The 57671-nt window shown below is 63.1% G+C and carries 46 protein-coding genes; 16 read left to right on the top strand and 30 right to left on the bottom strand.

Going from position 1 to position 57671, the window contains the following annotated elements:
- Window positions 1-22 precede the first annotated feature (22 nt).
- The 4 genes from rnc to pdxJ all read left to right on the top strand — a co-directional run bounded on the left by rnc (window position 23) and on the right by pdxJ (window position 3231).
- Entirely contained in the window at window positions 23-712 is a 690-nt protein-coding gene (rnc, locus tag WF331_RS24275) for a ribonuclease III (protein ID WP_016488825.1), read from the top strand.
- Window positions 705-1607 (top strand): GTPase Era, encoded by a 903-nt coding sequence (gene era / locus WF331_RS24270; protein ID WP_340623364.1) that lies wholly within the window; start codon window positions 705-707, stop codon window positions 1605-1607. The genes rnc and era overlap by 8 nt, the downstream gene beginning before the upstream one ends.
- A gap of 156 nt (window positions 1608-1763) precedes the next feature.
- Window positions 1764-2447 carry a DNA repair protein RecO gene (gene recO / locus WF331_RS24265; protein WP_016498177.1) on the top strand — a complete coding sequence of 228 codons (684 nt, stop codon included), beginning with the start codon at window positions 1764-1766 and terminating at the stop codon, window positions 2445-2447.
- Between the two features lie 61 nt (window positions 2448-2508).
- On the top strand, window positions 2509-3231 hold the full coding sequence (pdxJ, locus tag WF331_RS24260) for a pyridoxine 5'-phosphate synthase (RefSeq protein WP_420793222.1): 723 nt from the start codon (window positions 2509-2511) through the stop codon (window positions 3229-3231).
- 128 nt (window positions 3232-3359) lie between these two features.
- On the opposite strand, the gene WF331_RS24255 is transcribed toward pdxJ, so the two are convergent.
- Both WF331_RS24255 and WF331_RS24250 read right to left on the bottom strand, forming a co-directional pair.
- On the bottom strand, window positions 3360-4742 hold the full coding sequence (locus tag WF331_RS24255) for a heavy metal sensor histidine kinase (protein ID WP_016498179.1): 1383 nt from the start codon (window positions 4740-4742) through the stop codon (window positions 3360-3362).
- A complete protein-coding gene (locus WF331_RS24250; protein ID WP_016498180.1) occupies window positions 4739-5413 on the bottom strand; it encodes a heavy metal response regulator transcription factor in 675 nt (224 codons plus the stop codon). The genes WF331_RS24255 and WF331_RS24250 overlap by 4 nt, the downstream gene beginning before the upstream one ends.
- A 321-nt stretch (window positions 5414-5734) precedes the next feature.
- Between WF331_RS24250 and WF331_RS24245 the strand changes: the two genes are divergently transcribed.
- Complete coding sequence (locus WF331_RS24245; RefSeq protein WP_003252072.1) at window positions 5735-5938, top strand: hypothetical protein; 204 nt, start codon at window positions 5735-5737, stop codon at window positions 5936-5938.
- 71 nt (window positions 5939-6009) lie between these two features.
- Here the strand turns inward: WF331_RS24245 and cmoB are convergent, their stop codons facing one another.
- The 7 genes from cmoB to WF331_RS24210 all read right to left on the bottom strand — a co-directional run bounded on the left by cmoB (window position 6010) and on the right by WF331_RS24210 (window position 17098).
- Window positions 6010-6966, bottom strand: coding sequence for a tRNA 5-methoxyuridine(34)/uridine 5-oxyacetic acid(34) synthase CmoB (cmoB, locus tag WF331_RS24240; protein ID WP_049276343.1), 957 nt, complete (start codon window positions 6964-6966; stop codon window positions 6010-6012).
- Window positions 6963-7706, bottom strand: a complete 744-nt coding sequence (cmoA, locus tag WF331_RS24235; RefSeq protein ID WP_016498182.1) for a carboxy-S-adenosyl-L-methionine synthase CmoA — start codon at window positions 7704-7706, stop codon at window positions 6963-6965. Before cmoA ends, cmoB begins: the two co-directional genes overlap by 4 nt.
- A gap of 89 nt (window positions 7707-7795) precedes the next feature.
- The gene (locus tag WF331_RS24230; protein WP_016498183.1) at window positions 7796-8188 is read right to left on the bottom strand and encodes a protease inhibitor I42 family protein; all 393 of its coding nucleotides are present in this window, start codon (window positions 8186-8188) and stop codon (window positions 7796-7798) included.
- Between the two features lie 109 nt (window positions 8189-8297).
- Window positions 8298-10715 carry an endopeptidase La gene (lon, locus tag WF331_RS24225; RefSeq protein ID WP_016498184.1) on the bottom strand — a complete coding sequence of 806 codons (2418 nt, stop codon included), beginning with the start codon at window positions 10713-10715 and terminating at the stop codon, window positions 8298-8300.
- Between the two features lie 240 nt (window positions 10716-10955).
- On the bottom strand, window positions 10956-13367 hold the full coding sequence (locus tag WF331_RS24220) for a glucose/quinate/shikimate family membrane-bound PQQ-dependent dehydrogenase (RefSeq protein ID WP_016498185.1): 2412 nt from the start codon (window positions 13365-13367) through the stop codon (window positions 10956-10958).
- Between the two features lie 30 nt (window positions 13368-13397).
- Window positions 13398-14732, bottom strand: coding sequence for a carbohydrate porin (locus tag WF331_RS24215; RefSeq protein ID WP_016498186.1), 1335 nt, complete (start codon window positions 14730-14732; stop codon window positions 13398-13400).
- Window positions 14733-15049: 317 nt separating this feature from the next.
- Window positions 15050-17098, bottom strand: coding sequence for a TonB-dependent receptor (locus tag WF331_RS24210; RefSeq protein ID WP_241799937.1), 2049 nt, complete (start codon window positions 17096-17098; stop codon window positions 15050-15052).
- A 164-nt stretch (window positions 17099-17262) separates the two neighbouring features.
- On the opposite strand from WF331_RS24210, the gene WF331_RS24205 reads away from it, so the two are divergent.
- Window positions 17263-17484, top strand: coding sequence for a VF530 family protein (locus tag WF331_RS24205; protein WP_016498188.1), 222 nt, complete (start codon window positions 17263-17265; stop codon window positions 17482-17484).
- Window position 17485: 1 nt separating this feature from the next.
- Entirely contained in the window at window positions 17486-18121 is a 636-nt protein-coding gene (locus WF331_RS24200) for a Pr6Pr family membrane protein (RefSeq protein WP_016498189.1), read from the top strand.
- A gap of 119 nt (window positions 18122-18240) precedes the next feature.
- Here the strand turns inward: WF331_RS24200 and WF331_RS24195 are convergent, their stop codons facing one another.
- The 3 genes from WF331_RS24195 to WF331_RS24185 form a co-directional block, all read right to left on the bottom strand.
- Window positions 18241-19002: a siderophore-interacting protein gene (locus WF331_RS24195; protein ID WP_284399277.1), complete on the bottom strand. Its 762-nt coding sequence runs from the start codon at window positions 19000-19002 to the stop codon at window positions 18241-18243.
- Window positions 18995-19540, bottom strand: a complete 546-nt coding sequence (locus tag WF331_RS24190) for a PadR family transcriptional regulator (RefSeq protein ID WP_016498191.1) — start codon at window positions 19538-19540, stop codon at window positions 18995-18997. The genes WF331_RS24195 and WF331_RS24190 overlap by 8 nt, the downstream gene beginning before the upstream one ends.
- A gap of 89 nt (window positions 19541-19629) precedes the next feature.
- Window positions 19630-22779, bottom strand: a complete 3150-nt coding sequence (locus WF331_RS24185; RefSeq protein WP_016498192.1) for a transglycosylase domain-containing protein — start codon at window positions 22777-22779, stop codon at window positions 19630-19632.
- Window positions 22780-23170: 391 nt separating this feature from the next.
- Between WF331_RS24185 and WF331_RS24180 the strand changes: the two genes are divergently transcribed.
- Entirely contained in the window at window positions 23171-24589 is a 1419-nt protein-coding gene (locus tag WF331_RS24180; protein WP_016498193.1) for an amino acid permease, read from the top strand.
- Window positions 24590-24629: 40 nt separating this feature from the next.
- Here WF331_RS24180 and WF331_RS24175 read toward each other — a convergent pair whose 3' ends face one another.
- Together WF331_RS24175 and WF331_RS24170 are read right to left on the bottom strand one after the other, a co-directional pair.
- Window positions 24630-26249 (bottom strand): FMN-binding glutamate synthase family protein, encoded by a 1620-nt coding sequence (locus WF331_RS24175; protein WP_232861313.1) that lies wholly within the window; start codon window positions 26247-26249, stop codon window positions 24630-24632.
- Window positions 26250-26502: 253 nt separating this feature from the next.
- Window positions 26503-30783: a DEAD/DEAH box helicase gene (locus WF331_RS24170; protein ID WP_340623363.1), complete on the bottom strand. Its 4281-nt coding sequence runs from the start codon at window positions 30781-30783 to the stop codon at window positions 26503-26505.
- Window positions 30784-30909: 126 nt separating this feature from the next.
- Here WF331_RS24170 and WF331_RS24165 point away from each other — a divergent pair, with 126 nt between their 5' ends.
- Complete coding sequence (locus tag WF331_RS24165) at window positions 30910-31323, top strand: NUDIX hydrolase (protein WP_016498196.1); 414 nt, start codon at window positions 30910-30912, stop codon at window positions 31321-31323.
- Here WF331_RS24165 and metR read toward each other — a convergent pair.
- The gene (gene metR, locus WF331_RS24160) at window positions 31307-32224 is read right to left on the bottom strand and encodes a transcriptional regulator MetR (RefSeq protein WP_012273904.1); all 918 of its coding nucleotides are present in this window, start codon (window positions 32222-32224) and stop codon (window positions 31307-31309) included. The genes WF331_RS24165 and metR overlap by 17 nt on opposite strands.
- 196 nt (window positions 32225-32420) lie before the next feature.
- Between metR and WF331_RS24155 the strand changes: the two genes are divergently transcribed.
- Complete coding sequence (locus WF331_RS24155) at window positions 32421-33416, top strand: alpha/beta fold hydrolase (protein ID WP_284364127.1); 996 nt, start codon at window positions 32421-32423, stop codon at window positions 33414-33416.
- A gap of 117 nt (window positions 33417-33533) precedes the next feature.
- Here WF331_RS24155 and WF331_RS24150 read toward each other — a convergent pair whose 3' ends face one another.
- From WF331_RS24150 to WF331_RS24120, 7 genes are all read right to left on the bottom strand, one after another.
- Window positions 33534-33869 (bottom strand): GlpM family protein, encoded by a 336-nt coding sequence (locus WF331_RS24150; RefSeq protein ID WP_016498198.1) that lies wholly within the window; start codon window positions 33867-33869, stop codon window positions 33534-33536.
- A 25-nt stretch (window positions 33870-33894) separates the two neighbouring features.
- Window positions 33895-35223, bottom strand: a complete 1329-nt coding sequence (locus WF331_RS24145; RefSeq protein ID WP_016498199.1) for a sigma-54-dependent transcriptional regulator — start codon at window positions 35221-35223, stop codon at window positions 33895-33897.
- Window positions 35220-37124 carry a sensor histidine kinase gene (locus WF331_RS24140; RefSeq protein WP_016498200.1) on the bottom strand — a complete coding sequence of 635 codons (1905 nt, stop codon included), beginning with the start codon at window positions 37122-37124 and terminating at the stop codon, window positions 35220-35222. The genes WF331_RS24145 and WF331_RS24140 overlap by 4 nt, the downstream gene beginning before the upstream one ends.
- Before the next feature lie 69 nt (window positions 37125-37193).
- Window positions 37194-37928 carry an amino acid ABC transporter ATP-binding protein gene (locus WF331_RS24135; protein ID WP_016498201.1) on the bottom strand — a complete coding sequence of 245 codons (735 nt, stop codon included), beginning with the start codon at window positions 37926-37928 and terminating at the stop codon, window positions 37194-37196.
- Entirely contained in the window at window positions 37925-38596 is a 672-nt protein-coding gene (locus WF331_RS24130) for an amino acid ABC transporter permease (RefSeq protein ID WP_284364132.1), read from the bottom strand. Before WF331_RS24130 ends, WF331_RS24135 begins: the two co-directional genes overlap by 4 nt.
- Complete coding sequence (locus WF331_RS24125) at window positions 38597-39343, bottom strand: amino acid ABC transporter permease (RefSeq protein ID WP_016488794.1); 747 nt, start codon at window positions 39341-39343, stop codon at window positions 38597-38599.
- 142 nt (window positions 39344-39485) lie between these two features.
- Complete coding sequence (locus WF331_RS24120) at window positions 39486-40403, bottom strand: glutamate/aspartate ABC transporter substrate-binding protein (RefSeq protein WP_049276558.1); 918 nt, start codon at window positions 40401-40403, stop codon at window positions 39486-39488.
- Window positions 40404-40743: 340 nt separating this feature from the next.
- Between WF331_RS24120 and WF331_RS24115 the strand changes: the two genes are divergently transcribed.
- Complete coding sequence (locus WF331_RS24115) at window positions 40744-43005, top strand: dermonecrotic toxin domain-containing protein (protein WP_340623362.1); 2262 nt, start codon at window positions 40744-40746, stop codon at window positions 43003-43005.
- Between the two features lie 28 nt (window positions 43006-43033).
- A complete protein-coding gene (locus WF331_RS24110; RefSeq protein ID WP_340623361.1) occupies window positions 43034-44875 on the top strand; it encodes an NEL-type E3 ubiquitin ligase domain-containing protein in 1842 nt (613 codons plus the stop codon).
- 33 nt (window positions 44876-44908) lie between these two features.
- Here WF331_RS24110 and glpD read toward each other — a convergent pair whose 3' ends face one another.
- The 4 genes from glpD to WF331_RS24090 all read right to left on the bottom strand — a co-directional run bounded on the left by glpD (window position 44909) and on the right by WF331_RS24090 (window position 49897).
- A complete protein-coding gene (gene glpD, locus WF331_RS24105) occupies window positions 44909-46438 on the bottom strand; it encodes a glycerol-3-phosphate dehydrogenase (RefSeq protein WP_284364140.1) in 1530 nt (509 codons plus the stop codon).
- Window positions 46439-46637: 199 nt separating this feature from the next.
- A complete protein-coding gene (glpR, locus tag WF331_RS24100; RefSeq protein WP_016498205.1) occupies window positions 46638-47393 on the bottom strand; it encodes a DNA-binding transcriptional repressor GlpR in 756 nt (251 codons plus the stop codon).
- A 101-nt stretch (window positions 47394-47494) separates the two neighbouring features.
- Complete coding sequence (glpK, locus tag WF331_RS24095; RefSeq protein WP_016498206.1) at window positions 47495-48994, bottom strand: glycerol kinase GlpK; 1500 nt, start codon at window positions 48992-48994, stop codon at window positions 47495-47497.
- Window positions 48995-49045: 51 nt separating this feature from the next.
- A complete protein-coding gene (locus WF331_RS24090) occupies window positions 49046-49897 on the bottom strand; it encodes an MIP/aquaporin family protein (RefSeq protein WP_016498207.1) in 852 nt (283 codons plus the stop codon).
- Window positions 49898-50200: 303 nt separating this feature from the next.
- On the opposite strand from WF331_RS24090, the gene ybaK reads away from it, so the two are divergent.
- Window positions 50201-50671, top strand: a complete 471-nt coding sequence (gene ybaK / locus WF331_RS24085) for a Cys-tRNA(Pro) deacylase (protein WP_012273891.1) — start codon at window positions 50201-50203, stop codon at window positions 50669-50671.
- A 96-nt stretch (window positions 50672-50767) separates the two neighbouring features.
- Here ybaK and WF331_RS24080 read toward each other — a convergent pair whose 3' ends face one another.
- On the bottom strand, window positions 50768-51877 hold the full coding sequence (locus WF331_RS24080; RefSeq protein ID WP_016498208.1) for an ABC transporter ATP-binding protein: 1110 nt from the start codon (window positions 51875-51877) through the stop codon (window positions 50768-50770).
- Window positions 51874-52794 (bottom strand): ornithine carbamoyltransferase, encoded by a 921-nt coding sequence (gene argF, locus WF331_RS24075; protein ID WP_174371407.1) that lies wholly within the window; start codon window positions 52792-52794, stop codon window positions 51874-51876. The genes WF331_RS24080 and argF overlap by 4 nt, the downstream gene beginning before the upstream one ends.
- Window positions 52795-53168: 374 nt before the next feature.
- Between argF and WF331_RS24070 the strand changes: the two genes are divergently transcribed.
- Together WF331_RS24070 and grxD are read left to right on the top strand one after the other, a co-directional pair.
- On the top strand, window positions 53169-55277 hold the full coding sequence (locus WF331_RS24070; protein WP_061202938.1) for a molybdopterin-dependent oxidoreductase: 2109 nt from the start codon (window positions 53169-53171) through the stop codon (window positions 55275-55277).
- A 91-nt stretch (window positions 55278-55368) separates the two neighbouring features.
- The gene (gene grxD, locus WF331_RS24065; RefSeq protein WP_016498211.1) at window positions 55369-55704 is read left to right on the top strand and encodes a Grx4 family monothiol glutaredoxin; all 336 of its coding nucleotides are present in this window, start codon (window positions 55369-55371) and stop codon (window positions 55702-55704) included.
- A 57-nt stretch (window positions 55705-55761) separates the two neighbouring features.
- Here the strand turns inward: grxD and bfr are convergent, their stop codons facing one another.
- Together bfr and WF331_RS24055 are read right to left on the bottom strand one after the other, a co-directional pair.
- Window positions 55762-56235 (bottom strand): bacterioferritin, encoded by a 474-nt coding sequence (gene bfr, locus WF331_RS24060; protein ID WP_016498212.1) that lies wholly within the window; start codon window positions 56233-56235, stop codon window positions 55762-55764.
- Window positions 56236-56436: 201 nt separating this feature from the next.
- Window positions 56437-56655 (bottom strand): bacterioferritin-associated ferredoxin, encoded by a 219-nt coding sequence (locus tag WF331_RS24055; RefSeq protein WP_016488781.1) that lies wholly within the window; start codon window positions 56653-56655, stop codon window positions 56437-56439.
- A gap of 224 nt (window positions 56656-56879) precedes the next feature.
- Here WF331_RS24055 and WF331_RS24050 point away from each other — a divergent pair, with 224 nt between their 5' ends.
- Window positions 56880-57482, top strand: coding sequence for a peroxiredoxin (locus WF331_RS24050; protein WP_012273884.1), 603 nt, complete (start codon window positions 56880-56882; stop codon window positions 57480-57482).
- The last annotated feature ends 189 nt before the right edge of the window (window positions 57483-57671 follow it).

The following is a 57671-nucleotide window of genomic DNA, read 5'->3' as shown; positions in this document are numbered from 1 at the left end:
TGAACAACAAACGGGTGGTTGCATGAGTGCTTCCCTTGCCCATCTGGAGCGAAAGCTCGGTTATACCTTCAAGAATCAGGACCAGATGCTTCTGGCACTGACCCATCGCAGCTATGCCGGGCGCAATAACGAGCGCCTGGAGTTTCTCGGTGACGCCATTCTCAACTTCGTCGCCGGCGAAGCGCTGTTCGAGCGCTTCCCGCAGGCCCGCGAAGGCCAGCTGTCGCGCCTGCGCGCGCGCTTGGTCAAGGGCGAGACCCTGGCCCGCCTGGCCCGTGGTTTCGACCTGGGCGAATACCTGCGCCTGGGTTCGGGTGAGCTCAAAAGTGGCGGTTTCCGTCGTGAGTCGATCCTGGCCGACGCCCTGGAGGCACTGATCGGAGCCATCTACCTGGACGCCGACATGGACACGGCCCGGGAACGCGTCCTGGCCTGGCTGGCCGACGAGTTCGAAGGCCTGACCCTGGTCGACACCAACAAGGACCCGAAAACCCGCCTGCAAGAATTCCTGCAATCGCGCAGCTGTGAGCTGCCGCGTTACGAAGTAGTGGATATCCAGGGTGAACCGCACTGCCGTACTTTCTTCGTCGAATGCGAAGTCGTGCTGCTGAACAACAAAAGTCGTGGTCAGGGCGTTAGCCGGCGTATTGCCGAGCAAGTCGCTGCCGCGTCCGCACTGATCGCCCTGGGCGTGGAGAATGGCAATGACTGATAACAACCCGACGCGCTGCGGCTACGTGGCCATTGTCGGCCGCCCCAACGTGGGCAAGTCGACCTTGCTCAACCACATCCTGGGCCAGAAGCTGGCGATCACTTCGCGCAAGCCGCAGACCACCCGCCACAACATGCTCGGCATCAAGACCGAAGGTGATGTGCAGGCGATCTACGTCGACACCCCCGGTATGCACAAGGCCAACGACAAAGCCTTGAACCGCTACATGAACCGCAACGCCTCGGCGGCCCTGAAGGACGTCGACGTGGTGATCTTCGTGGTCGACCGCACCAAGTGGACCGACGAGGACCAACTGGTGCTGGAGCGCGTGCAGTACGTGACCGGCCCGCTGATCATCGCGGTCAACAAGACCGACCGCATGGAAGAGAAGGCCGAGCTGATCCCGCACCTGCAGTGGCTGCAGGAGCAACTGCCAAACGCCGAAGTCATGCCTATTTCTGCGCAGCAGGGGCACAACCTCGAAGCGCTGGAAGCACAGATCGCCAAGCACCTGCCCGAGAACGATCACTTCTTCCCGGAAGACCAGATCACCGACCGCAGCAGCCGCTTCCTGGCCGCCGAACTGGTGCGCGAGAAGATCATGCGCCAGTTGGGTGCCGAGCTTCCGTACCAGATCACCGTGGAAATTGAAGAATTCAAGCAGCAGGGCCAAGTGCTGCATATTCACGCGCTGATCCTGGTCGAGCGCGACGGCCAGAAAAAAATCATCATTGGCGACAAGGGCGAGCGCATCAAGCGCATCGGCTCCGAGGCGCGCAAGGACATGGAAGTGCTGTTCGACTCCAAGGTCATGCTCAACCTATGGGTCAAGGTGAAGGGCGGCTGGTCCGACGACGAGCGCGCCCTGCGCTCGCTGGGCTACGGCGACCTCTAAGGCTCAAGGCGGCCCTTGTGGGAGCGGCCTAGCGTCGCGAAAGGGCTGCGAAGCAGCCCCAGCCATTTTGGCGGCAATGCTGAAATCCGGGGGGCCGCGTTGCGGCCCTTTCGCGACACGAGGCCGCTCCCACAACCACGGGCTGGGTAAACGCTAATGGAACAACCTGTCGGCCAGCCAGCCTACGTGCTGCACAGCCGTGCCTACAAGGAAACCAGCGCGCTGGTGGACTTCCTCACGCCGCAGGGCCGCATGCGCGCTGTACTGCGGCGTGCGCGTGGCAAGGGCGGCAGCCTGGTGCGGCCGTTCGTGCCGCTTGAGGTGGAGCTGCGCGGGCGTGGCGAGCTGAAGAATGTCGGGCGGATGGACAGCGCCGGCATCGCCGCCTGGCTGCACGGCGATGCCCTGTTCAGCGGGTTGTACCTCAATGAACTGCTCATGCGGCTGCTGCCCGCCGAAGCGCCGTTCCCGGCCCTGTTCGAGCACTACGCCCTGACCTTGCAGGCCTTGGCCGCCGGGCGCCCGCTGGAGCCGCTGCTGCGTTCGTTCGAATGGCGGCTGCTGGACGAACTCGGTTATGCGTTCTCCTTGAATCATGACGTCAACGACCAACCCATCGCCGCAGACGGGCTGTACCGCTTGCGTGTGGATGCCGGCCTGGAGCGGGTCGAACTGGTGCAACCCGGCCTGTTTCGCGGCATCGAGCTGATGGCCCTGGCCGACGCCGACTGGGACACCCCAGGCGCGTTGCTCGCGGCCAAGCGCCTGATGCGCCAGGCACTGGCGGTTCACCTGGGCGCAAAACCGTTGGTCAGCCGGGAACTGTTTCGCAAGCGCTGATCACGACGTATGCTGTGGGGCTCAACCTTCAGGAGAGCCTTTCGTGACTCACAGCAACCGCATGCTTCTTGGCGTAAACATCGACCACGTGGCGACCCTGCGCCAAGCCCGGGGCACGCGTTACCCTGACCCTGTCAAGGCTGCCCTGGACGCCGAGGAAGCGGGCGCCGATGGCATCACCGTGCACCTGCGCGAAGACCGTCGGCACATCCAGGAACGTGACGTGGTGCTCCTCAAGGATGTGCTGCAGACGCGCATGAACTTCGAAATGGGCGTCACCGAAGAGATGATGGCCTTTGCCGAGAAGATCCGCCCGGCGCACATCTGCCTGGTGCCTGAAACCCGTCAGGAACTGACTACCGAAGGTGGCCTGGACGTGGCGGGGCAGGAGGCACGGATCAAGGCGGCCGTGGAGCGCCTTGCCCGCACCGGTGCCGAAGTGTCGCTGTTCATCGATGCTGACGAGCGCCAGATCGAGGCCTCTCGCCGGGTGGGGGCGCCGGCCATCGAGCTGCATACCGGGCGTTACGCCGACGCCCAAACCCCGACCGAAGTGGCCGAGGAGTTGCAGCGTATCGTTGATGGCGTGGCGTGTGGCGTGGGGCAGGGGCTGATCGTCAATGCTGGCCACGGGCTGCATTACCACAACGTCGAGGCGGTGGCGGCGATCAAGGGCATCAATGAGCTGAACATTGGCCATGCCTTGGTGGCGCATGCGCTGTTTGTCGGCTTCAAGGCGGCGGTGGCCGAGATGAAGGCACTGATCGTGGCGGCTTCGCGCTGACTGATTGGTTGCCTGTACTGGCCTCTTCGCGGGTAAACCCGCTCCCACAGGGATTGCACAAGCCTTAAGGCCTGCGGAGTACTTGTGGGAGCGGGTTTACCCGCGAAGAGGCCGCTACAGGCAGCCGATTACTCGGCAGGAAACACCAGGGTGAAGCGAGTAGGCCCCAAGGGGCTGCTGTTCACTTCGACCCGCCCGCCATGCAGCTGCATGATCGACTTCACGATCGCCAACCCCAACCCGGTTCCGCCCTCCAGCCGCGAACGCCCCGGGCCCACCCGGTAAAACCGCTCGAACAAGCGCGACTGGTGTTCTGTAGCAATGCCGGGCCCCTGGTTCTCTACCGAAAGCCATACTTCGCTGCCTGAACGTTCAATCCGCAACTCGACGCGCTCACCCTCAGGGCTGTGGCGGATGGCATTGCTCAGCAGGTTCGACAACGCCCGCTGAAACATCAGCCGATCCGCCAGCGCCGTTCCCCACCCCAGCACACGCAGCTCGACTGATTTCCCCTCGGCACTGAAGGCAAACAGCTCGACAACTCGCGCTGCCTCGTCAGCCAGGGCCAAGGGTTTCAATGCAACCTGCGTTTGCGGCTGGCTGACCTGGGCAAGAAACAGCATGTCATTGATGATGCGGTTGAGCCGGGTCAGCTCCTCGATACTGTCTTCCAGTACTTCCCGGTAGTTGGCGTTGTCCCGCTCACGGGCCAGGGTCACTTGCGCCTTGCCCATCAGGTTGCTCAATGGGGTACGCAACTCATGGGCCAGATCGTCGGAGAACTGCGACAACTGGCTCACGCCCTGATCGAGGCGGTCGAGCATCACGTTGATGCTGCTGGCCAATTGCGCCAGTTCTTGCGGCAGGCCGGTAGCCGGCAGGCGATGTTGCAGGTCCTGGGCCGACACTTGCCCGGCAATGCGCCGGAAGCGCCGCAGTGGTTTCAGGCCGCGCTGCATCAGCCACCAGGCGCCTGCACCGATCAATAGCAGCAGCAGTGGCAAGGCGAGCAAGGTCGAATGCAGGTAGGCCTGCAGCAGGGCGTTGTCGTCGGCGCGGTTGAGCGACATCATCACCTTCACCGGCGTGTTGTCGCGCAGGCGCATCAGCCGGGTCACGGTGAGGAACTGGTTGCCGCTGCTGTCGCGCCATGCGTGAAAGGCCAGGCGGGCATCGGTGTGCAACTCGCCCACCCGCGACTCCAGGGCCGGGCCCAGGCTGAGCAGGTGCGGGTGGCGGCCTTCCAGGGCCAGTACGCTGAGGCTGAGGTTGTCATGCCCCATCACCAGGTCGAGCAGTGGATGGGCGCGGGTGCCCAGGTCCTCGCTGCGCAGATCGACGCGCAGGTTGTGTTCAACCTGCAGCATCTTGCGCGCCAGGTCCTTGCGGGCGCGGCTGTCCAGTTCGTGATCCAGGGCGAACACGGCCAGGCAGGCCAGCAGCAGCACCAGTGCGGCGCCCATCAGTGTCACGCTCAGGCCCAGGCGCAGTGACAGGCTGGCGTTTTTCAAGCGCGCGCCTCCAGTACATAGCCTACGCCGCGCAGGGTATGGATCAGCTTGTTGTCGAACGGGTCGTCGATCTTCGCCCGCAGGCGACGGATCGAAACTTCGACCACGTTGGTGTCGCAGTCGAAATTCATGTCCCATACCAACGAGATGATCTGGGTGCGCGAAAGCACTTCACCACTTTGGCGCATCAGCAGGTGCAGCAGGGCGAACTCCTTGGCGGTCAGGTCAATGCGCTGCCCGGCGCGGTAGGCGCGGTGGCGGCCGGGGTCCAGTTCCAGGTCTGCGACGCGCAGGGTGCTGGGCTGCAGCTGCTGATCGTTACGGCGCAGCAGGCTGCGGATACGCGCCAGAAGTTCAGGGAATTCGAAGGGCTTGAGCAGGTAGTCATCGGCGCCCAGGTCCAGGCCTTTGACCCGGTCGGCCAGGCGACCATGGGCGGTCAGCATCATGATGCGCGTGGCCGATTCGGCACGCAGCCGCTGCAGCACGGTCCAGCCATCGATTTCAGGCAGGTTGACGTCGAGGATGACCAGGTCGTAGGGCTGTTGGCGGGCCAGGTGCAGGCCGTCGGTGCCGGTGTGGGCGCAGTCGACCACGTAGCCGTTTTCGCGCAGGCCCTGTTGCAGGTAATCGGCGGTACGCAGTTCGTCCTCGATGATCAGTAGGCGCATGGGAGGCTCAATGTGATGAAAGGGGGGCGATTCTCGACCCTGTAGTGACATCAGGGTCAAGGAGCAGGATGTTACGGCATGCATATGGCGGTGCGGCGCAGATAACGGATTTGTAATGCTGCTGTTATCTGGCTGTCTGTCGGGGCTCTTTCGCGGGTGAACCCGCTCCCACAGATCCTGTACTAGCAGCCTGGTGCTGCGAAGAGGCCCCGACAGGCAGCACAAGGCCACATTGCAGGACTGTAATCCCCGCCTCACCTTGCTGTTAGCCGCCCCTCGCTAGGATGGCCGCATCTGATCGGTTATCACGAGGTAAACACGATGAACCTGACCAAGTACCTGCTGTTGGCCACCCTTGCCCTGGGCAGTGCCAGTGTCTATGCCGAGGGCGGTGCGGAGCGCTCGAAGCAGTTCTGGCAAGCGTTCCGCGAAGACCAGCAGCGGCTGCACGGCGACAAGCAACAGGCCGTTGCAGAGCGTGAGCGCAAAGCGCAAGAGAAGGCCCGCGAGGTGGCCAAGGATTGAGGTCACAAACACCTGCGCCGCGACAGCTCCTCGGCGCAGGTGCATTCAGGCGCCCAACCGGGCGCCTTTTTTTATTTGCGCGCCAGCAGGGTGGCGCGGCGTGGGGCAGGCAGGCCTTCGATGGTCTTGCTGTGGTCGTTAGGGTCGAGGAAGTCGCCCAGCGACTGGTAGCGCATCCACTCGGTGCTGCGCTGCTCCTCGACGCTGGTCACACTCACATCGACGCAACGCACATCGCTGAAGCCGGCACGGCGCAACCAGCGCGCCAGGGCGGGTACCGACGGCAGGTACCAGACGTTGCGCATCTGCGCGTAGCGGTCCTCGGGAACTAGCACCTGGTTTTCATCGCCCTCGATCACCAGGGTTTCCAGAACCAGCTCGCCCCCTTTGACCAGGCAGTCCTTGAGCGCCAGCAGGTGCTCGATGGGGGAGCGGCGGTGATAGAACACGCCCATGGAAAACACGGTGTCGAAGCCTTCCAGATTGGCAGGCAGCTCTTCAAGGGCGAAGGGCAGGTGCCAGGCCGGCAGCTCCGGCAGGTACTGCTGCACGGCCTGGAACTGGCAGAAGAACAACCAGTTGGGGTCGACACCGATCACCATCTCGGCGCCGGCACCGAGCATGCGCCACTGGTAGTAGCCGTTGCCACAGCCGACGTCGAGCACGCGTTTGCCCTTGAGGTCCAGGTGCGGGCCTACCCGCGACCATTTCCAGTCCGAATGCCATTCGGTGTCTACGTGCACGCCAAACAGATCGAACGGCCCTTTTCGCCACGGCGACAGGCCCATCAGTGCCTGACGCATCTGCGCGCGGGTAGCGTCGTCGCAGTCGCAGTCCAGGCGCAGCCCGTTGACCAGGTCGATTTCACTGGGTTTCAGGGCAGGCAGGGCGTCGAGCGCACCGCGCCAGCGGTCGAGGTCGCCGTGGCCTTTCTCCAGCTTGGCTTCCAGTTGCGCTTGCAGGCCTTGTGACCAGGAAGCCAGGGGCGTGCCCGCCAGGCGGCGGACGAGGGGGGACAGATCGATCATGGCAGGGCTATCAACGAGGCGAAGTTAAGGCATTGGAACCAGGGCACCACTTTGGAGAAGCCGGCGGCGCGCAGGCGTTCTTGATGGGCTTCGAGCGTGTCGGGGCGCATCACGTTTTCGATGGCGCTGCGCTTCTGGGCGATTTCCAGTTCGCTGTAGCCATTGGCCCGCTTGAAATCCAGGTGCAGTTCATTGAGCAGGTCCTGCGCTTGCTCATCGGCGAAGCGCAGTTTCTCCGAAAGGATCAGCGCACCACCCGGTAGCAGTGCCTGGCGGATGCGCCCGAGCAGTTCCAGGCGCTGGTCGGGGGCGATGAACTGCAGGGTGAAGTTCATCGCCACTACCGAGGCGGGCTCGAAGGGCAGGGCGAGGATATCGGCTTCCAGCACATCCACCGGCAGCAACTCCTGGAACATCGAGTCCTGGGCGGTGAGGTACTGGCGGCAGCGCTCGACCATGGCCGCAGAATTGTCCACCGCGATCACCCGGCAGCCGTCGCTGCGCACGTGGCGGCGCAACGACTGCGTGACTGCACCCAGCGAGGCGCCCAGGTCGTACAGCGCGGTGTGCGGCTGGGCGAAGCGGGCGGCCAGCACGCCGAGGTTTTCGACGATGGTTGGGTAACCGGGCACCGAGCGCTTGATCATGTCCGGGAACACGCGCACCACGTCTTCGTTGAAAACGAAGTCGGGCACCTGTTCCAAAGGTTGGGAGAAAAGGCGGTCGGGTTGTTTGCTCACGGCGAATCCAGGCGGCTGGTGATAGGCAGGGGGCGCATTCTAGCCAAACCGCAGCCTGGATGCATGGTCGGCTGACCAGCGCTGTGCGTTCAATTGACCCGGATGGCGCAATCGAAGGTCTGCACCGGGCGTACTTCCGGAGCCCAGGGTTGCTGGTAGACCAGTACCAGCTGGCCGTCGCCGGTAGCTCGGGCCTGGAACCGCCAGGTCGAAATACCCGAGCTGCCGACGATACCGGCGTCTTCCGGCGCGCTGTAAACCTCGGGGCCAAGGCTTTGCAGCACGTTGGGTGCCGGGTTCTGTACCAGCCAGCGGTAGCCGGTGGTCGGGTTGCTGGGCAGGGTGAGGGTCAGCATCTGACCGACCTGCAGGCGCTTTGGGCATTCACTTTCGGCGTCCAGTTCTACGGGCTGCGTGGGGTGTTGCGTGCAGGCAGAAAGCAGGGCAAAGCTCAGGGGAACGAGCAGACGAGGGGCGGTCATGTTGGCTCCGGGGGGCTGACGATGACCTGAGGATAACCGATGATCGACGAGTTTTGTGTTGCCAGTGCCGGCCACTTCGAAGCCAAAGCCGCGAAGTGGCCGGTGCAGGTTAGAACAGGACTTTGGCCACGTCGGCAAAGCGCTTGGCAAAATGCACTGTCAGGCCTTCGCGCAGGTAGTCCGGCAGTTCCTCGAAGTCGCCACGGTTAGGCTCCGGCAGGATCAGTTCGAAGATCTTCTGCCGGCGCGCCGCAATCACCTTCTCGCGCACCCCGCCAATCGGCAGCACCTGGCCGGTGAGCGTCAGCTCGCCCGTCATGGCCACGCCCTTCTTCGGTGCCTGGTCGCGGGCGAGCGACAACAGGGCACTTGCCATGGTGACCCCGGCACTCGGGCCGTCCTTGGGCGTGGCGCCTTCAGGAACGTGCAAGTGGATGAACGCTTCGTTGAAGAAGCCAGGGTCACCGCCAAACTGCTTGAGGTTGGAGCTGACGTAGCTGTAGGCAATTTCGGCCGACTCTTTCATCACGTCACCCAGTTTGCCGGTCAGTTTGAAGCCGCGGTTGAGGGTGTGGATGCGGGTTGCCTCGATCGGCAACGTGGCGCCGCCCATGCTGGTCCAGGCCAGGCCGGTGATCACGCCTTTGCCCGCCAGTACCTGCTCACTGCGGAACACCGGTATGCCGAGTGCGGCTTCCAGGTCCTTGGTGCCGATCTTCAGCTTGGCTTCGGGGTTTTCCAGCAGCTTGACCACGGCCTTGCGCACCAGCTTGCCCAGTTGCTTCTCCAACTGGCGCACGCCCGCCTCGCGGGCATAGCCTTCGATCACCAGGCGCAGGGCGCTGTCGCTGATGCTCAGGCTGGTCTTTGAAACGCCCGCTTTTTCCAGTTGTTTGGGCCACAGGTGGCGCTTGGCAATGGCCAGTTTTTCCTCGGTGATGTAGCCGGACAGGCGGATCACTTCCATGCGGTCGAGCAACGGCCCGGGGATCGAGTCGAGGGTGTTGGCGGTGCACACGAACAGCACTTTGGACAGGTCAAGGCGCAAGTCGAGGTAGTGGTCGAGGAAGTCGACGTTCTGCTCCGGGTCGAGGGTTTCCAGCAAGGCGGAAGCCGGGTCACCCTGGTAGCTCTGGCCCATCTTGTCGATCTCGTCGAGCATGATCACCGGGTTCATCACTTCGACGTCTTTCAAGGCCTGTACCAGCTTGCCAGGCTGGGCGCCGATGTAGGTGCGGCGGTGGCCCTTGATTTCGGCTTCGTCACGCATGCCGCCAACGCTGAAGCGATAGAACGGCCGGCCAAGCGACTCGGCGATGGACTTGCCTATGCTGGTCTTGCCCACCCCGGGCGGGCCCACCAGCAGCACGATCGAGCCACTGATTTCGCCTTTCCAGGCCCCCACGGCGAGGAATTCGATAATGCGTTCCTTGATGTCGTCGAGGCCGGCATGGTGCTGGTCGAGGACTTTGCGCGCATGCTTGAGGTCGAGCTTGTCCTTGCCGTACACGCCCCATGGCAGGGCGGTGGCCCATTCGAGGTAGTTGCGGGTGACGGCGTACTCGGGCGAACCGGTTTCGAGAATGGCCAGTTTGCCCATCTCTTCATCCAGGCGCTTGCGTGCCTGGGGCGGCAGGGTCTTGCCTTCCAGGCGCTGTTCGAACTGTTCAAGGTCGGCGCTGCGGTCGTCCTTGGTCAGGCCCAGCTCCTGCTGGATGACCTTGAGTTGCTCCTTGAGGAAGAACTCGCGCTGGTGTTCGCCGATCTGCCGGTTCACCTCGGCCGAGATCTCGTTCTGCAGGCGCGCGACTTCCACCTCTTTGCGCAGCATCGGCAGGACCTTTTCCATGCGCTTGAGCATGGGCACGCAGTCGAGTACTTCCTGCAACTGGTTGCCGGTTGCCGAAGTCAGCGCGGCAGCGAAGTCGGTGAGCGGTGAGGGGTCGTTGGGGCTGAAGCGGTTGAGGTAGTTCTTCAGCTCTTCGCTGTACAGCGGGTTGAGCGGCAGCAGTTCCTTGATCGCGTTGATCAGGGCCATGCCGTAGGCCTTGACCTCGTCAGTCGGCTCGGCGGGCTGGCGCGGGTATTCAACTTCGACCAGGTAGGGGGGGCGGTGGTGCTTGAGCCAGTTGCGGATGCGTACCCGGGTCAGGCCCTGGGCGACGAACTGCAGTTTGCCGTTTTCGCGGCTGGCATGGTGCACCTTGACCAGCGTGCCGTACTGCGGCAAGGCCGAGGTGTCGAAATGGCGATGGTCTTCTGGCGGGGTGTCCATGAAGAACAACGCCAGGCAGTGGTCGGGTGACTTGGCCACCAGGTCGAGGGTTTCTGCCCAAGGTTCTTCATTGACGATGACCGGGAGTACCTGGGCCGGGAAGAACGGGCGGTTGTGGATCGGGATCACGTAGACCTTGTCCGGCAGCTGCTGGCCGGGCAGGGCGAGGGCGTGGCCGGTTTCGGCCTGGGTGGTGTGCTCGACTTCGCTGTGTTCGTCGGGGTGTTCCGGGAAATCCTGCTGGTCGCTCATGGGGCACCTGCGTGAATGACTATGGTGCTTAGATGGGGCGCAGGGGAATCGGTTTCAATGGTAGACGAAGGGAGCAGGGGAGGGTTTCATCTGTGATTGCCTGCACCGGCCTCATCGCCGGCAAGCCAGCTCCCACAGGTAACCCACCATTTTCAAGGTCGGTGCAATACCTGTGGGAGCTGGCTTGCCGGCGATGAGGCCGGTACAGGGGAATGAGCCCTGCAAGCAGGGCTCGGTAACTTAGTCAGCGAGTTTGTAAGCGATGATGTAATCACCCATTTTGGTGCCCAGCGAGCCATGGCCGCCAGCAGTCACCAGCACATACTGCTTGCCATCCTTGCCGGTGTAAGTCATCGGCGTGGCCTGGCCACCCGCTGGCAGGCGGGCACTCCACAGTTCCTTGCCGTTGTTCACGTCATAAGCACGCAGGTACTGGTCGAGGGTGCCGCTGAGGAAGCCGACGCCGCCTGCGGTAACGATCGAACCGCCCATGCTCGGCACGCCAACCGGCAGGCCGATCGGTACCGGGGTGCTGTCGCGGGTGGTGCCGTTCTTGTGCTTCCACACCACCTTGTTGGTGAACAGGTCGATGGCGGCGACATAGCCCCAGGCCGGGGCCTGGCACGGTACGCCCAGCGGCGACATGAACGGGTGCATGGTCACCGCGTACGGCGCGCCAGTATTGGGCTGCACGCCGCTGGTCTCGCTTTCGCGCTTGCTGCCTTCGGCGACCTGCTCGCGCGGCACCATCTTCGACACGAAGGCCATGTAGTTGGGCGAGGTGAACAGCAGTTGGCGCACCGGGTCGACCGACACGCTGCCCCAGTTGAAGACCCCCACGTTACCCGGATAGATCAGCGAGCCCTGCTCGGATGGCGGGGTGTACTGGCCTTCGTAGCGCAGTTCGCGGAACTGGATGCGGCACAGCATCTGGTCGAACGGCGTGGCGCCCCACATGGCCTGTTCGGTCAGCTCAGGGCCGAGCAGATTGAGGTCGGAGCGGGCCTGGGTCGGCGAGGTGTGGTCGCCCTTCACTGCGCCTTGCGGGGTGGGGATTTCGCGGATCGGCACGATCGGCGTACCGTCGCGGCGGTCGAGCACGTACAGGCTACCTTGCTTGGTCGGCACGATGATCGCAGGTTTCACGCCATCGTCAGTCTTCAGGTGGACCAGGGTCGGCTGGCTGCCGACGTCCATGTCCCACAGGTCGTGGTGGGTGAACTGGTAGTTCCAGCGGGCCTTGCCGGTGGCCAGGTCCAGGGCGACCACGCCGGCGCTGTACTTCTCGGCGCCCGGGGTACGGTCGGCGCCCCACTGGTCCGGGGTCTGGTTGCCCAGCGGCAGGTAGATCATGCCCAGGTCTTCGTCGACGCTGGCGATCGACCACATGTTGGCCGAGTTGCGGCTGTACATCTTGCCTGGGGCCAACGGCTTGGTGTCTTCCGGGTTGTTGCTGTCCCAGTTCCACACCAGGTGGCCGTCGTGCACATCGTAGGCGCGGATGACGCCCGACGGCTCGTTGGTCGACTCGTTGTCGGTGACATGGCCACCGATGATCACCAGGTCACGGGTGACAGCGGCAGGCGAGGTGGAGTAGTAGCCGCCGGCAGTGAACGGGCCGATGCCGGTGGTGAGGTCGATCACGCCCTGGTTGGCGAAGCCTTCGCACACTTTGCCGTTGTCGGCGTTGATGGCGATCAGGCGAGCATCTGCGGTAGGCAGGTACAGGCGGCGCGGGCAGGCCTGCGCCACGGCTTGGCCTGCGTCGGTAATTTTCGGTACCGGGCTGCCGTCGCGGCTGACGTAGCGGTTTTCGTCATAGTACGAAACGCCACGGCATGTCATGTGGGCAAAGCCTTTGAAGGTGCCGGTCGGGCTCTTGACCTGCGGGTCGTAGCGCCAGATTTCTGCGCCGGTGTCCGGGTCCAGGGCCAGCAGGCGGCTGTGTGCGGTACAGGCGTAGAGCATGCCGTTGACCTTCAGCGGGGTGTTCTGGTTGGTCAGCTCCACAGGGTCGTTTTCGGTCGGCAGGTCGCCGGTGCGGATACGCCAGGCTTCTTCCAGGCGGTAGGCATTCTGCGGGGTGATCTGGCGCAGCGGCGAATAGCGGTCGCCATGCTCGGTGCGGCCGTAGGCCTGCCACTCGCCGTCAGGCATGGCCGGGGCGGCGCTGGCCATTTCGCTGCTTTCGCGGCCCAGTTCGCCGAACACTTCGCCGGGGTGGGTGAACTGGCTGCCCAGGGCACATGCCCCCGAAGCAACCACGGCAACGCCCAGCAGTGCAGTGTTGGCCTTGCTGGCCGGGCCGGTCAACGGGCGACGTGCCCATGGCAGCAACAGCACCACGCCGATGGCAAACCAGATGGCCAGACGTGGCACCAGTTGCCACCAGTCCAGGCCCACTTCGAGCAGGGCCCACACGGTGCTGCCCAGCAGCACCAGGCCATACAGGCCCAACGCAATGCGGCGCTGGGCCAGCAGCAGGATGCCCGAAAGGGCAAAGCCGATACCGGCGATCAGGTAGTACAGCGATCCGCCCAGCTGGCTCAGTTTGATACCGCCGGCCAGCAGGGCCAGGCCCATCAGCAACAGCAGCGCGCCGATCAGGCGAGGTAGCCAGCGGCTTCCTTGGTTGGCACCTTCAGTGCTCATCGTAGGTTCTCCGTCAGGTCAAAAAGGGGGTTAGAAACTGCTCTGGATCTTCAGGCCGCCGACCAGGGCGCCATCCACCTGCGACACCCCGCCCGGGTGGCGGATGTACTGCAGGTTGGGGCGCACCGTGAGCCAGTCGGCCAAATGGATGCCGTAGTACAGCTCGGCGCTGTACTCGGTGTCCTGCACAGGCAGGAAACCGGGGTTGTCGTAGTCGTAGAGCCCGGCGGCCTGGTTGGCCAGGCGGGCGTTCTTGCGGTAGGCAGGGTTGACGTGCACGCGGGCGACGGCGAAACCGATGTCGTCCTTGGCGCGGGCGTCGAAAGGCCCTTTGTATACCAGTCCTGCCTGCACATAGTTGTCGATGGCATTGGTCTTCTTGTCATGCACCGTGGCGTTGGCGAACAGGCTCAGGCCACGCGACTGGTCGGAGGCCAGCGAAGTTACCTGCTGCTGGGCGCCGAGCCACATGCCGTGCTTGCTCGAACTGCTGCGGTAGGCGGCGCCGCTGACGGCGGCCGGCTGGCCGTTGCTGTCCTTGAGAACATCCTGTGCCTTGGCATTACTGTAGTAGTAGCCGGCGCGATATTCCCCTTTCAGGCCTTGGATGCGTGGGGTCCATACCAGTTCGATCGGCATTACCGCGCCCTGGGTGCCGCTGCCGCTGAGCTTGAAGCCGTTGCCCGATTCCAGGTTGGAGGGGTTCTGCTCGAACACGCCGACCTGGGTGTAAAGCTCGTCGCTGAGGTTGTAGCGCACGCGCAGAGCCCACTGGCTGACCGGCCAGTTGTACCAGATGCCACCCACCCAGTTGCCCACCTGCGAGCCGCAGAAGGCCAGGTTCTGGAAGTCGCAAGGGAAGCTGTTGAAGTCCTCGCCTTCGCCGAAGCGGCCGAATTTCACGTCCAGCGCACCATCGAAGTACTTCTGCTTGATCCACATCTGCGTCAGCCTCCAGGTTTCGCCACGGCCCCAGACTTCCTGGGCCGAGGTGAAGCCGCCAACGCGGGGGTCGTTGATGCGGTCGTTGCTGATGTTGTCGCCGTGGCGCTCGGTGATGGTCAGCTGGAATTCGGCGTCTTGCCAGCCGAGGATCTTGTCCAGGTCCAGGTGGCTGCCAAAGGTGAACTGGTCGCTGTAGCGCGCGGTACGGTCGTGGTCGTAGCCACCGTGCAGGTTGCTGCCCATCTCCCCGGTGTAGCCGAGGGTGAAGTCGTAGCCTTTTTCCAGCAATTCGCTGCGGGTGCCGCCCCAGTCGCCGAGCATCCATGGGGAGTCGCTGGCAAACATTTCGCTGGCGGCGGCGGGTGTCGCCAAGGCGCTGAGGGCAAGGCCGATGTAACAGGTTTTGGGCAGTTGAAGCATGAGATAGCGCTATCTTTTGATTGTTGAAAAAACGGCAAGCGCATCGAAGGGCAGGCCCTTCAATGGATATGGCGACAAGATGGTTTCAGTGAAGCGATTCAGCTTCAGGCGGGGAGGATATAGCGGAAGTTGTAAGAAAAAAAGACAAATTGTCGCAGGGGATTGTTGTTCAGCGGGTAACAATAGTCTGAAGGGGGCTGCTTTGCAGCCCATCGCCGGCAAGCCAGCTCCCTCAGAATTGCGCTAGCACTGAGGACAGTGCAGTACCTGTGGGAGCTGGCTTGCCGGCGATTGGGGCGCAAAGCGCCCCCGCGATTTCAGAAGGTGGTACGCAACCCCACTTCCACACTGCGCCCCGGAGCCGGTGCGATATCGCGCAGGATCGAGCTGGCATAACGCACGGTCTGGTCGGTCAGGTTTTCGCCGCGCACAAATGCCAGCCACTGGCTCTGGCCAATGTCAAAGCGGTAACCCACGCTCGCCCCCAATGTGGTGTAGCCATCGGTGCTGGTTTCGTTGGCCGGCTTGCGGTGCTGCGATGCCGCATGTTGCACATCTACCCGCGCCTGCCAGCGGTCCAGTTCCCATACCAGGCCGCTGTTCAGGCGCAGCGGGGCGATGCGTGGCAAAGGTTCGCCGCTGTCGAGGTTCTTGGCCCGGGTGTAGTCACCGGACAACTCCAGCGAGAAGCTGCCGTAGCGGTTCTCGACCAGCTGCCAGCGATCCTGGGCCTCGATGCCGTAGAAGCGCGCGCGCACGCCCTGGTACTGGTATTCCGGGAAGCCCTCGTGGTCATGATCGTGGTCGTGGTCATCCTCGCCATGGTCGTGGTCATGCCCGCCCTCGCGCAGGTTGCCGGTGCCGATCAGCCCGATGTAGTTGCGGAAGTGGCTGTAGAACACCCCGACACTGCCTTTGTGGGTGCCATTGTCGAAGCGCAGCGCCAAGTCGGCGGAAATGGCCTTTTCCTTGTTCAGGCTGGCGTCACCCACTTCAAAGGCGCCGGTGGCCACATGCGCACCATTGGCGTACAGCTCGTAGAAAGTCGGGGCGCGCTCGGTGTAGCCAAGGTTGGCGGCCAGCGACCAGATCGGGTCGAGCTGGTACACCGCACCGGAAGACAGGCTGAACGCGTTGAAGCTGCTGGCGCTGTCGGCATCGACGAAGTTTTCGTTGCCTTTGGCGTCCGGGTCTACCCGGGTGTGCTCCAGGCGTGCGCCCAGGCTCAGGTTCAGCCGCTCTGTGGCCTGCCATTGCTCCAGCATGAACAGCGCCAGGCTGTCGGTGTTGGTGTGCGGGACAAAGGCTTCCTCGCCGAGGGCAGAGAATTCGTTGCGGCTGACCTGGGCACCGATCACCCCCTCCACCGGGCCGAGCGGTTGATGGCGGGCTTCGATACGTGCTTCGTAGCCCTTGTTCTTGAAGGTGGTGTGCACCTCGCCTTCTTCGATCTCGCTGTGTTCGTAATCTGTATAGCCAGCATCGACCTTGACCGAGCTGAACGGGCCGTCCAGGTCGCGCAGCTCGGAGGCGAAGGCGTAGTGGTCCTGTTTCATGTCCAGGCGCACACCGGACTCTGCCACCGAGCCGTAATTGCTGTCGTAGCCGCTGTACGACAGGCCGGCGTAACCATGATCCCAGTGATAGGCACCACCGACTGCACCGCCGTCCTGGCGGCCGTCGCTGTTTTCCAGGCGGTGTTTGCTGCCGGGCTCATCGGCGTCACGCACCTTGGAACTGCGGGCGTAGCCGGGGATGCGCAGGTCGTTGAACTGACGGCTGTTGGCATCCAGGTGCAGGGCGAAGGCACCGTTACCCGCCTCCAGCTTGCCGGCGCTGCTGCGCGTGGTGTCGGCGCCACCGTAGCGCAACTCACCGGCACCGTGGATGCCTTCGATCGGTGCATCCGGGATGCGGTTGTCGAAGGTGTTGACCACGCCACCGATGGCGTTGCCGCCGTAGAGCAGGGCGGCCGGGCCGCGGACGATCTCGACGCGGTCGACAGTGACCGGGTCCAGCGGCACGGCGTGGTCATAGGACAGCGACGAGGCATCCAGCGCGCCGACGCCATTGCGCAGGATGCGAATGCGGTCGCCGTCCAGGCCGCGGATTACCGGGCGGCTGGCGCCAGGGCCGAACCAGGTCGAGGCGACACCGGGCTGCTTGTTGAGGGTTTCACCGAGGCTACCGTGCTGTTGCTGCAGCAGGTTGTCGCCTTCGAGCACGGTGCTGGGGGCGGCCAACTGGCGGTTGCCCAATGGGTTGGCGGTGATGACCTGGGGTTCGAGTTCCACGGCCTGGCTGGGCGACGCAGCCAGCCAGAGCGCGACGGCAAGGGGGGAGAGGCGAAGCGGTGAGTACAGCATGGGGATGGGGCGTTCCTTGGCAGATGCTTTTATAGTGTTACAACATAACATAACTATTTCAGCACAGAGGTTTTGCCCCTGGCCAGCATTTTTTCTGTGGGCTTGACGCATCCCACCCGCCACTACACTCGTGTAAGGTGCGCATCTTTCCTACGGAGCACAGCATGAGCACGGCCCAACACAACGCGCTGCACGGCAAGACCCTTGAACAGATCCTCACCGAGCTGGTGGCGCACTACCAATGGCAGGGCCTGGCCGAGCGCATCGATGTGCGTTGCTTCAAGAGCAACCCCAGCATCAAGTCGAGCCTGGCCTTTTTGCGCAAGACGCCGTGGGCGCGAGAAAAGGTCGAGCAGTTGTACGTGAAGCTGCAGCGCAAGGCCTGATATGCCGCGCCGCCCCTGGCTGACCGGCATGGCCGTGCTGGGCTGGTTCGGCCTGACCGTGCAGGTATACCTGGTGCTGCTGGCGCGCTGGCAGGAACAGGCCAGCCTGATTGGTGGCCTGATCAATGTGTTCGGCTATTTCACCGTGCTGACCAACACCTTGGTGGCGACGGTGCTCAGTTATGCCGCGTTCGGTCGTGAAGGCCGCGCCAGGCGCTTCTTCCTGTCGCCGTCGGTGAGTGCTGCAGTGGCAGCCAGCATCGTGCTGGTGGCGCTGGCCTACAGCGTGTTGCTGCGCCACTTGTGGCACCCGCAAGGCTGGCAGTGGCTGGCGGACGAGTTGCTGCACGATGTGATGCCGCTGCTGTATGCCTTGTACTGGTGGTGCGAGGTGCCCAAGGGCAGCCTGCGGCTATGGCACCTGGCAGTGTGGGCGATGTACCCGGCGGTGTATTTCGCCTATGCGCTGTGGCGGGGGAGCGAGATTGGCGTATACGCCTACCCCTTCATCGATGTGGCGAGCCTGGGGTATGGGCAGGTGATGCTCAATGCCCTGGGGGTGCTGGCGGGGTTCTGGGGGATCGGGTTGGTGCTGCTTGGGCTGGATCGGTGGCGCGGGGTGCGGAAATTTGCTTAGCCTGTGCTGGCCTCTTCGCGGGTAAACCCGCTCCCACAGGTACTTCACAAACCTTTAGGGCAGTGGAGTACTTGTGGGAGCTGGCTTGCCGGTGATGGGGCCGGTGTAGGCAACCAAGATCACTCGTCGTCCGCAGTCCCGTCGGCACGCCAGTAGGCCGCAGCCTTCAGCGCATCCTCAGGCACCCCTTTTTCCAGCAACAGCGCCTTGGCCTGGCGGGTCAGGGCTTTTTCCAGCGCCACCCAACCATACAACCGGCCTTGCGGCAAGGTCAGGTTATTCACCAGTTCCAGCAAATCTTCTTGCTGGCGACGCACCCAGATGACTTCGACCTGTGCCTTGCTCGGCAACGGCTGGCGCTCCTGCTCGTCTTCGATCTGGATCACCGCCAGCACCTGGCGGCCAGCCGGCAGTTCGTCCAGGCGCCGACCAATCGCCGGAATGGCGGTTTCGTCACCGATCAGCAGGTAGCTGTCGAACATATCCGGCACTACCAGCGAGGCCCGTGGCCCGGCGATGTCCAGGGTTTGCCCCGGGGTGGCCTGGGCGGCCCAGGTGGAGGCTGGGCCGTCACCGTGCAGCACGAAGTCGATGTCCAGTTCATTGGCCACCAGGTCGATGCGCCGTGGCGTGTACTCGCGCATGGTGGGCCGTGCGCCACCGTCCCGGCCCATATTACGGGCCTCGATGGCCTGTTGTTGCTCCGGCGTTTCGGCGAACAGCAGCTTGATATGGTCGTCACTGCCGACGCTGCTGAAACCTTGCAGTTCGGCACCGCCGAGGGTGATGCGGCGCATGCGTGGGGTCAGCTCGGTGACGCGCAGTACCTGCAGACGGCGTTGGCGGATCTCGTGGTTGACGCGGTGGATGGTGTCACTCATGGGAAGTCTCCCCGACAGGGTCGGCCGGCCCGGAGGCGATGGCCTTGGCGGTATGGTTGAGCAAGTCGCGGACCCGCTGGATTTCTTCCGGAGTCCAGCGGCCGCTGTGCATGTGCAGTGCGTGGCGCAGGTTGCCGACCGCTTCATGGATTTCAGGCGGGCGGTCGTGGCCGCGCAGGGCGCGTTTGCTGACTTCGATGCGCATGCGCACGCCGTCCAGGGCGATAGCCTGCTCGGCCAGGGCGCTGCGCCCGGCGTCGGTGATGGCATAGAGGCGTTTGCTGCCCTGCACCTGGCCGCTGATCAGCTCGGCCTCTTCAAGAAAATTCAGCGTGGGGTAGATCACCCCTGGGCTTGGGCTGTAGCTGCCGTCGAACAGGTTTTCGATCTGGCGGATCAGGTCGTAACCGTGGCCGGGCTGCTCGGCCAGCAGGTCCAGCATCAGCAGCTTGAGGTCACCGGGGGCGAAGACGCGTGGGCCGCGCTCGCCGCGGCCGGGGCGCCGCTCGAAGGGGTCATGGGGGGTGTGTTCACGCATGGGGGCAGGGCTCCGTCGTTTGCGATATATCGTAAGATACTACTCAAGATATATCTAAAGACAACCCCTTTAATGCAGATGATTATCATCTAGTCATTCGATACGTTCCCTGCAGGCGGTGGCGTATGTACCGCAACCTGCGGCGGTTTGCATTCATTCGGATTGCCCGGCTGCAGGTATGGCATGAGGATCGGGGCCATGCCCTTGAGCACCTGCACCGGCAGCGCCGAGGTGAATTTGAACGCTTCTGCCGAGCGCCCAGGCACAAAGGCAGTGAGGGTGCCGAAGTGGTTGTCGCCCAGGAAGAACACGAAGGTGGCGGTGCGGTTCAGCGAGCGCGAGCCAATCAGCCGACCGCCGGCGCCGAAGCTTTCGATGCGGTTGTCACCGGTACCGGTCTTGCCCCCCATCACCAGTGGCGTGCCGTCCTGCAGCTTGAAACTGCCGGAAATACGCCGCGCAGTGCCTGCATCGACCACCTGCGACATGGCGCCTTTGAGTGCGCGTGCCACTTCCACCGGCAGAATCCGCACGCCCCGGTCTGGGTCGGTGATCAACTTGGTTTCATAAGGTGTGTTGGCTGCAAAGTGCAGGGTGTCGATGCGCAGGGTGGGCAGTCGGATGCCGTCGTTCTGGATGATGCCGACCAGTTCGGAGAGGGCGGCGGGGCGGTCGCCCGAACTGCCGATGGCGGTGGCCAGGGAGGGCACCAGGTGGTCGAATGGATACCCCACGCGTTTCCAGCGCTGGTGGATGTCGAGGAAGGCTTCGATCTCGACCATGGTGCGGATGCGGCTGTCGCGTGCCCCTTGGTGGCGGCTCTTGAACAGCCAGCTGTACACCTCCTGGCGCTCGAAGCGGCTGGCGTTGACCATTTCGGTCAAGGTCGAGCTCGGGTTTTTCAGCAGGTAGCCAAGCAGCCACAGGTCCAGCGGGTGGACCTTGGCAATGTAGCCCTGGTCGGGCAGGTCGTACTTGCCCGGGCCATAGGCGTCATACATCTCTGACAGGCGGCCGTCGGTCAGCTTGCCCAGGGTAATCTTGTCGCCCTTGAGGTGGGCACGTACGAAGGCATTGAAGGTTTCCTGCCCTGCTTCGGGGAACAGGTAGCGGTGCACCGCCGCCAGCCGTTGCGGGGTTACGCGCATGCTGTCCAGGAAGGTGTCCAGGCGCTGCTGTGAGGTCTTGCGCTGGTATTTCTTCCAGAAGCGCATCAGGTAGTTGGTGCCTTCCTTGTCGGCGAAGCGGGCCAGGTATTCCTGGCGGCGAGGGTCGGCGTCGTCCTTGAGCAGCGGCACGCGGTTGTACGGCTGCTGGTAGGTCACGTAGCGCACCAGGTCGCGCATCAGGCGAATGAACGGCAGGTTGATCGATTCGCGCAGCGCATCCTTGAGCGTCGGGTTGCGGCTGTTGTCTTCCTTGCGGAAGTTGTTGAACACGTGCATGCCGCCGCCTGTGAAGAAGGCTTCACCGGTATTGGCGGAGTACTTGCGCTCCAGCGCGGCGTCGAGCATGGCGTCCAGGCTCTGGTTCTTGCTGTTCTGCGTCAGCCATTCCAGCGACCACTGGGTGATGCGGTCGAGTTCGGCGACTTCGACCTTCTTCAGCTCGGCAGCGGGTTTGCCGGCGTACTTGTCGTGCAGTTCGGCGATGATCTCCAGGTACGTGGTCAGCACCCGCAACTTGGCGGTGGAGCCGAGTTCCAGCTTGCTGCCTTCGTTGATGTCGAAGGGCTGGTTGGTGCTGTCGGTCTGCACCCGTACCCGCGAGCCGTCGGCGGTGCGCTCGAACAGGGTGAAGCTGTAGCTGACCTGGTCGGTGGTCTTGGTGGTGAGCAGGCGCTCGCCGATCAGCCCCATCTGCGCGGCAAACTCCGGGTCGGCAAGGTTTTTCAGGTACTGGCTGACCTGCAGTTGCAGGTCGGCCTGCAGGGTACTGGTGGCCGATACATCGAGGCGGTCGAGGTCGTACAACGGGCGGTTGAGCATGGCTGCCAGGCGGTTGCGCGCCAGGCTGATGCCCTTGTTGGTAACTATCGGCACGATGGTTGGCTGCGCTACCCAGTCGCGGTAGACCGCCTTGCTGGCCAACGCGGCTTCGGCCAATGGCTGCTCGATCACCTTGTTGGCGGCGAGCACGCGGATGTGCGAATCGGTGAGTTCGGCCAACTCCACCCGGCCCTTGGACAAGTAGTGGGACGGGCGGCGCTGGGCAATCATCAGCGACAGCACCTGGCGCAGGGCAAGGCCGCGTGCAGCCATGCTTTCGGCGTCAGTGGCGGTGGAAGTCAGGGCCTGGTTGACCTGGTCGAAGTCGGCGCCGTACCACACCCGCAAGCCTTCGGCCATGCCGTGCACTTCGCCGTGCCCGGGCACGGCCGACAGCGGCACACTGTTGAGGTAGTCGCGCACGATGCGCTGGCGTGCCTCGGTGGTATCCGGGCCGCCCTGGTAGGCGCGCACGCTGGCAGAAATCATCTGGCGGATTTTCTCGGCACCGGACACGGTCAGGCCGTCCGGTGAGTGGCGATACTTCTCCAACTGCGTGGCCAAGGTGCTGCCACCCGCGGACTGGCCGGGCAAGGCCAGGTACTTGGCCACCTGGCTGTAGGCGGCCTTGGCGAAGCGTGGCCAGTCCACGGCCGGGTTGTTGCGTGGGTCCTGGGTATCGAGCAGGTCGCGGTTCTCGATGAACAGCAGGCTGTTGACCATCACCGCCGGGATTGCGGCAAAGTCCGGGTACAGGTGCTGTGGGTAGTTGTACTGGTACAGCGTGTCGCCGCGGCAGTCGGTGATCGACAGGCCGGCCTGGATCTTCTCGATATAGGGGGCGAACAGCCCATGATCGACGTAGTTCATCAGCGCGGGTGAGAACCTGACCTGCTCAGTGATCAGGTAGTCGCGCTTGAGCAGGCGTGGCAGGAATTCGCCCAGGGCGCTGTAGCCAAGGCGCCTGTCGAACGGCCCGTCACCGGGATAGATGATTGCATCACTAGGGCCGGGCTCCAGCGAGTAGGTCAGGGTACCGGCCAGTTTGCTGAACTCGCGTGATTGCAGTTCGGAGGTGCGGAATTCGTCATATGCAGCGAAGCCGATGGCCACCAGCGCCACCAGCAGGATGAGGATGATCAGCCGCCACCATAGCCGACGCTGACGGGGGGACTTCGGTTGTGGCGTCTCGGCCGGAGGTATCTCGGGTGCTTCCGTTCTGCTTGGTTCCGATTGCCACAGTGCGCCCATAGTCTTCAATCCGGCCAGGTGTTTTCGTCTTGCTTGACTGAAGCTTAGACGTTGAGCGGGTGAGGTGAAAATTTTGTAGGAGGTGGAGAAAAGCGGGGTAGGGCTATGCGGCTTTGGTGTGGGTTTCTTGATACGGCGATGTTGTTATGGTGCCGGGGCAGCTTTCAGGGCCGCTGCGCCCGCCAGAAAACTTGCTGATTATTCCTGTATATACAGCGAAAATCCCTGCAACGGTCTTCCTATACTGCTCGGCCCCTTCGCCCTGCCGGGCGCTCTACCCCGGCACACGGGCCGGCCCACGAGGCCAGCCTGGCAAGCCTACGTCACGCCTATCGGCATGGCCGGTGCTGCACGAAGGTCAAATCCAATAACAAAATGAGGTTGTATTGCTATGCCAGTCGGCAACCACTCTGCCCATGGCCAGGCCAATGAAGGCGGCCCGCTCAAGCGTGAACTGGGCGAACGGCACATCCGCCTGATGGCGCTGGGCGCCTGTATCGGCGTCGGTCTTTTCCTCGGTTCGGCCAAAGCCATCGAAATGGCCGGCCCTGCCATCATGCTGTCCTACATCATCGGTGGCCTGGCCATCCTGGTGATCATGCGCGCCCTTGGCGAAATGGCCGTGCATAACCCCGTCGCCGGCTCGTTCAGCCGCTATGCCCAGGACTACCTCGGCCCGCTGGCGGGCTTTCTCACCGGCTGGAACTACTGGTTCCTGTGGCTGGTGACCTGCGTTGCCGAAATCACTGCGGTGGCCATCTACATGGGCATCTGGTTCCCCGATGTACCGCGCTGGATCTGGGCCCTGGCGGCCTTGGGCAGCATGGGCGCGGTCAACCTGGTGGCAGTGAAGGCCTTTGGCGAATTCGAGTTCTGGTTCGCCCTGATCAAGATCGTCACCATCATCGCCATGGTCCTTGGCGGCATCGGCGTCATTGCCTTCGGCTTCGGCAATGACGGTGTGGCGTTGGGTATCTCCAACCTGTGGAGCAACGGTGGTTTCATGCCCAATGGCGTGACCGGCGTGCTGATGTCGCTGCAGATGGTGATGTTCGCCTACCTGGGTGTGGAAATGATCGGCCTCACCGCCGGCGAAGCACGCAACCCGCAAAAGACCATCCCGCAGGCCATCGGCTCGGTGTTCTGGCGCATCCTGCTGTTCTACGTCGGCGCGCTGTTCGTGATCCTGTCGATCTACCCGTGGAACGAAATCGGCAGCCAGGGCAGCCCGTTCGTCATGACCTTCGAGCGCCTCGGCATCAAGACCGCCGCCGGCATCATCAACTTCGTGGTAATCACCGCGGCGCTGTCTTCGTGCAACGGCGGCATTTTCAGCACCGGGCGCATGCTCTACAGCCTGGCGCAGAACGGCCAGGCCCCGGCGGCCTTCGCCCGCACCTCGAAAAACGGCGTACCGCGCAATGCGCTGCTGCTGTCGATTGGCGCGCTGCTGCTGGGCGTGCTGGCCAACTACCTGGTGCCGGAAAAGGTGTTTGTGTGGGTCACGTCGATTGCCACCTTCGGTGCGATCTGGACCTGGGTGATGATCCTGCTGGCGCAGCTCAAGTTCCGCGCCGGCCTGACTACCGCCGAGCGCAAGGCGCTGAAGTACCGCATGTGGCTGTGGCCGCTGAGCTCATACCTGGCGCTGGGTTTCCTGGTGCTGGTGGTTGGCTTGATGGCGTACTTCGAGGATACCCGTGTGGCCCTGTACATTGGCCCGGCGTTCCTGGTGCTGCTGACGGTGCTGTACTACGCGTTCCGTCTGGCGCCGAAAGACGTGCAAGGTGTAGCCAGTACTGCTTCCTGATCTGAAACCTCTGGGGCCGCTTTGCGGCCCCAGGGCTCTATCAGGCCGCCACTTCGCTGTGCGGCTCAAAGCTGTCGGCCCGGGCGAGCTGCCACATGCGCGAATAGAATTGCCCATCCACCTCGCCGGTCAGCAACTCCCCCGGCTTCAAGAACACATGCATCTGCGAGAACAGCTTGATCTCGGTGGCCGAGACGCGCCGCACCAGGTGCTTGGCCTCCAGCTGCGCCGGGTGCTCCAGGCCCGCCGCCGCGAGCATCTCGGCCAGGGCACGCAATGTGTTGTGGTGGAAGTTCAGCACCCGTTGGGCCTTGTCCGGCACCACCAGGGCGCGCTGGCGCAGCGGGTCTTGCGTGGCCACGCCGGTCGGGCACTTGTTGGTGTGGCAGCTTTGCGACTGGATGCAGCCAATGGCGAACATGAAGCCGCGCGCCGAGTTGGCCCAGTCGGCACCGATGGCCAGCACGCTGGCGATGTCGAAGGCGCTGACGATCTTGCCGCTGGCCCCTAGCTTGATCTTGTCACGCAGGTTCAGGCCAACCAGCGTGTTGTGCACAAACAGCAGGCCTTCGCGCAGCGGTACGCCGATATGGTCGGTGAACTCCACCGGTGCGGCGCCGGTACCGCCTTCCTTGCCATCGACGACGATGAAGTCGGGCAGGATGCCGGTTTCCAGCATGGCCTTGGCAATGCCCATGAACTCCCACGGGTGGCCCAGGCAGAATTTGAAGCCGACCGGTTTGCCGCCGGACAGCTCACGCAGCTGGGCAATGAACTGCATCATCTCGATCGGCGTGGAGAAAGCGCTGTGGCGCGACGGCGAAATGCAGTCTTCGCCCATCAGCACGCCGCGGGTCTCGGCGATTTCCTGAGTGACCTTGTGTTTGGGCAGGATGCCGCCGTGCCCGGGCTTGGCGCCCTGGCTCATCTTGATTTCGATCATGCGCACCTGTGGGCTGCGCGCCTGTGCGGCGAAACGTTCGGGGTCGAAGCGCCCGTCCGGCGTGCGGCAACCGAAGTAGCCGCTGCCCAGCTCCCAGACCAGGTCACCACCATGCTCGCGGTGATAGGGGCTGATGCTGCCTTCGCCGGTGTCATGGTGGAAATTGCCCAGCTTGGCGCCCTGGTTCAGGGCGCGGATGGCATTGGCGCTGAGCGAGCCGAAGCTCATGGCCGAAATGTTGAAGATCGAGGCCGAGTACGGCTGGCTGCACTGCGGCCCGCCGACAATGATGCGGAAGCTGGCCGGGTCGGCCAGCGGCGCCGGGCGCATGGAATGGCCGATGAACTCGAAGCCGGACTCGTACACGTCGATCAGGGTGCCGAACGGTTTGTCCGAGGCTTCGTTCTTCGCCCGGGCATACACCAGCGAACGCTGGGCGCGGGAGAATGGCAGGGCGTCGCTGTCGGACTCCAGCAGGTACTGGCGGATTTCCGGGCGAATGGCCTCGACCAGATAGCGGATATTGCCCAGGATCGGGTAGTTGCGACGTACGGCATGGCGTTGCTGCAGCAGGTCGAACAGGCCGATCAGGCTGAGGATGCCCGTGGTCAGGGTGAACGGCCACAGCCATTCGTGGTGGATGAAGGGCAGGCTCGCCAAGGTGAACAGCACACAGGCTGCGAAGAAGGCATAGCGACTGAGTAGTGACAGGCTCATACAGGGTCCTTGCGATGGCGCGGTCAGGCTCAGGGCCTGGGGGCAAACCCCGACCATAGCCAAGTTGCAGGGCCCTGCAAATTAAAATCGGGGTAGCGAAAATCATTCTCGAATCAGGATCGATGATCCCTGGGTGGACACATACCCTGTGGGAGCGGGTTCACCCGCGAAAGCGGTATTGAGGCCACTGACGCTTTCGCGGGTAAACCCGCTCCCACAGGGGTCGCGCTGCCCATGAACATCTATTCCTCGCTCAGAGCGCGTTACGCAGCAGTTTCTGCCGCCAGATTTCCTGCTCTTGTGCGGGCGCCTCGACCAGATACGTGTAACGCCCGGCCACCCGTACCGCCACCGGTACCCCGTCGCGATACAACAAGCGGTTACCACTCACCGCTGGCACTTTCGCCCCGGGCAGTAACGCGCCGATCAGGTTCAGCGGGTCACTGGCACTCACTACCAGCAACGTCCCGTCCGGGTCGCGGCGGCGCACCTGCCGCAGCAACCCCACCGCCTCCGGCAAGGCGAACTGTTCACCCGCCAGCCCGGCAATGAAGCGCCCGCCACGGATCTCGCCACGCGCCTCCAGCCGGTGATAGCAGCGCAGCAGTTCACGCCAGGGCGGCAGAACATCACTCTCGCGCTCCAGCAGCCGCCAGCAGATCACCCCATAGCGGCGCAGCAGGGTGCGAGCAACGTCCTCCAGCCGCTGGTCGTGATCCGGCGGCGTATCGCTGCGGCGCAGCAGTGCCCAGCGCCCGGCATGCGCCATGCTGCTGGAAAGCGGCGGGTGACCTCGGCGGCTATTACGTGAACTGCGCTTGGCCGCAGGCGTGATCAGGCTGCGCAAGCCGGTGAAACTGTCAGCGCCGACCAGGCCCGAGCCCACCAGTTCCTGCAGCGCGGTTTCCAGTTCGCTGGGCAGCAGGTGCGCCTCCTGCGCCAGTTCATCGAAGAACAGCGCCCCCTGGATTTTCAGCGCTTCGTACACACGTTGCGCACGCAGGCCAAGGGCATCCACCGTTGGTGCGGGCGCCAGGCTGCGCCATGTGTTCAGCTGGTCGCGCGGCAGCAGCACCACAGGGGTACTCGATAGGGTGCTGCTCGCCACCGTTGCCGCCAGCCGGCTCCAGGCGACCTGGCCGCTGCGGCAGGCATCGTCCAGCCAGTGCGGGCTGTAGTCTTTGATGCGCGAAGGCAGCAGTTCCGCCTCCCACGCCCCGGCGGCGCTGGGGAACCCCTGCAATTGGCCCAGTACTTCGGCCACCGCCTGCGGGCCACGCAGGCGCTCGTCGGGCGCCAGGCGCTGCCAGTCGAACAGAAAGCGCATGAAGTCCTGCAGGCTGACCGGTTCGATCTCGCGGCGCAGGCGCTTGACCGTGTAGCGGTGAATGCGCGCCAGCAAATGGCGTTCGCACCATTGCAGGTCGGTGGCACCAGGGCTGAAGTGCCCGCGCAGCACATAGCCTTCGGCTTCCAGGCGGGCCAGCGCCTGTTCGATGGCTTGCAACGGCTTGCCAAGCGGTGCCGCAATCTGCGTCGCGGTCCTGGGGCCATGGCCACTCAGGCGGGCACGTAACAGTTCACTCAGGGCAAGGTCCGGGTCGATGGCCTGATCAAACCCTGGCAACACCTGCAACGCAGGCTCTATTAGAGCATCCGAATACAGCACCTTCAGCAGGCCCAGTCGCTCACGCGCCAACCACAGTTTCTCGTCCGCCAGGCGCAAGGCCCGCCCGTTCTTGGCCAGTTGCCTGAGCAGCAGGTCCCAACTGGCATTGCCTTGCACTTCAGCTTGGCTGATCGCGCCCAGGCCCATCAGCGCTTCGTGCATTTCGTCGGCATTGCCCGGTTGCGGCCAGGCTTCGGCCGCGACGGCGGCAATGGCATCAGCGTCCAGGGCGCCCAGGTCGTCGCCACTGCGCACTTCGCTCCAGCGTCGGTTGAGCACAGCCTGGGTGCGCCGTTCTTCCAGCGGGGCATCGTCCAGAAAAGCGTACGGCCTGGCGTTGAGAATGGCCGACGCCAGTGGCGAAGGGGCGGGCAGGTCGCGGCACAGCAGGCGTACCGCCCCGCTTTCCATGCGTCGCAACAGAGCCAGCCAACCTTCACTGTCCATCGCCTCGTGCAGGCAGTCGTCGAGTGTTTGTTCGACCAACGGGTGATCGGGTATCTGCCGCTCGCCGGCGATGTTCTCCAGGCAGGCGATCTGGTCTGGGAACACGGCGGCCACCAGGTCTTCGCTCTTCATGCGCTGGATCTGCGGCGCTACCTTGCGCCCGCCCACGAAGCGTGGCAGCGCCATGGCCACGCCAGCGTTCCAGCGCCAGCGCACGCCAAACAGCGGTGCATCCAGCAGGGCCTGGACGAGGATCGGCTCGGCGCTGCGGCTGTTCAGGTAACGCCACACCTCGTCCAGCTCGAAGCTGTGGCTGGTCGACAGTGAAAGTACGATGGCATCTTCGCTGGCGGCAGCCTGCAGCTCGAAGTTGAAGGTGCGGCAGAAGCGCTTGCGCAAGGCCAGGCCCCACGCGCGGTTGATGCGGCTGCCGTAGGGTGAATGGATGATCAGTTGGGTCCCGCCCGACTCATCGAAAAAGCGCTCCATCACCAGCGTGTCCTGCGAAGGCAGGGCGCCAAGCACATCGCGGGTGCGGGCCAGATAGTCGAGCAACTGGCTGGCGCTGTCTTCGCCCAGTTCAAAGGTAGCCTGCACCCAGGCGAGTACCTTCAACCTGTCGCCGTCAGCCTGATCCAGTTGCTGGTCGATTCGCGCCTGCAGCCGGGCTACGGCGGCAGACAGCTCGTCACTGCGCCCCGGCGCTTCACCCAGCCAGAACGGAATGGTCGGCGGCAGGCCATGGGCATCTTCCACCCGTACGCGGCCCGGCTCGACGCGCAGGATGCGATAAGAGGCGTTGCCCAGCTGGAAGATATCGCCGGCAATGCTTTCCACGGCAAAGTCTTCATTGACGCTGCCGATGTTCAGCGCCTGCGGTTCCAGCAGCACGGTGTAGTCGGCGTTGTCAGGGATGGTGCCTCCGCTGGTCAGCGCCGTCAGTTGGCTGCCACGACGGCCGCGCAGCGTGCCGCTGACCGCATCGCGGTGCAAATAGGCGCTGCGGATGCCCTGGCGGCCGTTAAAGCCCTCGGCGAGCATGGTGAGCAGCGCCTGGTAGTGGCGCTGGTCGAGCTCGGCATAGGGAGTGGCCTGGCGCAGGCAGTCGAACAGGGCTTGTCCGTGCCAGTCCTGGTTGCTGGCTTCGGCGACAATCTGCTGGGCCAGTACGTCCAGCGGTGCCCGGGGTATGTGCAGCTCGTCCAGTTCGCCTTGGCGCACGCAGTCCAGCAGGGCCACGCATTCGATCAGGTCATCGCGTGAGGTGGGGAACAGGCGCCCCTTGGGCACACCGTCAACCTGGTGGCCGGCGCGGCCAACCCGTTGCAGGAAGGCGGCAATCGAACCCGGCGAGGCGATCTGGCACACCAGGTCGATATCGCCGATATCAATGCCCAGCTCCAGCGAAGCGGTGGCTACCAGCACCTGCAAATGGCCGCTCTTAAGCCGCTGCTCTGCATTCAGGCGCAACTCCTTGGACAGGCTGCCATGGTGCGCGGCTACCGCCTCCTTGCCCAGCCGGTCGCTGAGGTGACGGGTGATGCGCTCGGCAAGGCGCCGGGTGTTGACGAATACCAGCGTAGTGCGGTGTTCGCGCGCCAGGGTGGCCAGGCGGTCGTAGACCAGGCCCCAGACATCGTTGGCCATCACCGCGCCCAGTGGCACCGGCGGCACTTCGATAGCCAGATCGCGTTGGCGCGCATGGCCTACATCGACGATGGCGCAGGGGCGCCCGCTACCGGCCAGAAACTCAGCCACCCGCTCGACCGGGCGTTGTGTGGCGGACAGCCCGATGCGCCGCAGTGGCCGTTTGCACAAGGCTTGCAGGCGTTCCAGGGTCAGCGCCAGATGGGCGCCCCGCTTGTTGCCGGCCAGGGCGTGGATTTCGTCGACGATTACCGTATGCACAGTACCCAGGCCTTCACGGCCTGAAGCAGAGCCCATCAACACGTACAGCGATTCTGGGGTTGTCACCAGAATGTGCGGGGCCAGCTTGCGCATGGCGACACGTTCCTTTTGTGGCGTGTCGCCCGTGCGTACGGCCGTGGTGATGCGTGGGGCTTTCAGGCCCTGGTCTGCGAGGGCCTGGCTGATGCCTTCGAGCGGGGCTTGCAGGTTGAGGCGGATGTCGTTGGACAAGGCCTTCAGCGGCGAAACGTAGATCACCTGGGTTTGCGCGGGCAGTTCGCCTTGGTGCTCCAGGCCTTCACGGAACAGATCGTCGAGCACCGCCAGGAAAGCACTGAGGGTTTTGCCCGAGCCCGTCGGCGCGGCGAGCAGCATCGACTGGCCGGCGTGGATCAGCGGCCAGGCTTGTGCCTGGGCTTCAGTGACCGTGGCGAAATGGCGACGGAACCAGGTGCGCACGGCAGGGTGAAACAGCTCGAGCACCGGGTGGTGTTTGGCGGGCAGGTTCATGTGTTGGTTATGGAGGGTACGCCGCGGGTTGGCAAGGGGCCGTTCGTCGCGGATGCTATGTTGCCTGCGCCGGCGATAGGGCCGGCGCAGGCGATATCTTCTTTGATTTCTCAAGTGAGCTGATCCATGCCGAACATAATCCGCATCGCCGCCGCCCTGCTGATCGACCCTCAGGGCCGGACCCTGCTGGTGCGCAAGCGCGGCACCGTCGCTTTCATGCAGCCAGGCGGCAAGATCGATGCCGGTGAAACGCCGGTGCAGGCACTGGTGCGCGAGTTGCACGAGGAGCTGGGCTTGCACATCGACCCGGCCCAGGCCGTGCACCTGGGCCAGTTCAGTGCCCCAGCCGCCAACGAGCCAGGCTTCGAAGTGCAGGCCGAGCTGTTCCGTGTCGACAGCGCCGCAGCCGTGGTCCCGGCTGCGGAGATCGAAGAGGTTGTCTGGCTGGCCGCTGACCAGGCGCCCGTCATGCAACTGGCGCCGCTGACCCGCGACCTGATCCTGCCGCTGTACCGCCAGGCACTCAACGCACCGCGCTGACCCCATCGAGGGTGGCGAACGAGGTGTCTTTGGCGGTCAGCAAAAAGTCGCGCATGTAAGGCGCATCGAGCATGTCGGTGCGCACGGCGGCATAAAGGGTGGCGAACAGGCCTTTCTCACCCAGGCGTTTGCCCTTCACATAGCCGCGCGAGCTGTACTCGTGCAGTGCCCAGTGCGGCATGCCGCATACCCCACGGCCGCTGGCTACCAGCTGCATCATCATTACCGTCAGCTCCGAGGTGCGTACGGCGGCCGGCTCGATGTCGGCCGGCTCCAGGAAGCGGGTGAAGATGTCCAGGCGGTCGCGCTCCACCGGGTAGGTGATCAGCGTCTGGTCGAGCAGGTCTTGCGGCACCATGTAAGGCTTGCTGGCCAGCGGGTGCTGGTTGGCCACCGCCAGCATTGCCTCGTAGGTGAACAGCGGCACGTACGTGATGCCTGCCAGGTCCACCGGGTCGGAGGTTACCACCAGGTCCAGGTCACCGCGGGCCAGTGCTGGCAGGGGGGCGAAGGCAAAGCCGGAGGCCAGGTCCAGCTCAACTTCCGGCCAGGCATCGCGGAACTGGTCGATGGTCGGCATCAGCCACTGGAAGCAGCTGTGGCATTCGATGGCCATGTGCAGGCGCCCGGCAGTGCCACCGGCCAGGCGTGCGATGTCACGCTCGGCGCCGCGCAGCAGTGGCAGGGTGGCATCGGCCAGTTGCAGCAGGCGCAGCCCGGCGCTGGTGAAGCGGATCGGCTTGGTCTTGCGCACGAAAATGGGCAGGCCCAGGCGCTCTTCCAGCTCCTTGAACTGGTGCGACAGCGCCGACTGGGTCAGGTGCAGGCGCTCGGCGGCCTCCACCAGGCTGTCGGCTTCGCGCAGGGCATGAAGGGTTTTCAGGTGACGGATCTCCAGCACTGCTGACTCCGGGGTGTAGGTTTGAAGAAACAGGGAATGAGTTGAGTTTCTCTCATGTTGACGCAGCTGTCGACTGGGCGTTCGGCCGCACCGCCTGGCGGGAGTCATGAAACTGTCACCGAACTGTGGCAGCGCGCCCGAACAGAATTCATCAGACTCGCGCTCTACTGGGGATCTGCATTCTGGTGTTTCTTCCATGCGGGCTTTTTGGCTTTTTCTTTTCTTGATATTCAGCGTACCTGCGAGTTTCGCCGACCAGCGTTGTGACGCCCAGGTGCCGGTGCAGCGTGCCGAACTGGGTGCGGTCAGCCTGGTGTACCAGAGCGTCGGGGCGCCTGGTGACCCGGCCTTGTTGCTGGTCATGGGCCTGGGCGGGCAACTGATCCATTGGCCGGACGATGTGGTCGAGGCCTTGTGCCACCAAGGCTTTCGGGTGATCCGTTATGACAACCGCGATGTTGGCCTGTCGCGCTGGAACCAGATGCCTCCGTCGGCCAACCTGACGGTCGAGCTGTTACGTTACAAGCTGGGCCTGCCGGTGGCGGCGCCCTATACCCTGACGGACATGGCCGATGATGGCTTGCGCCTGATGGACGCGCTGGGCGTGCGCCAGTTTCATGTACTGGGCGTGAGCATGGGCGGCATGATCGCCCAGCATCTGGCGGCCATGGCACCCGAGCGCGTGCGCAGCCTGACCTTGGTCATGTCCAGTTCAGGGGCGGCTGGGCTGCCGGCGCCGGATCCGGCATTGGTGCAGTTGCTGGCCCGGCGCAGCGCGCCAAACCGCGAAGTGGCCATCGACCAGCAGGCCGACCTGCTGGCGGCCCTGGGCAGCCCCGAGGTGCGGGACGACCGCGCTGTGTTGCTGCAGCAGGCGGCGGTCGCCTATGACCGGGCGTTCAACCCCGACGGGGCCAAGCGCCAGATCATGGCGATACTGGCCGAGCCGAGCCGTGTCGAGCTTTTGAATCAACTTCGTGTGCCGACGCTGGTGGTGCATGGCACGGCCGACCCGTTGTTGCCGGTTATGCACGGTGTGCACCTGGCGGCGCACATTCAAGGCAGCCAGCTGCGGCTGATACCGGGGCTGGCGCACCGCTTTCAGGAGCCGTTCAAGGCGCCGCTGCTGGGGGCCGTATTGCCTTATTTGCAGGCGCATAGGCAAGAGGTCAAGCACATCGCAGGGCTGTGACTCCGCGCTGGCTTCTTCGCGGGCTTGCCCGCTCCCACAGGTCCCGGACCAATCTCAGGCATTGTGGAGAACCTGTGGGAGCGGGCAAGCCCGCGAAGAAGCCAGCACGAATTTTGATCAGTGCATTCGCACCCACAAGGTCACCAGCACAGTAGCGGCTATCAGCCACGCTACTGTGGCCAGCGCCATCGACGCCTCCAGGCGCAGGCGGTCGACCAGCACATACAGGGTCGCCAGGTACACGAAATACGGAATGATCGACCACATGCCGAACAGGATGGTGGTCTTCAGGTCGGCAATGCTGCGCCCCTTGCCAACGATGTAGTGGGCAATCAGGGCAAAGGTGGGAAACAGCGGCACCAGCCCGGCGATGTAGTAGTTGCGCGTCTTCGACAGCACCGCCAGCAGCAGCACCACGCCAGCGCCCAGGGCAGCTTTGAATACCAGATCCACGTTGTCTTTCCAGTTCAGGTTGAGGTCAGCCGAGGCCGTACTTTTTCACTTTGTCGAACAGCGTGGTCTTGGCCATGCCCAGCTCCTGGCTGGCTTGGCTCAGGTTGCCCCCCGTGCGTTGCAGGGCATCGCCGAGCAGGTTGCGTTCGAATGCTTCCACCGCTTCGGCAAAGCCCAGGCCCTGGCTGGCGCCGCCGCTGGGGCCTTTCTTGAAGGCTGGCAGGCCAAGGGCATGGCGTTCAGCCACGTTGCGCAACTCGCGCACGTTGCCCGGCCAGTCGTGGGCCATCAGGCGTGAGAGGATCTGGCTGTCCAGCGCCGGTGCTTCACGGTCGAAGCGCAGTGCGGACTGCTGGAGGAAGTGCTCGAACAGCTGCGTGATGTCTTCGCGGCGCTCGCGCAGGGGTGGCAACTCGAGGGTCACCACGTTCAGGCGGTAGTACAGGTCGCTGCGGAACTGGCCGCTCTGGCCCATGCTGTCGAGGTCGGCCTTGGTCGCGGCGATTACCCGGCAGTCCACCGGGATGCTTTGGTTCGAACCTAGCCGCTCCAGCGTGCGTTCCTGCAGTACGCGCAGCAGCTTGATCTGCAGGTTGATCGGCATGCTCTCCACTTCATCGAGGAACAGCGTGCCACCGTTGGCGTGTTCGATCTTGCCGATACGGCGTTTGCCGGCGCCGGTGAAGGCGTTGGCCTCGTGGCCGAAAATTTCGCTTTCGAACAGGTTCTCCGGCAGGCCGCCACAGTTCAGCGCCACAAAGGGCTGGCCCTGGCGCCGGCTGAAATCGTGCAGGCAACGGGCGACCAGTTCCTTGCCGGTGCCGGTCTCGCCTTCGATCAGCACGTTGGCCGACGTATCGGCGACGTTGGCAATCAGTTCGCGCAAGTGTTCCATGGCCGACGAACGACCGATGATGCGTCCCTCCAGGCTGCTCTGCTCGGCCAGTTGGCGGCGCAGGGCCACCACTTCGCGCGACAGCCCGCGATGTTCGAGGGCGCGGCGCACCACGTCGACCAGGCGTTCGGGGGAGAACGGTTTTTCCATGAAGTCGTAGGCGCCGTTGCGCATGGCGCCGACCGCCATGTCGATATCACCGTGGCCGGTGATCAACACCACCGGCAGGCTGCGGTCACGGGCCTTCAGGCGGTTTAGCAGCTCCAGGCCATCGATGCCCGGCAGGCGGATATCGCTGACGACGATGCCGGCGAAATCGTCGCCGATGCGTTCCAGCGCTTGTTCGGCGCTGCCCACGCCTTCGCAGGCGATATCCTCCAGGGCCAGGGCCTGCTGGCAGCCGAGCAGCACATGCGGGTCGTCTTCGACGATCAGGACGGTAAGAGGCGCTTGGTTCATGGGTGCTCTGCCGATTCGCTAGGGGGGGAGACCAGGGGGAGGGCCAGGACGAAGGCCGTGCCGCCGGTGACGGGGTGCTCGACGTTGAGGCTGCCCTTGGCGGCGGCGGCAAGGCTCGCCGACAGGGTCAGGCCCAGGCCCAGGCCATGTTCGCCCGGTTTGGTGGTGAAGAACGGTTCGAACAGGTGCTTGCGCGCCTCGGCGTCGATGCCGTGGCCATTGTCGCGCACCTGCAGGCGGTACTTGTCGCCTTGCAGCTCGCCTTCCAGCCACAGCTCGGGCAACGGTTGCGCGGCCATGGCATCGAGGGCGTTGCCGATCAGGTTGACCAGGATCTGCTCCAGGCGGGTTTGGTCGATGGCCAGTTGCTGGTCCTCGAACTGGTGGTGCAACTGCAAATGGCAGGCGCTGATGCGGTTGGCCAGCACCTGCAAGGTGGCTTCAACCGCCTTGGCCAGCGAGGCCTGGCCGCTGTCGTCACCACGCCGGGCGAACGAGCGCAGGCTGGCGGTGATACGCCCCATGCGGTCGATCAGGTCGTTCATGGTGCGCAGGTTGGTGCTGGCGGTTTCCAGTGCCCCGCGTTCGAGGAAGCGCACGGTGTTGCCAGACAACGTGCGCAGCGCGGCCAGCGGCTGGTTGAGCTCATGGGCAATGCTGGTGGACATCTGCCCGATGGCGGCCAGCTTGCCAGCCTGCACCAGCTCATCCTGGGCGTGGCGCAAGGTTTGCTCGGCATGCCGGCGCTCGCGAATCTGGCCTTTCAGGCGTTCGTTGCTGGCGCGCAGGTCTGCCGTGCGTTCGGCAATGCGCCGTTCCAGCTGGCTGTTGGCTTCCTCAAGGGCCTCGCGGGCCGCCAAGCGGGTGGCGATGACCTTGCGTCGCTCGTTCCAGGCAATGCCGAGGATTGCCAGCAAGGCAAATGCCACGCCCACCAGGATGCCCTGCACCATGGATTCGCGGCGCAGGTCCTGCAGCGGGGTCAGCAGGGTAAAGTGCCAAGGCGTGTCGGCCAGGCGCCGGGTCTGGGCCAGGTAGGCGACTTCGTGCGGCTTGCCCTGGGCAGTTTCGCTGTTGGCCGGGAAGGTCAGTTTTTCCACGCCATCGGCCAGGGTTTCCCGGGCCAGTGGCTGCAGTTCGTTGAGCGGCCACCAGTAGTATTGCAGGCTGCGCGCCAGGCGCTCCTTGATTTGCGGGGTCAGGGGGCGCACCGATTTCAGGCGCCGGGCCGGGTCACTGGAGAGGATGATGATGCCGTTTTCGTCGCTGACGAACGCCTCCAGGCGGGCACGCTGCCAGCGCTCTTCGAGGGTGTCCAGGCGCACCTTGATCACTGCCACGCCAATGATCTTGCCGTGCTCTTCAAGCCCATGGGCCAGGTAATAGCCGGCCTCGCCCGTGGTGCTGCCGATGCCGTAGAAACGCCCGGGCTCGCCGCGCACGGCGGTCTGGAAGTAGGCGCGGAACGACAGGTCTTCACCGAGGAACGAGTCGGCGTCGCGCCAGTTGCTGGTGGCCTGTACCCGGCCATTGGTATCGAGGACGAAAATGGCGCGGCTGCGGCTGCGCCTGTTCAGGCCTTCGAGGTATTCGTTGACCGCCTGGCGGGAGCCGCCGTCCGGGTCGGTGAGCAGGTGCGAGACGCTGTCTTCCAGCTCCAGCAGGCTCGGCAGGTAGGTGTATTTGCTGATTTCGCTTTCGACCGTGCGCGCATGCAGCTCCAGCTGGCGTTCGCCGTTTTCGCTGAGGGTGCGGATGCCGTTGCTCTCGCTGATCAGGTAGCCAGCCAGCCCTAAGCCGACCATCAGCAGGATGATCAGTGGCGGTAACAGCAATTGGCGGATCAGACGGGATTTCACGGCAGGCTTGGCAGGGCGAAGTAGCGAGGGGTCGCATTTCATCACAGTGGCCTTGTCACGACCAGCATCCGCTGCCCGGCGGGTCCCGTGGCAGCGGATGCTGTGGCCGGATCAGTGCTGCAGGATCTTGCTGAGGAAGTGCTGGGTGCGTTGGTCGCGGGCACTCTGATCACCGAAGAACTCTTCCTTGGTGCAGTCTTCGATGATGCTGCCCTTGTCCATGAAGATGACCCGGTTGGCGACCTTGCGGGCAAAGCCCATTTCGTGGGTCACGCACATCATGGTCATGCCTTCGTGGGCCAGTTGCACCATTACGTCCAGCACCTCGCTGACCATTTCCGGGTCCAGTGCCGAGGTGGGTTCGTCGAACAGCATGACGATCGGGTCCATTGACAGCGCACGGGCGATGGCCACTCGCTGCTGCTGGCCGCCGGAAAGCTGGCCAGGGTGCTTGTGCGCATGCGCTGACAAGCCCACCCGCTCAAGCAGGGCGAGGCCCTTCTTGGTGGCTTCTTCCTTGCTCCGGCCCAGTACCTTGATCTGCGCGATGGTCAGGTTCTCGGTGATGGTCAGGTGCGGGAACAGTTCGAAGTGCTGGAACACCATGCCCACCCGCGAACGCAGCTTCGGCAGGTTGGTTTTCGGGTCGGAGATCGACGTGCCGTCGACCACGATGTCGCCCTTCTGGAACGGCTCGAGCGCGTTGACGCATTTGATCAGGGTGGACTTGCCCGAGCCCGACGGGCCGCAGACTACCACCACTTCACCTTTCTTGACCTCGGTGTTGCAATCGGTCAGTACCTGGAAGTCGCCGTACCACTTGTTGACGTTCTTGATGGAAATCATACGGTGATCCTTTTTTGCAGGCGCTTGACCAGCCACGAAGCGGAGAAGCTGATGATGAAGTAGACGACGCCGGCGAAGATCAGGAACTCATGGGAGCGCCCGATGATATCGCCGTTGGAACGTGCCGAGTTGAGGAAGTCCACCAGGCCCACGGTGTATACCAGCGAGGTGTCCTGGAACAGGATGATGCTCTGCTGCAGCAGCAGCGGGGTCATCTTGCGGAACGCCTGGGGCAGGATGATCAGGCGCATGGTTTGCGCGTAGTTCATGCCCAGCGCCTGCGCGGCGCCCATCTGGCCTTTGGAAATCGACTGCACGCCGGCACGCACGATTTCGCAGAAGTACGCGGCCTCGAACATCATGAAGGCCACCACGCAAGAGGTGAACGCACCCACTGGCGTGTCTTCGCCGGTAATCCAGCGCAGCACGAACGGCACCGCCAGGTAGAACCAGGTAATTACAAGCAGCAGCGGGATCGAGCGGAAGTAGTTGACGTAGGCACCTGCCACGCGTGACAGCAGCTTGCTCGACGACAGGCGCATCAGGGCCAGGAGGGTGCCCAGTGCAATACCACCGACAACGCCCATGACCATCAGCTGCAGGGTCATGACCATGCCTTCCCACAGGGCAGGCAGGGCCGGGATGATTTCGCTGAAATCCATGTCCATTTACTTGCCCCCCACGGAAATCAGGCCAGGCACGGCGACTTTCTTCTCGACCATGCGCATCAGCAGCATCAGGCCCATGTTCAGGGTGAAGTAGATCAGCGTGGCCAGGGTGAACGCCTCGAACAGGTTGGCGGAGAACTCGGCGGTCTGCTTGGTCTGCGCCAGCAGCTCCATCAGGCCGATCAGCGACGCCACCGAGGAGTTCTTGAAGACATTGAGGAACTCGGAAGTGAGCGGCGGAATGATGATCCGGTAAGCCTGCGGCAGCAGCACGTTGTTATAGATTTGCGGGAGGCTGAACCCCATGGCACGGGCGGCGGCTTCCTGGCCTTTGGGCAGCGCCTGAATCCCGGTACGCACCTGTTCGCAGACGCGGGCGGCGGTGAACAGGCCCAGGCAGACGACCACGCTGATCAGCGCCGAGGTGGTCGGGTTGAGGTCCTGCTTGAACCATTCCTGCAAGCCTTCCGGCAGCAGGTCCGGTACCAGGAAGTACCAGATGAACAGCTGCACCAGCAGTGGCACGTTGCGGAACAGTTCCACGTAGGCGGTAGCGATGCCCGATACCAGGCGGTTCGGCACGGTACGCATGACACCGAGGAGTGACCCCAGCAGCAGCGCAATGATCCAGGCGGTGATGGCGATGGCGATGGTCCAGCCCAGGCCGGTGATGTACCAGTCCAGATAGGTTTCGCTACCCACGCCGGTGGACTTGAAGAACACGCCCCAGTCCCAGTTGTAATTCATCGGGATTTCCCCTCAGACGGTTGTTTCACGGGCACCTTCGAGCATCCGGGGGCGCTTGGCGCCCTCGGATGAAAGGTTAGACACTAATGAGTGGCCTGCAGAATTGATTCGTGCTGTTGAGCACCAGGCCACTATCTGAGGATCAGGACTTCTTCTCGTCCGCAGCCTTGTCGGTCGGCTCGGCGATCAGCTTTTTCAGCTCGTCGCTCATCGGGAACTGCAGGTTCAGGCCTTTTGGCGGGATCGGCTGATTGAACCACTTGTCGTAGCTCTTGTTGACTTCGCCCGACTTGAAGTAGCCCACGATGGCGTCGTCGACCGCTTTCTTGAACGCAGCATCTTCCTTGCGCACCATGCAGCCGTAGATTTCGTACGATTGCGGGGTACCGGTGATGACCCAGTCGGATGGCTTGCGCGCCTTGGCCATTTCACCGGCCAGCAGCGCGTCGTCCATCATGAAGGCCACCGCGCGGCCGCTTTCGAGCATGTTGAAGGCTTCACCGTGGTCCTTGGCGGAAATCACGTTCATCTTCATCTGCTTGTCGGCGTTCATCGCCTTGAGGATGCGCTCGGAGGTGGTACCGGCGGTGGTCACCACGTTCTTGCCGGCCAGGTCCGGGAAGTCTTTGTATGCAGGCGCACCGTCCTTGACCTTGGTCAACAGGCGGGTACCGACTTCGAAGATGCCGACCGAGAAGCCGACTTGTTGCTGGCGCTCGACGTTGTTGGTGGTGGAGCCGCACTCAAGGTCGACGGTGCCGTTCTGCACCAGCGGGATGCGGGTCTGGGAGGTGACCAGGTTGTAACGGACCTTGATGTCCGTACCCAGTTGCTTCTTCAGGGCGTCGACGACAGCCAGCTGGATGTCATGCGAGTAGCCCACGGGCTCGGGTTTGCCGGCCAGGTAGGAAAACGGGATGGAGGAGTCGCGGTGGCCCAGGGTGATGGTGCCCGATTCCTTGATCTTCTTCAGGGTGCCAGTCAGTTCTTCGGCCATGGCCGGCGAAGCGATCACAGCGGCCGCGATGGCGGCGCCCAGCAATTGACGAACGATACGCATCAAATTTTCCTCGACGTGTTTGTTTTTTTTATGGAGCCGTTGGCGGACTCTTTCGTTCAACGAATACAGCAAGAAGCGAGTGCATTCGGCTACCAAGTGTAGAGCATGAGTCGTGCCAAGCCCTGCCAAAGATCATAACCCCGCGCAAAGCCTGGGCATGAACCCTGTATGCAGGTTTTTGAACATTCTTCTGCTGTCGGATCACCGAACGAGGGGTGGTATTTCGTTCGGCTATCCGAACGAATGTGGGGGCTCTGAACGGGGTGCTCCAGCAATAAGTAACACCCGTCGCGCAAGGCCAACTGTTGAGCTTGCTGCTTCATCTTCTGGAGCTCTTGCCGTGTCCGTGATCCCGATTCCTTCCGATTCCGTCGACGCCTTCATTGCCCGCCAGATGGCGGATTGGTTGAAAACGGCCGATGTCGATCAACTGTTGACCTTTCACCGCGCGCTGTCCAATCAGCAGGCTGTGGCCGAACGAGTGAAAACCAGATTGGCCAGCGTGCCCAGCCTGGAAGCCTTTGCCGCGCAGGTGCTCGAACCGGCATTACGCGCCGAAGGCCTGGCCGATGTCGATGTGCGCAGCATGCAGGTGCACATTGAGGAGGATGTGCCGATGCCCAGCGCTGCGCCACGCCTGCATACGCCCTGGCGTACCCTTTACAGCGTGCAACCTTTGGTCACGGCCGCGCTGCACAACTTCCACGAAGCCGATACCTTGCCGTCAATCCATAGGCGCGCCCACCTGCAGGGCGCTGATGGGGTGAAGCTGCAACTGACGTTCGAGGCATTTGCCCGCTGCTGCAGGAAGCTCGACATCGGTGGGCAGTACCAACAAAAGTTGCGCGCACAACTGTTTCCGAAAAGCCGGCCGCCAGCGCCTGAAAACCTCGCCCGAGAGGCCGTTCAGCGCATGTTTGAGGAAAACCTGCGCGCAAAGATGGAAGTCGCGGTACGCATGGCCCGCATCAAGTCCGAGCTGGACGAAGCCGACTACCTGCGCTTGTTGCCTGTGTTCGCTGCCAAACCTGTGGTGCCTGCCATCAGTGGCGTTGTCACACCGCGTCAGCTTTATCTGCTGGGCAAGCGTATCCATGGAATCGTCACGCTGGAGGTGCGCGAGCGCGCCGACGGGCCACTGGAAGGGATCATCAGCTGGGTACCACAGGACCCGCAGCGGCCGGTGACCAGGCACGTTTCCTGGGAGGCTTTGTACCAATGGTTGGCCAGGCGCATGCGTGCGCCTCACTACCGTTCGTTTTTCAGTCGCTTCATCAGTGAACGCGACCGGCCGACGTTCACGGCAACCCTGGAGCGCCTGATCGAAGCCAGCAGTGTGCGAATACCGGCTGTGCTGGATGGGCGCAATTTCGCCATCGATGTACCGTTGTTTGCCTACCTGCGTGGCTTGCAGGTGGACAAGATGCTGGATGATGCAAGAATCCTCGCGGTCCCTACCGCCGACGAGACCGCTATCGAGCGCCATCAGCGGCTGGAGGCGCTCAAGAGTGCAGGCCTCGATACGTTGAACCTGGCAGCACTGTTCATTCCGATAGTGGGGGAGGTGATGCTCGCCGTGGCGGCCGTGGATGTGGTCAGCGAGGTCTACAAGGGTTATGAGGATTGGCGCATAGGCGACCGCCAGGGGGCGCTGGATCACCTCATGGGCGTAGCACAGAACCTGGCAGCCGGCGCCGTGATAGGTGCCGTACACATGGGCATAAGCCGTGCACTCGAACGGGTGTCGTTTGTCGATGCGCTGACGCCAGTGCACGAGGGTGAGGGCCGGGCCAGGCTCGCGCACTGGCCGCCTTCTGCTCATCACCTTGATGGCGGCGGGCCGCTGTTACGCAGGTTTGACGGTGTCTTTGCCGAAACCTCAGACCAAAGCGCTGAAACACTGCTTCGCATCACCGGGTTTGAAGAGGCCCAGGTGCGCCATATCCACCTTGACGGGGGGGAGAGCCCTGCTCGCCTGGGTGATGCCCATGACCGCTACGAACTCCATACCTTAGAGCCCCGATTACGGGGGCGCGCGTTCGAACGTGAACTGGCCGCTCGGCAAGCTGTGCCTTCTGTTGCAGGTGCCTTGCTGATCAAGGTATTCCCAGGCCTGTCGGTGCGTGGCGCCGAAGAAATCCTCGCGTCGGCCAGTGGTGCGCAGATCAAGGCGCTGCTGGCTACCGGCCGGGTGCCGCTGGCCATGGCTGAGCGGGCCCGCTGGTTCTTGCGCGAGAGCCGTGTGGACCGTGCCCTGATGGGGTTCGAGCACGAAGGGGCAGTTAATGCCGATACCCAGCGACTGGTGCTGGAATGGATCGCCCACCACGCACCTTGGCCAGCCTCGGTGCGGATCGAGCTGCGCCTCGGGGAGGCAGGCGGCCGTGTGTTGGCAGCCAAGGGTGCCGCCAGTGCCACCGAGATCAAAACCATCATCCACACCGAGCAGGGGTACCAATTGGCCGATGGCCAGCCGCCAGTGCTTGGCCAAGGCCTGTTGCCATGCCTGATCCGCACCCTTGACCAGGGCCAGAAGGCCAGTTTTTCGAGAAAGTCAGCTCACGGCCCGCGACCTCGGCGAGCAGCTTGCGCACCTGGCTAGCTCGGATCGAGAAAGAACGGCGAAGTTGATGGGGCTGGCGCCTGTCGCAGAACGCTATCGTCCGCCGCTACGCATCGCCGATGGCCGGATCGGTTACGCCTTGAGTGGACGGGGAGAAAGCAGCCGACGGGCACTGCGTCGCGGCATACATGACATATTCCCGACGTTGACCGATGCACAGCTGGACGCCTACCTTCGCGACCTGTCGGACCGCAGGGTCGGCCAGTGGGCACATCTCAGCGAGCTTCAATGGCAGATGCAAAGCCTGCGTGACGCGCTTGACAGCTGGCAGCGACAGCGCGTCAGTTTCATGGACGGGCTGCGCCGGCAACGCGTGGCCAACCAGATTCGTCGCGCCTGGCGGCGCAAGACGGCCGGTCTGGCCGGTGACGACTTTGTGCTGCACATAGATGGCGAACAGGTGGGCAGCTTGCCGACGTTGCCGGAGGGCATAGAGTTCGGCCATGTTCGGCGCCTGGCTTTGCGCAACATGAGCCTTGAACAGATCGATGAGGATTTCCTGCGCAGGTTCACCCACCTTCGCGAACTCGACCTGCGCAACAACCAATTGACCCGCTTGCCCGCTGGCCTGGAGCGATTTACCGAATTGCGCAGCCTGCGTCTGGCGGGTAACCAGATCAGTGTCGATGCCCAAGGCAGCCAAAGGCTGGCCAGCCTCTCGATGCTCCAGGTGCTGGATCTCAACTACAACCCGCTGGGCCAGGTGCCTGATCTTTCGGGGCTGCGCCACTTGCGTGAGGTTTCGCTGCGCGCAACCGAGCTGCAAACCTTGCCAGGCGACGATGTGATGCCATGGCGGGGCCTGGTGGACCTGCGTGATAACCAGATTCGCCAGGTGAACGGGCATCTGCGCGCGCTGGGCGCGCGAATGGGACGCCTGTCGCTGCATGACAACCCGCTGGACGAAGCGAGCGCGGCGTCGCTTGCCGAAAGCCTTGGCGATTCGTCTGTAAACCGTAGCCCCTCCTACCATCACGCTATTGCCGATGCCGGCTTGCAGGACCAATGGCTGGGTAGCGCCAACGAGCCTGTCAGGGCACGGCGCGTGCAGATCTGGAACCAACTGGCCGAGGAGCCGCAGTCGGTAGACCTGTTTCGTTTTCTGGCAGATTTCGCCAGTTCCGACGATTTCCTCGACCACCCGAACTACTACCGGGCAAGGGTGTGGCGGATTCTGGAACTGTGCACCGACAACACCGACGTGCGCGAAGCCATGTTCTGGCAGGCGCAAGGGCGTCGTACCTGTGAGGACCGACTGCTGCTGATCCTCAGTCAACTGGAAGTCAGGGCCCACATTGCCCTGCATTCCCCAGGTGAGGGTGCTCCCATGCAGGCCGAACAGACTTTATTGCGCCTGGGGCGTTCGCTGTATCGCCTGGATCAGGTAGACAGCATTGCCGCCCGACATATTCAGGAACTGCGCAGGGACCCATATGCTGTCGTGGATGATATCGAGGTCTACCTCGCCTTCCGCGTCAATTTGGCTGACCGGCTCGACCTGCCAGCGCAACCGCGGTCCATGAATTACCCCGAACACAGCCGTGTAACCGCCGCTGACGCAAGGCGCGCGGGTGCTCAAGTGCTCGCCGGAGAAAACCGCGAGGTACTGAGCCAGGCGCTGGCGCAGCGCGAGTTCTGGCAAGGGTATGTGCGTAATCGTTATGCCGAGCGTTTCGATGCCCTGGCCGAACCGTTTCATGAGCAGTTGGAGCAAGCCGAGGGTGAGGTCGGTGAGGCGGGTGAGCAGCACTACCTGGAGCGTGCCGCAGCCTTGATGGAGGCGCTCAATGCCCAGGAGCGGACGTTGTACCTGGAACTGGCGAGGGAGGCCTACGGGCGGGAAGCCTAAGGGGGCAACCGCACAGCGGTCGCCCCAGCCGGATCAGGCGGCGTTGCTGCGCGCCTCGCTTTGCGCCAGGTAATCAGCCAGGGCCTGCTGCTCGCTGGCGCTGGTGAACAGGCCAAGCTTGCTGCGCCGCCACAGGATGTCCTGGGCGTTGACAGCCCATTCGCAATCACGCAAGTAGTCGACTTCACGGGTGAACAAGCCGCCGCCGATCACCTGGCCCAGGTCTTGCGGGCCGTGCACGCCGTCCAGCAGTTGCCAGGTGCGGCTGCCATAGCTCACCGCCCAGCGTTTGGCGATGTCCACTGCCAGCCATTGATGCTGTGCCAGCAGCGCTTCGACCAATGCCTGCGGCGTGCTCATGTCTTCCCCGCCGGGCAGGGGGGCATCGGCGGTCCAGCTTTTGCCCATCTGGCTGAAGAACGGCTTGAGTTCGCTCATGGCCGACTCTGCCAGCTTGCGGTAGGTGGTCAGCTTGCCGCCAAACACCGACAGCAATGGCGCCTCGCCAGACGCTGCGCTAAGCGCGAGGGTATAGTCACGGGTGACGGCAGACGGGTTGTCCGACTCGTCGTTGCACAGCGGGCGCACGCCGGAGTAGGTGTGCAGGATATCGCCGTGGCTCAGCTGATGATTGAAGTGCGCGTTGACCACTTTCAACAGGTAGTCGGTTTCCTGTGCGGTAATCGCTACCTTGGCAGGGTCGCCGCTGTACTCGCGGTCAGTGGTGCCTATCAGGGTGAAGCGGTCCAGGTAAGGGATGCAGAAGACGATGCGCTGGTCTTCGTTCTGCAGGATGAAGGCATGTTCCCCTTCGTACAGGCGCGGCACGATGATGTGGCTGCCCTGGATCAGGCGGATGCCGTACGGCGCATCCAGCTTGAGGTCGTCCTTGATGAAACTGGCGACCCACGGGCCAGCGGCGTTGACCAGGGCGCGGGCGCGAATGCTCTGCAGGCTGCCATCGGCATGCTGCAAGTCGACCTGCCACAGGCCGTCCACGCGTTCTGCGCGCAGGCAGCGGGTGCGGGTATGGATGTGCGCGCCGTGCTCACGGGCGGCCATGGCATTGAGCACCACCAGCCGCGCGTCGTCTACCGCGCAATCGGCGTATTCGAAACCGCGCGTGATCGCCGGCTTTAGCGGGTAACCGGGGTCAAAGCGCAGGCTGCGCGAGGCACCCAGGCGCTTGCGTTTGCCCAGATGGTCATACAGGAACAGGCCGGCGCGGATCATCCACGCCGGGCGCAGGTGTGGGCGGTGTGGCAGCACGAAACGCATCGGTCTGACGATGTGCGGCGCCTTGGCCAGCAGCACTTCGCGTTCGGCCAAGGCTTCGCGTACCAGGCGGAATTCGTAGTGTTCAAGGTAGCGCAGGCCACCGTGGATCAGCTTGCTGCTGGCTGATGACGTGTGCTGGGCCAGGTCGTCCTTTTCGCAAAGGAATACTTTCAGACCCCGCCCGGCGGCGTCGGCAGCGATGCCCACGCCATTGATGCCACCGCCGATCACGGCGAGGTCATAGCAGTCGGCGAGTGATGGCTGGGACGAAACGGGCTGGGACACGGGCAAGGCCTCCTGGGAGCTGTTCACATCGAAAGTGAACATTAATGTTCGTTTGCGAAAATACTAGCGCAACAGAACGCCCGTCGCCAGCCAGTCTTTATAGAAAAAACTGATCAGATGACAATAAAGTGAACATTTTCGAAAATTTCGGCTGGGCGGTCTGCATGTCACACAGGTTGCGGCAAGCCCCCGCCACCCTTTAAACGACGTCGAGGCGGATCTTGTACTGGTTCAGCAACTGAGTGAGGGTGGGGGTAGGCGCCTGATCGGTCACCAGGCAGTCGACCAGGCTGATCGAGCCCAGGCGCACCATGGCATTGCGCCCGAACTTGCTGGAGTCGGCGGCAAGGATCACCTGCCGGGCATTGGCGATGATCGCCTGGGATACCCGTACTTCCTGGTAGTCGAAGTCGAGCAGGCTGCCGTCCTCGTCGATGCCGCTGATACCCACCAGGGCGAAATCGACCTTGAACTGGTTGATGAAGTCGACACTGGCCTGGCCCACCACTCCACCGTCCCGGCGCACCGTGCCACCGGCCACCAGCACTTCGAAATCGTCCTTGGCAGCCAGGATCGCCGCCACGTGCAAGTTGTTGGTGATGACCTTCAGGTGGTTGTGGTTGAGCAGTGCGCGGGCGATGGATTCGGTAGTGGTGCCGATGTTGATGAACACCGAGGCATGGTCGGGAATCTGCCGGGCCACGGCGTCAGCGATACGCTGCTTTTCATCGCGCATCTGGTCGGCACGCATGGCGTAGGCCGTATTCTCGATACTCGAGTCATAGGCCGCGCCACCGTGGTAGCGGCGAAGCAGGTTGAGCTCGGCAAGCTGGTTGATATCTCGACGGATGGTCTGCGGCGTCACGACGAACAGCTGCGCCATTTCTTCGATACTGACGTAACCGCGCTCGCGCACCAGTTCGAGGATTTGTTGTTGGCGGGGGGGCAGATTCATGGGCGGTCCTTTGGGGCAGCCGGACAAATTCTGCAATGATGCCGTAGGAAGGGGATGACGGCCAGTAGACGATTGGGGCCGCGTGGCGGCCCCAATGTGTTTTACGCCTCGTGCTCTTCCCAGTCACGGGTACGTTCGACGGCTTTCTTCCAGCCGGCATACAGCTTCTCTTTCTGCGTTTCATCCAGCTGCGGGCTGAACTCGCGCTCGATGATTGCCTTGTCGCGCAGTTCGTCCAGGCCGCTCCAGAAGCCGCAAGCCAGGCCGGCCAGGTAGGCGGCGCCCAGGGCTGTGGTTTCGCGCATTTGCGGGCGCTCCACGCACGTGCCGAGGATGTCGGCCTGGAACTGCATGAGGAAGTTGTTGGCCACCGCACCACCGTCCACACGCAACTCGGACAGGCGCTGGCCGCAGTCCTGCTGCATGGCATCGAGCACGTCGCGGGTCTGGTAGGCGATCGACTCCAGCGCGGCGCGGATGATGTGGTCCACCTTCACGCCACGGGTCAGGCCGAACAGCGCGCCACGGGCGTACGGGTCCCAGTACGGGGCACCCAGGCCGGTGAATGCCGGCACCAGATAGACGCCGTTGCTGTCCTTGACCTTGCTGGCGAAGTATTCGGTATCCAGGGCGTCGTTGACGATCTTCAGCTCGTCACGCAGCCATTGCACGGTGGAACCACCGTTGAACACCGCGCCTTCCAGCGCATAGGCCACCTCGCCACGCGGGCCGCAGGCGATGGTGGTGAGCAGGCCATGGGACGATTTTACTGCCTGCTCGCCGGTGTTCATCAGCAGGAAGCAGCCGGTGCCGTAGGTGTTCTTGGCCTGGCCGGGCTCTACGCACATCTGGCCGAACAGTGCCGACTGTTGGTCACCTGCGATGCCAGCAATGGCAATGCCGCTTTTTGTCTGGCCGTACACTTCTGAAGAAGAACGAACCTCGGGCAGCATCTGCCGCGGGATGCCGAGGATTTCCAGCAGCTTGTCGTCCCACTCCAGGCTATGGATGTTGAACATCAGCGTGCGCGAGGCATTGGTGTAGTCGGTGACGTGCACCTTGCCGCCCGAGAACTTCCAGATCAGCCAGGTATCGATGGTGCCGAACAACAGTTCGCCACGCTCGGCGCGTTCGCGGGCGCCCTCGACGTTGTCGAGGATCCACTTCAGCTTGGTGCCGGAGAAGTACGGGTCGGTGACCAGGCCGGTGGTGTCGCGAATGTAGTCTTCATGGCCGTCGCGCTTGAGCTGGGCGCAGATCTCGGTGCTGCGGCGGCACTGCCAGACGATGGCATTGTAAACCGGGCGGCCGGTTTCCTTGTCCCACACCACAGTGGTTTCGCGTTGGTTGGTGATGCCGATTGCGGCTACCTGGGCATGGCTGATGCCTGCCTGTGCCAAGGCCTCGACCATGGTCGCGCTCTGCGTGGCGAAGATTTCCATCGGGTCGTGCTCGACCCAGCCCGCCTGCGGATAGTGCTGGGCGAACTCGCGCTGGGAGGTGCCCACCACATTGGCGTCGCGGTCGAAAATGATGGCACGCGAACTGGTGGTGCCCTGGTCCAGGGCGATGATGTAGTTCTTGTCCTGGGTGTCTGTCATGGTCGTAGGCCTTGCGAGAATAGGAGGTCAGGGCTGGGCATGTAGCCGGCATCAATTGGCTTGAGTATCGCCCTGGCGATTGTCATTTGTCTCAGGGTTCGCGGCAGCTGCCATTGGCAGGTTGCGGGCAATCAGGCCGCGATAGGTCGCGGCACCCAGGCAAGCGCCAAGGATCGGTGCAAACACCGGAACCAGGAAATACGGTATGTCCCGTCCGCCAGTGAAGGCGATTTCGCCCCAACCGGCCAGGAAAGTCATGAGTTTTGGCCCGAAATCGCGAGCAGGGTTCATGGCAAAGCCGGTCAGCGGGCCCATGGCGCTGCCGATCACCGCGATCAGCAGGCCGATCAGCAGCGGGGCCATGGCGCCGCGCGGCAGGCCGTTGTTGTCGTCGGTCAGGGCCATGATCACGGCCATCAGGATAGCCGTGATGACGACTTCGACCAGGAACGCCTGGCCGGTGGACAGCGAGGGGTGTGGGTAGGTGGAGAACACCGAGGCCAGCTCCAGGCTGGCTTCGCTACCGCGCAACATGGCGTGGGCCTGTTCGAAATCGAAGAACAGGTTGCTGTACAGGGTGTAGACCAGCGCCGCGCCGCAAAACGCGCCGCATACCTGGGCCAGCATGTAGAAGGGCAGCTTGCGCTTGTCGAAACCGGCGAACAGGGTGAGGGCGATGCTCACTGCCGGGTTCAGGTGCGCGCCGGAAATGCCGGCGGTGAGGTAGATCGCCATGCTCACGCCGACGCCCCAGATGATGCTGATTTCCCACAGGCCAAAGCTGGCGCCGGCGACCTTGAGCGCGGCAACACAGCCGGTACCGAAGAAAATGAGCAGGGCTGTGCCGAGAAACTCGGCCAGGCATTGGCTGGACAGCGTGGGTTGGCGTAGAGCAGTCGTCATGTATGACCTCGTTTTTTTTGTTGTGAGGCGCGTGGCGCTCGACAGCAAAGCCCGGTGTCGATCCCCATTGACCCCGGGCAAATACAGGAAACGCACCTTAAAAGTGCGCCATTTGTTCAGAAGCGAAAAAATATAGACAAGAAACGCTGATGTCAAAGGTCGAAAGTGAACGACCAGTCACGAAATGGTCGCTAAAATTGGCTGCGAATCCGCGTACTAGAGGTGCGCGATTGCGGTGCGCTGGCTGCGCTGTGGGAATTGTCCTAAAGTAGCCGCCGAGCCGTCCCAGACCGGAGCCCTTGCATGACCCCCGCCCTAGACCTGTTGAAGAAGCATCGCGCCGAGCACCGTGTGCACAGTTATGAGCATGACCCCAAGTCGGCGTCCTACGGTCTGGAGGCGGCGGAAAAGCTCGGGCTCGACCCGCAGCAGGTGTTCAAGACCTTGCTGGCGAGCAGCGAGAAAGGGGAGTTGCTGGTGGCGGTGGTGCCGGTGGTGGGCACCCTGGACCTCAAGGCCCTGGCCCATGCTGCCGGGGTAAAGAAATGCGAAATGGCAGACCCGGCGGCGGCGCAGCGGGCTACGGGTTATCTGGTGGGGGGGATCAGCCCTTTGGGGCAGAAGAAGCGCTTGCGAACCTTCATTGACGAATCAGCGCAGAATTTTGCAACCATCCATGTCAGCGCTGGACGGCGTGGGCTGGAAGTGGAGTTGGCGGCGGCGGTGCTGGCCGAGCATACCCAAGGCAAGTTTGCCGGGATAGGCAGAGGCTGAGCCGGGCTTGACCGCTCCCACAGGAATACTTGACGCGAAACCTGTGGGAGCGGGCAAGCCCGCGAAGGGCCGCAAAGCGGCCCCAGGGATCTGCAATCAGGTCGCGGAACTGTACCGACGCACGCCATTCTCCTGCCGCGGCAACTGCGCCGCAACGCTACCCGGCACCGGGAACAGCACCAGGTGATCGGCTTTCACCGCAATCCCCACATCTTCACCGACCTGAAGGTCGTTATGGCTGGGGAAGATCGCTTCCAGCTGGCTGCCAGTGGGCAGTTGCAGGCGGTACAGGGTCGATGCCCCCAGGAAGCTCTTGCCAACGATGTTCGCCTGTAGCGCGCTGCCCGGTGCATACACGATATCGTCGGGCCGCAGCAGCACGTCCACCGAACTGCCCGGTGCCATGATGTAGGCACGGTTGCCGCGCAGTTCTCCCAGCTCGGTATTGACGGCCTCGTGGCTGCTCATCTGCCCACGGATGAAGTACCCCTGGCCAATGAAGCTGGCCACGAACGGCGTCTGTGGTTCGTGGTAAAGGTTGTAGGGCGTGTCCCACTGCTCCAGGCGGCCTTCCTTGAACACACCGACCTGATCGCTGACGGCGAAGGCTTCTTCCTGGTCATGGGTAACCAGGATGGCGCTGGTGCCACGGCTCTTGAGAATATCGCGAACCTCATGGCTCAGGCGCCGGCGCAACTCCACGTCAAGGTTGGAGAATGGCTCGTCGAGCAGCAGCAACTGCGGTTCCGGCGCCAGCGCGCGGGCCAGGGCGACCCGTTGCTGCTGGCCGCCAGACAATTCGTGCGGGTAACGCCCGCCCAGGCCGCCAAGCTTGACCAGTTCGAGCATCTCTTCGATGACGGCGGCCTGGCGTGGGTGCTTGGCGATGCCAAAGGCAATGTTCTGCGCCACGGTCAGGTGCGGGAACAGCGCATAGTCCTGGAACACCATGCCGATGCGGCGCTTTTCCGGGGCCAGGGTGAAGCCGGCGCGGGAAATGACCTCGCCGGCCAGCTGGATCTCGCCTTCGTGTACCGGTTCGAAACCGGCAATGGCGCGCAGCGTGGTGGTTTTCCCGCAACCGGAGGAACCCAGCAGGCAACCGATGTCGCCTGCGTTCAGGTGCAGATTGAGGTTCTGGACGATGCGCTGGTCGCCGTAGCCGCAGGCGAGGTTGCGCAGGTTGAGCAGTAGGGGTTGACTCATGCGTGGTGGTAAGCCGGTTCTACAAGGAATTCGAGAAGCGCCTTCTGTGCATGCAGGCGGTTTTCAGCCTCGTCCCAGGCGACCGAACGTGGGTCGTCGAGCAGGTCCTGGCTGATTTCCTCGCCACGGTGGGCGGGCAGGCAGTGCATGAAGAGGACATCGGGTGCCGCCAGGTCGAGCAGTTCGCGGGTGACCTGGTAAGGCGCGAAATGCGCCAGGCGCCGTGCAGTTTCCTCCTCCTGACCCATGGAAGTCCAGACATCGGTGACCACCAGGTGTGCATCACGCACGGCTTCCCTGGCATCGCGGATGATCTGCACGCGGTCACCGCCCAGCGCCATGAAGCGCTGATCCGGCTCGTAGCCTTCCGGGCAGGCGATGCGCAGCTGGAAATCGAACTGCCTGGCGGCCTCGATATAGGAGTTGCACATGTTGAAACCGTCGCCGATCCAGGTCACGGTCTTGCCCTGGATCGAGCCGCGGTGCTCGAGGAAGGTCTGCATGTCGGCCAGCAGTTGGCATGGGTGCGACTCGTCGGACAGGCCGTTGATCACCGGCACACGCGACTTGGCGGCGAATTCGGTCAGGGTGCTGTGGGCGTGGGTACGAATCATCACCACATCGACCATGCTCGACAGCACGATGGCGCTGTCACCGATCGGCTCGCCACGGCCCAGCTGGGTGTCGCGTGGCGACAGGAAGATGGCCTGGCCGCCCAGCTGGATCATGCCAGCCTCGAACGACACGCGGGTACGGGTCGAGGATTTCTCGAAGATCATGCCAAGCACGCGGTTCTTCAGGGGCTCGAACAGCACGCCTCGTTTGCGCAGGTCCTTCAGCTCGATGCCGCGGCGGATCACCCCGAGCAATTCGTCGGTGGTGAAGTCCAGCAGGGAGAGAAAGTGCCTAGCGCTCATGATTGACTACCTTATCTGCAACGGTATGCAGGTCGACCGTATGGTTTTTTTTGACAACGGGATTGACCTGCGGCGTAAGCCGCACGGGGCGGACGAAAATAGGGAAAGGCGCAATACTATAAGTAAATGTCGCCTGAAGCCAAGGGGGAACAGCGGCCTGATTGCAAAGGGTGTTGCAAAGGGTGTCTTCACCCGTCGGCCTGTGCTGTTTTTTATTTGCTACACGAGGTTGTACAGGGCTTGCTGGCAATTTGGCAAATGGCTGTCGCAAATCGTGTGCCTGATGTCGGTGGATTCACGCGGCGAAGGGCGCTGGTCGGGGGCAGGGGGGGGGCGCATAGTCAATGTTCGACAACAACAAGGCAGAGGCGGCCATGACCAAGACCCTGCATCACCGTGCCTGTCACCTGTGCGAAGCAATCTGCGGGCTGAACATCGAAGTCAGCCATGAAGACGACGGGCGGGCGCTAATCAGCTCGATCAAGGGCGACCCCCAGGACCCGTTCAGCCGTGGCCACGTCTGCCCCAAGGCCGTGGCCTTGCAGGACATCCAGAACGACCCTGACCGCCTGCGCCAGCCCCACAAGCGGGTAGGGGAGCGTTGGCAGGCCATCGGCTGGGACGAGGCCTTTGCCCTGGCCGCGGAAAAGTTGTGGGCGGTCCAGCAGGCTCACGGGCGCAATGCCGTGGCGGTCTACCAGGGCAACCCAAGCGTGCACAACTACGGTTTGATGACCCACAGCAACTACTTCCTCGGCCTGCTCAAGACACGCAACCGTTTCTCGGCCACCTCGGTGGACCAGCTGCCACAACACCTGGTCAGCCACCTGATGTATGGCCATGGCCTGCTGCTGCCGATTCCGGATATCGACCACGCCGACTTCATGCTGATTCTTGGCGGCAACCCGCTGGCCTCCAACGGCAGCATCATGACCGTGCCCGATGTGGAAAAACGCCTCAAGGCCCTGCTTGGCCGGGGCGGGCGCCTGGTGGTGGTGGACCCTCGGCGCAGCGAAACGGCGGCCATGGCCGATACCCACCTGTTTATCCGTCCGGGTGGGGACGCAGCCTTGTTGTGCGGCGTGCTCAACACCCTGTTCGAGGAGGGCCTGGCGCAAGGTTCGCACTTACCCATCAACGGCCTGCAGCAGGTGCGTGAGGCGCTTGCCCCCCTCAGCGCCGAAGCCATGAGCCCGCATTGCGGCATTGCTGCTACGCAGATCCGCCAGCTGGCACGGGACTTCGCTGCGGCAGAAAAGGCCGTGTGCTATGGCCGCATGGGCGTTTCCACCCAAACCTTCGGGACCCTCTGTCACTGGCTGGTGCAACTGATCAACCTGGTCACCGGCAACCTCGACCGTGAAGGCGGCGCTTTGTGCACCGAGCCCGCCGTCGACCTGGTGGCCACCACCTCGGGCGGCCATTTCAACGCCTGGCAGAGCCGGGTCTCGGGTTTGCCCGAGTACGGTGGCGAGCTGCCCGTGGCGGCCCTGGCCGAAGAGATGCTGACACCTGGCGAAGGGCAGGTACGCGCCTTGGTGACAGTGGCCGGCAACCCGGTGCTGTCCACGCCTAACGGTCGCCAGCTGGATGCGGCCCTGGAAGGCCTGGAGTTCATGCTCAGCATCGACCTCTACATCAATGAAACCACTCGGCATGCCGACCTGATCCTGCCTTCCACCTCCTCGCTGGAAAACGACCACTACGACAGCACCTTCAACTTGCTGGCCGTGCGCAACGTCACCCGCTTCAACCGGGCGATCCTGGCCAAGCCGGACGGGGCGCTGCACGACTGGGAAATTTTTGTCGGCCTGGCCCAGGCGTTTGCCAGGCGTGCCGAGCTTGAGTTGAAACCGACCTGGGCACCTGCGCAGATGATCGATCTGGCCTTGCGCAAGGGGCGCTATGGTGAAGCAACGCCTTGGCGGCTTTCACTGGCAACGCTGGACGAGCACCCACACGGCCTTGACCTCGGGCCATTACGTAGCAACCTCGCTGCGCGCCTGGCGACTACCAGCAAGGCTGTCGAAGCGGCACCCCAGGTGTTGCTGGACGACCTTCACCGCCTGACGCAACTGGCACCGCCCGTACCGGGTGAGCTGCTGCTGATCGGCCGCCGCCATGTGCGCAGCAACAACTCATGGATGCACAATTTCCACCGCCTGGTGAAAGGCAAGCCTCGCCATCATCTGTTGATGCACCCGCAAGACCTGCAACAGCGACAGTTGCAGGACGGCCAGCGGGTGCGTATCCGCTCCCGCACGGGTGATCTCGAAGTCGAGGTGCAAGCCTGCGAGGACATGATGCCCGGGGTGGTCAGCCTGCCCCATGGCTTCGGTCACGGTCGTCAGGGCGTGCACATGCAGATCGCCCAGGCGCAGCCCGGGGTGAGCGCCAATGACCTGACCGACGAGCGCTTGCGGGACCAGGTTTCCGGCAACGCTGCGCTCAATGGCGTACCCGTGCAGGTGGAGGCCGCGTAAGGAACAGCGAGGCCGAGCACGCTGCTCGGCTTTCCGTTACAATGCGCCACCGTGCCGACAACAGCGTCGCAAAGTTAAGCCGAGGTGCTACATGGATATCATCGAAACGATCAAAGAGCAGATTGCCAACAACACCATTCTGCTTTACATGAAAGGCTCGCCGAATGCCCCGCAATGCGGGTTCTCGGCCAAGGCATCGCAAGCAGTGATGGGTTGTGGCGAGAAGTTCGCCTACGTCGACATCCTGCAGAACCCGGAAATCCGTGCCAACCTGCCAAAATATGCCAACTGGCCGACCTTCCCGCAGCTGTGGGTAGCCGGTGAGCTGGTTGGCGGTAGCGACATCATGCTGGAAATGTTCGAGAAGGGTGAGCTGCAAACCCTGATCAAGGACGCTGCTGCCAAAGCCAAGGCTTCCGAAGCCTGAGCTTCCGGCAAGCATAAAAAAACCCGCTGATAGCGGGTTTTTTTATGCGGCGAACAATTATTCTTCGCCCATCTGCGACTGCAGATAGTTTTCGATAGTGATCTTGTCGATCAGCCCCAGTTGGGTTTCCAGCCAGTCGATGTGCTCTTCCTCGGATTCGAGGATCTCTTCAAGCATGTCACGCGAGCCGAAGTCGCCAGCGGTTTCGCAATGTGCGATGGCTGCCTTCAGGTCGGCCAGGCCTTTCTTTTCAAGCTTCAGGTCGCACTCGAGCATTTCCTTGGTGTGCTCGCCGATCAGCAGCTTGCCCAGGTCCTGAACGTTAGGGATGCCTTCGAGGAAGAGAATACGCTTGATCAGTTTGTCAGCGTGCTTCATCTCGTCGATGGATTCCTTGTACTCGTGCTTGCCGAGCTTGTTCAGGCCCCAATCTTCGTACATGCGTGCGTGCAGGAAGTACTGGTTGATCGCGACCAGCTCGTTTCCGAGGATCTTGTTGAGATGCTGGATGACGCTTACGTCGCCTTTCATTACGGGTTCCTGCCCTGTAGAAGTGTGCCAATACAGTGAAGTTTGAGCCCGATACTTAGTAGTGTCAAACCTAAGTTGTTGAATAATAAGTGAAAATTAATAGGAATAAGAATGTTTGTGAACCGCGTTGGAGCGCTAACTTATTGAATTCAGAGCATAAAAAAACCGGACACAGGGTCCGGTTCTTTGAATTCTGGGTTTTCAGGCCGCGGTAAATTCCACGGGATAGGGCAGGGCGGCCTGGCTGACCTGGAGCTCGGTCAGGGTCTCACGGACCACTTCCTTGGCCAGGCAGGCGCATTTGCCACACTGGCTTGCGACATTGGTCGCGGCTCGCACTTCCTTGTAACTGCAGCATCCTTCATAGATCGCATCGCGGATCTGTCCGTCGGTGACGCCGACACAAAGACACACATACATAAGGGCTGACCATCGCGGGTTGAGTCGATGGATTGGAGCTTAATGTTAATGAGAATGCTTGTCAAAGTGCTTTCTGAAAAGGCTGTGCTTGAGCGACCGGTGGTTGCCTGCCTGATGGATTCGGCCTGTCATCAGAAGCCGTGTATGATGGTCGGCCTTTGTTGGATGTCGGGCAAGCCCGTCTGGCCCGGCAAACGGTTTTTCACCCTCATCAGGAGATTACAATGAGCGTACTCGTTGGTAAGAAAGCCCCCGATTTCACCGTTCCAGCCGTGCTGGGCAATGGCGAGATCGTCGACAGCTTCAACCTGGCTTCGGCCATCAAGGGCAAGTACGGCCTGGTGTTCTTCTACCCGCTGGACTTCACCTTCGTCTGCCCGTCCGAGCTGATCGCCCTGGACAACCGCATCCCGGACTTCCAGGCGCGCAACGTCGAAGTGATCGGCGTGTCGATCGACTCGCACTTCACCCACAACGCCTGGCGTAACACCCCGGTCAACAACGGCGGCATCGGTCAGGTGAAGTACACCCTGGCTGCCGACATGACCCACGAAATCTGCAAAGCCTACGACGTAGAGTCCGAAGGCGGCGTGGCCTTCCGTGGCGCCTTCCTGATCGACACCAACGGTGTTGTCCGCTCGCAGATCATCAACGACCTGCCACTGGGCCGTAACATGGACGAGCTGCTGCGCCTGGTTGACGCCCTGCAGTTCCACGAAGAGCACGGCGAAGTCTGCCCTGCCAACTGGAAAAAAGGCGACAAAGGCATGAACGCTTCGCCAGAAGGCGTCGCAGCCTACCTGAGCGAGAACGCTGGCAAGCTGTAATCGCCGCTCGCATAAAAAAAACCGGCCCTCGTGGCCGGTTTTTTTGTGCCTGGACTTCAAGGCTTCCAGTGCCTGTCCTGGCCCTTTCGCGGCACAAGGCCGCTCCTACAGCAGTACGCATACCCCTGTAATCGATGGACTCGCCCCCGCCGAGGCATCACAGTGCCACGGTGGCGTTCGAAGAAGCCA

The sequence above is a fragment of the Pseudomonas sp. YNh genome, assembly GCF_037993085.1.
Lineage (GTDB): Bacteria > Pseudomonadota > Gammaproteobacteria > Pseudomonadales > Pseudomonadaceae > Aquipseudomonas > Aquipseudomonas putida.
This window is presented reverse-complemented; position numbering and strand designations above follow the sequence as displayed.

Coding starts and splice junctions, on each gene's coding strand:
- rnc (WP_016488825.1), top strand. CDS start 23: ATGAGTGCTTCCCTTGCCCATCTGGAGCGAAAGCTCGGTTATACCTTC.
- era (WP_340623364.1), top strand. CDS start 705: ATGACTGATAACAACCCGACGCGCTGCGGCTACGTGGCCATTGTCGGC.
- recO (WP_016498177.1), top strand. CDS start 1,764: ATGGAACAACCTGTCGGCCAGCCAGCCTACGTGCTGCACAGCCGTGCC.
- pdxJ (WP_420793222.1), top strand. CDS start 2,509: ATGCTTCTTGGCGTAAACATCGACCACGTGGCGACCCTGCGCCAAGCC.
- WF331_RS24250 (WP_016498180.1), bottom strand. CDS start 5,413: ATGCGCCTACTGATCATCGAGGACGAACTGCGTACCGCCGATTACCTG.
- WF331_RS24245 (WP_003252072.1), top strand. CDS start 5,735: ATGAACCTGACCAAGTACCTGCTGTTGGCCACCCTTGCCCTGGGCAGT.
- cmoB (WP_049276343.1), bottom strand. CDS start 6,966: ATGATCGATCTGTCCCCCCTCGTCCGCCGCCTGGCGGGCACGCCCCTG.
- WF331_RS24230 (WP_016498183.1), bottom strand. CDS start 8,188: ATGACCGCCCCTCGTCTGCTCGTTCCCCTGAGCTTTGCCCTGCTTTCT.
- lon (WP_016498184.1), bottom strand. CDS start 10,715: ATGAGCGACCAGCAGGATTTCCCGGAACACCCCGACGAACACAGCGAA.
- WF331_RS24220 (WP_016498185.1), bottom strand. CDS start 13,367: ATGAGCACTGAAGGTGCCAACCAAGGAAGCCGCTGGCTACCTCGCCTG.
- WF331_RS24215 (WP_016498186.1), bottom strand. CDS start 14,732: ATGCTTCAACTGCCCAAAACCTGTTACATCGGCCTTGCCCTCAGCGCC.
- WF331_RS24210 (WP_241799937.1), bottom strand. CDS start 17,098: ATGCTGTACTCACCGCTTCGCCTCTCCCCCCTTGCCGTCGCGCTCTGG.
- WF331_RS24205 (WP_016498188.1), top strand. CDS start 17,263: ATGAGCACGGCCCAACACAACGCGCTGCACGGCAAGACCCTTGAACAG.
- WF331_RS24200 (WP_016498189.1), top strand. CDS start 17,486: ATGCCGCGCCGCCCCTGGCTGACCGGCATGGCCGTGCTGGGCTGGTTC.
- WF331_RS24195 (WP_284399277.1), bottom strand. CDS start 19,002: ATGAGTGACACCATCCACCGCGTCAACCACGAGATCCGCCAACGCCGT.
- WF331_RS24190 (WP_016498191.1), bottom strand. CDS start 19,540: ATGCGTGAACACACCCCCCATGACCCCTTCGAGCGGCGCCCCGGCCGC.
- WF331_RS24185 (WP_016498192.1), bottom strand. CDS start 22,779: ATGGGCGCACTGTGGCAATCGGAACCAAGCAGAACGGAAGCACCCGAG.
- WF331_RS24180 (WP_016498193.1), top strand. CDS start 23,171: ATGCCAGTCGGCAACCACTCTGCCCATGGCCAGGCCAATGAAGGCGGC.
- WF331_RS24175 (WP_232861313.1), bottom strand. CDS start 26,249: ATGAGCCTGTCACTACTCAGTCGCTATGCCTTCTTCGCAGCCTGTGTG.
- WF331_RS24170 (WP_340623363.1), bottom strand. CDS start 30,783: ATGAACCTGCCCGCCAAACACCACCCGGTGCTCGAGCTGTTTCACCCT.
- WF331_RS24165 (WP_016498196.1), top strand. CDS start 30,910: ATGCCGAACATAATCCGCATCGCCGCCGCCCTGCTGATCGACCCTCAG.
- WF331_RS24155 (WP_284364127.1), top strand. CDS start 32,421: ATGCGGGCTTTTTGGCTTTTTCTTTTCTTGATATTCAGCGTACCTGCG.
- WF331_RS24145 (WP_016498199.1), bottom strand. CDS start 35,223: ATGAACCAAGCGCCTCTTACCGTCCTGATCGTCGAAGACGACCCGCAT.
- WF331_RS24140 (WP_016498200.1), bottom strand. CDS start 37,124: ATGAAATGCGACCCCTCGCTACTTCGCCCTGCCAAGCCTGCCGTGAAA.
- WF331_RS24135 (WP_016498201.1), bottom strand. CDS start 37,928: ATGATTTCCATCAAGAACGTCAACAAGTGGTACGGCGACTTCCAGGTA.
- WF331_RS24130 (WP_284364132.1), bottom strand. CDS start 38,596: ATGGACATGGATTTCAGCGAAATCATCCCGGCCCTGCCTGCCCTGTGG.
- WF331_RS24125 (WP_016488794.1), bottom strand. CDS start 39,343: ATGAATTACAACTGGGACTGGGGCGTGTTCTTCAAGTCCACCGGCGTG.
- WF331_RS24120 (WP_049276558.1), bottom strand. CDS start 40,403: ATGCGTATCGTTCGTCAATTGCTGGGCGCCGCCATCGCGGCCGCTGTG.
- WF331_RS24110 (WP_340623361.1), top strand. CDS start 43,034: ATGGGGCTGGCGCCTGTCGCAGAACGCTATCGTCCGCCGCTACGCATC.
- glpR (WP_016498205.1), bottom strand. CDS start 47,393: ATGAATCTGCCCCCCCGCCAACAACAAATCCTCGAACTGGTGCGCGAG.
- glpK (WP_016498206.1), bottom strand. CDS start 48,994: ATGACAGACACCCAGGACAAGAACTACATCATCGCCCTGGACCAGGGC.
- WF331_RS24090 (WP_016498207.1), bottom strand. CDS start 49,897: ATGACGACTGCTCTACGCCAACCCACGCTGTCCAGCCAATGCCTGGCC.
- ybaK (WP_012273891.1), top strand. CDS start 50,201: ATGACCCCCGCCCTAGACCTGTTGAAGAAGCATCGCGCCGAGCACCGT.
- WF331_RS24080 (WP_016498208.1), bottom strand. CDS start 51,877: ATGAGTCAACCCCTACTGCTCAACCTGCGCAACCTCGCCTGCGGCTAC.
- argF (WP_174371407.1), bottom strand. CDS start 52,794: ATGAGCGCTAGGCACTTTCTCTCCCTGCTGGACTTCACCACCGACGAA.
- WF331_RS24070 (WP_061202938.1), top strand. CDS start 53,169: ATGACCAAGACCCTGCATCACCGTGCCTGTCACCTGTGCGAAGCAATC.
- grxD (WP_016498211.1), top strand. CDS start 55,369: ATGGATATCATCGAAACGATCAAAGAGCAGATTGCCAACAACACCATT.
- bfr (WP_016498212.1), bottom strand. CDS start 56,235: ATGAAAGGCGACGTAAGCGTCATCCAGCATCTCAACAAGATCCTCGGA.
- WF331_RS24055 (WP_016488781.1), bottom strand. CDS start 56,655: ATGTATGTGTGTCTTTGTGTCGGCGTCACCGACGGACAGATCCGCGAT.
- WF331_RS24050 (WP_012273884.1), top strand. CDS start 56,880: ATGAGCGTACTCGTTGGTAAGAAAGCCCCCGATTTCACCGTTCCAGCC.